This window comes from Neobacillus rhizosphaerae (assembly GCF_937468385.1).
Taxonomy (GTDB): Bacteria; Bacillota; Bacilli; order Bacillales; family Cytobacillaceae; genus Neobacillus; species Neobacillus rhizosphaerae.
Genome location: NZ_CALBWS010000014.1, coordinates 1 through 57,671 on the forward strand (window position 1 = coordinate 1; position 57,671 = coordinate 57,671).

At 38.3% G+C, this 57,671-nt stretch carries 53 protein-coding genes, 2 pseudogenes and 1 riboswitch (1 of these 56 running past the window's edge); of the genes and pseudogenes, 14 read left to right on the forward strand and 41 right to left on the reverse strand.

Annotated features, from left to right (window positions below; genetic code table 11):
• Position 1: 1 nt before the first annotated feature.
• Positions 2-85, forward strand: coding sequence for an IS3 family transposase (locus M5A78_RS24945; RefSeq protein WP_406603694.1), 84 nt, complete (start codon positions 2-4; stop codon positions 83-85).
• A gap of 114 nt (positions 86-199) precedes the next feature.
• On the opposite strand, the gene M5A78_RS11715 is transcribed toward M5A78_RS24945, so the two are convergent.
• Positions 200-520 (reverse strand): ribonuclease E inhibitor RraB, encoded by a 321-nt coding sequence (locus M5A78_RS11715; RefSeq protein ID WP_248735457.1) that lies wholly within the window; start codon positions 518-520, stop codon positions 200-202.
• A gap of 131 nt (positions 521-651) precedes the next feature.
• Between M5A78_RS11715 and M5A78_RS24725 the strand changes: the two genes are divergently transcribed.
• A complete protein-coding gene (locus tag M5A78_RS24725) occupies positions 652-780 on the forward strand; it encodes an aromatic acid exporter family protein (RefSeq protein ID WP_264760456.1) in 129 nt (42 codons plus the stop codon).
• 68 nt (positions 781-848) lie between these two features.
• Here M5A78_RS24725 and M5A78_RS11725 read toward each other — a convergent pair whose 3' ends face one another.
• From M5A78_RS11725 to M5A78_RS11785, 13 genes are all read right to left on the reverse strand, one after another.
• Entirely contained in the window at positions 849-995 is a 147-nt protein-coding gene (locus M5A78_RS11725) for a hypothetical protein (protein WP_248735458.1), read from the reverse strand.
• A 123-nt stretch (positions 996-1,118) separates the two neighbouring features.
• Complete coding sequence (locus tag M5A78_RS11730) at positions 1,119-1,754, reverse strand: FMN-dependent NADH-azoreductase (RefSeq protein WP_248735459.1); 636 nt, start codon at positions 1,752-1,754, stop codon at positions 1,119-1,121.
• A 454-nt stretch (positions 1,755-2,208) separates the two neighbouring features.
• Positions 2,209-3,357 (reverse strand): acyl-CoA dehydrogenase family protein, encoded by a 1,149-nt coding sequence (locus M5A78_RS11735; protein ID WP_248735460.1) that lies wholly within the window; start codon positions 3,355-3,357, stop codon positions 2,209-2,211.
• Between the two features lie 46 nt (positions 3,358-3,403).
• Positions 3,404-4,462: a phosphotransferase family protein gene (locus M5A78_RS11740; RefSeq protein WP_248735461.1), complete on the reverse strand. Its 1,059-nt coding sequence runs from the start codon at positions 4,460-4,462 to the stop codon at positions 3,404-3,406.
• Entirely contained in the window at positions 4,437-5,651 is a 1,215-nt protein-coding gene (locus tag M5A78_RS11745; RefSeq protein ID WP_248735462.1) for an acyl-CoA dehydrogenase family protein, read from the reverse strand. The genes M5A78_RS11740 and M5A78_RS11745 overlap by 26 nt, the downstream gene beginning before the upstream one ends.
• A 140-nt stretch (positions 5,652-5,791) precedes the next feature.
• Positions 5,792-6,031, reverse strand: a complete 240-nt coding sequence (locus M5A78_RS11750; protein ID WP_248735463.1) for a hypothetical protein — start codon at positions 6,029-6,031, stop codon at positions 5,792-5,794.
• A gap of 82 nt (positions 6,032-6,113) precedes the next feature.
• On the reverse strand, positions 6,114-7,535 hold the full coding sequence (locus M5A78_RS11755; RefSeq protein ID WP_248735464.1) for an NAD(P)/FAD-dependent oxidoreductase: 1,422 nt from the start codon (positions 7,533-7,535) through the stop codon (positions 6,114-6,116).
• Between the two features lie 96 nt (positions 7,536-7,631).
• Complete coding sequence (locus M5A78_RS11760; protein ID WP_248735465.1) at positions 7,632-9,098, reverse strand: sodium/proline symporter; 1,467 nt, start codon at positions 9,096-9,098, stop codon at positions 7,632-7,634.
• 220 nt (positions 9,099-9,318) lie between these two features.
• A complete protein-coding gene (locus tag M5A78_RS11765) occupies positions 9,319-9,666 on the reverse strand; it encodes a cupin domain-containing protein (protein WP_248735466.1) in 348 nt (115 codons plus the stop codon).
• Between the two features lie 14 nt (positions 9,667-9,680).
• Positions 9,681-10,439, reverse strand: a complete 759-nt coding sequence (locus tag M5A78_RS11770; RefSeq protein WP_248735467.1) for an SDR family NAD(P)-dependent oxidoreductase — start codon at positions 10,437-10,439, stop codon at positions 9,681-9,683.
• Positions 10,440-10,463: 24 nt separating this feature from the next.
• Positions 10,464-11,558, reverse strand: coding sequence for a Leu/Phe/Val dehydrogenase (locus M5A78_RS11775; protein ID WP_248735468.1), 1,095 nt, complete (start codon positions 11,556-11,558; stop codon positions 10,464-10,466).
• A 38-nt stretch (positions 11,559-11,596) separates the two neighbouring features.
• Positions 11,597-12,421: a thiamine pyrophosphate-dependent enzyme gene (locus M5A78_RS11780; protein ID WP_248735469.1), complete on the reverse strand. Its 825-nt coding sequence runs from the start codon at positions 12,419-12,421 to the stop codon at positions 11,597-11,599.
• 10 nt (positions 12,422-12,431) lie between these two features.
• The gene (locus M5A78_RS11785) at positions 12,432-14,108 is read right to left on the reverse strand and encodes a 2-oxoacid:acceptor oxidoreductase family protein (protein WP_248735470.1); all 1,677 of its coding nucleotides are present in this window, start codon (positions 14,106-14,108) and stop codon (positions 12,432-12,434) included.
• Between the two features lie 136 nt (positions 14,109-14,244).
• On the opposite strand from M5A78_RS11785, the gene M5A78_RS11790 reads away from it, so the two are divergent.
• On the forward strand, positions 14,245-14,898 hold the full coding sequence (locus M5A78_RS11790; protein WP_248735471.1) for a GntR family transcriptional regulator: 654 nt from the start codon (positions 14,245-14,247) through the stop codon (positions 14,896-14,898).
• 749 nt (positions 14,899-15,647) lie between these two features.
• On the opposite strand, the gene M5A78_RS24950 is transcribed toward M5A78_RS11790, so the two are convergent.
• From M5A78_RS24950 to M5A78_RS11815, 6 genes are all read right to left on the reverse strand, one after another.
• Positions 15,648-15,731, reverse strand: a complete 84-nt coding sequence (locus tag M5A78_RS24950) for a putative holin-like toxin (RefSeq protein WP_406603695.1) — start codon at positions 15,729-15,731, stop codon at positions 15,648-15,650.
• A 351-nt stretch (positions 15,732-16,082) separates the two neighbouring features.
• Positions 16,083-16,430 carry a hypothetical protein gene (locus M5A78_RS11795; RefSeq protein ID WP_248735472.1) on the reverse strand — a complete coding sequence of 116 codons (348 nt, stop codon included), beginning with the start codon at positions 16,428-16,430 and terminating at the stop codon, positions 16,083-16,085.
• Positions 16,431-16,868: 438 nt separating this feature from the next.
• Positions 16,869-18,131 (reverse strand): MFS transporter, encoded by a 1,263-nt coding sequence (locus M5A78_RS11800; protein WP_248735473.1) that lies wholly within the window; start codon positions 18,129-18,131, stop codon positions 16,869-16,871.
• Between the two features lie 123 nt (positions 18,132-18,254).
• Positions 18,255-19,958: a sigma-54 interaction domain-containing protein gene (locus M5A78_RS11805; RefSeq protein WP_248735474.1), complete on the reverse strand. Its 1,704-nt coding sequence runs from the start codon at positions 19,956-19,958 to the stop codon at positions 18,255-18,257.
• Positions 19,959-20,086: 128 nt separating this feature from the next.
• The gene (locus M5A78_RS11810) at positions 20,087-21,541 is read right to left on the reverse strand and encodes an aldehyde dehydrogenase family protein (RefSeq protein ID WP_248735475.1); all 1,455 of its coding nucleotides are present in this window, start codon (positions 21,539-21,541) and stop codon (positions 20,087-20,089) included.
• Between the two features lie 130 nt (positions 21,542-21,671).
• Positions 21,672-22,841 (reverse strand): saccharopine dehydrogenase family protein, encoded by a 1,170-nt coding sequence (locus M5A78_RS11815; RefSeq protein WP_248735476.1) that lies wholly within the window; start codon positions 22,839-22,841, stop codon positions 21,672-21,674.
• 545 nt (positions 22,842-23,386) lie between these two features.
• Between M5A78_RS11815 and bacA the strand changes: the two genes are divergently transcribed.
• Positions 23,387-24,184: an undecaprenyl-diphosphate phosphatase gene (gene bacA / locus M5A78_RS11820; protein ID WP_248735477.1), complete on the forward strand. Its 798-nt coding sequence runs from the start codon at positions 23,387-23,389 to the stop codon at positions 24,182-24,184.
• A 518-nt stretch (positions 24,185-24,702) separates the two neighbouring features.
• Here bacA and brnQ read toward each other — a convergent pair.
• From brnQ to M5A78_RS11850, 6 genes are all read right to left on the reverse strand, one after another.
• Complete coding sequence (gene brnQ, locus M5A78_RS11825; protein WP_248735478.1) at positions 24,703-26,082, reverse strand: branched-chain amino acid transport system II carrier protein; 1,380 nt, start codon at positions 26,080-26,082, stop codon at positions 24,703-24,705.
• 407 nt (positions 26,083-26,489) lie between these two features.
• Positions 26,490-27,122: a hypothetical protein gene (locus tag M5A78_RS11830; protein WP_248735479.1), complete on the reverse strand. Its 633-nt coding sequence runs from the start codon at positions 27,120-27,122 to the stop codon at positions 26,490-26,492.
• Between the two features lie 435 nt (positions 27,123-27,557).
• The gene (locus tag M5A78_RS11835) at positions 27,558-28,193 is read right to left on the reverse strand and encodes a pentapeptide repeat-containing protein (protein ID WP_248735480.1); all 636 of its coding nucleotides are present in this window, start codon (positions 28,191-28,193) and stop codon (positions 27,558-27,560) included.
• A gap of 392 nt (positions 28,194-28,585) precedes the next feature.
• Positions 28,586-28,723, reverse strand: a complete 138-nt coding sequence (locus tag M5A78_RS11840; protein ID WP_248735481.1) for a hypothetical protein — start codon at positions 28,721-28,723, stop codon at positions 28,586-28,588.
• A gap of 228 nt (positions 28,724-28,951) precedes the next feature.
• Positions 28,952-29,254: an MTH1187 family thiamine-binding protein gene (locus tag M5A78_RS11845; protein ID WP_248735482.1), complete on the reverse strand. Its 303-nt coding sequence runs from the start codon at positions 29,252-29,254 to the stop codon at positions 28,952-28,954.
• A 116-nt stretch (positions 29,255-29,370) separates the two neighbouring features.
• Positions 29,371-30,840: a protein adenylyltransferase SelO gene (locus M5A78_RS11850; protein ID WP_248735483.1), complete on the reverse strand. Its 1,470-nt coding sequence runs from the start codon at positions 30,838-30,840 to the stop codon at positions 29,371-29,373.
• Between the two features lie 453 nt (positions 30,841-31,293).
• Here M5A78_RS11850 and M5A78_RS11855 point away from each other — a divergent pair, with 453 nt between their 5' ends.
• Positions 31,294-31,512, forward strand: coding sequence for a hypothetical protein (locus tag M5A78_RS11855; RefSeq protein WP_248735484.1), 219 nt, complete (start codon positions 31,294-31,296; stop codon positions 31,510-31,512).
• Between the two features lie 348 nt (positions 31,513-31,860).
• Here the strand turns inward: M5A78_RS11855 and M5A78_RS11860 are convergent, their stop codons facing one another.
• The gene (locus M5A78_RS11860; protein WP_248735485.1) at positions 31,861-33,840 is read right to left on the reverse strand and encodes an oxidoreductase; all 1,980 of its coding nucleotides are present in this window, start codon (positions 33,838-33,840) and stop codon (positions 31,861-31,863) included.
• Positions 33,841-34,118: 278 nt separating this feature from the next.
• On the opposite strand from M5A78_RS11860, the gene M5A78_RS11865 reads away from it, so the two are divergent.
• Both M5A78_RS11865 and M5A78_RS11870 read left to right on the forward strand, forming a co-directional pair.
• Positions 34,119-34,682, forward strand: a complete 564-nt coding sequence (locus M5A78_RS11865) for a phosphatase PAP2 family protein (RefSeq protein WP_248735486.1) — start codon at positions 34,119-34,121, stop codon at positions 34,680-34,682.
• Between the two features lie 207 nt (positions 34,683-34,889).
• Positions 34,890-35,813 (forward strand): MBL fold metallo-hydrolase, encoded by a 924-nt coding sequence (locus tag M5A78_RS11870; RefSeq protein ID WP_248735552.1) that lies wholly within the window; start codon positions 34,890-34,892, stop codon positions 35,811-35,813.
• Positions 35,814-35,902: 89 nt separating this feature from the next.
• Here the strand turns inward: M5A78_RS11870 and M5A78_RS11875 are convergent, their stop codons facing one another.
• From M5A78_RS11875 to M5A78_RS11930, 12 genes are all read right to left on the reverse strand, one after another.
• Positions 35,903-36,370: a CoxG family protein gene (locus M5A78_RS11875; protein WP_248735487.1), complete on the reverse strand. Its 468-nt coding sequence runs from the start codon at positions 36,368-36,370 to the stop codon at positions 35,903-35,905.
• A 324-nt stretch (positions 36,371-36,694) separates the two neighbouring features.
• Positions 36,695-37,885 carry an MFS transporter gene (locus tag M5A78_RS11880; protein ID WP_248735488.1) on the reverse strand — a complete coding sequence of 397 codons (1,191 nt, stop codon included), beginning with the start codon at positions 37,883-37,885 and terminating at the stop codon, positions 36,695-36,697.
• A 156-nt stretch (positions 37,886-38,041) separates the two neighbouring features.
• A complete protein-coding gene (locus M5A78_RS11885) occupies positions 38,042-38,353 on the reverse strand; it encodes an ArsR/SmtB family transcription factor (protein ID WP_248735489.1) in 312 nt (103 codons plus the stop codon).
• A 286-nt stretch (positions 38,354-38,639) separates the two neighbouring features.
• The gene (gene cysI, locus M5A78_RS11890) at positions 38,640-40,358 is read right to left on the reverse strand and encodes an assimilatory sulfite reductase (NADPH) hemoprotein subunit (RefSeq protein WP_248735490.1); all 1,719 of its coding nucleotides are present in this window, start codon (positions 40,356-40,358) and stop codon (positions 38,640-38,642) included.
• Positions 40,359-40,385: 27 nt separating this feature from the next.
• Positions 40,386-42,206: an assimilatory sulfite reductase (NADPH) flavoprotein subunit gene (locus M5A78_RS11895; protein WP_248735491.1), complete on the reverse strand. Its 1,821-nt coding sequence runs from the start codon at positions 42,204-42,206 to the stop codon at positions 40,386-40,388.
• 77 nt (positions 42,207-42,283) lie between these two features.
• A complete protein-coding gene (locus tag M5A78_RS11900; protein WP_248735492.1) occupies positions 42,284-43,027 on the reverse strand; it encodes a sirohydrochlorin chelatase in 744 nt (247 codons plus the stop codon).
• 20 nt (positions 43,028-43,047) lie between these two features.
• Positions 43,048-43,824, reverse strand: coding sequence for a uroporphyrinogen-III C-methyltransferase (gene cobA / locus M5A78_RS11905; protein ID WP_248735493.1), 777 nt, complete (start codon positions 43,822-43,824; stop codon positions 43,048-43,050).
• Positions 43,825-43,844: 20 nt separating this feature from the next.
• Positions 43,845-44,444 (reverse strand): adenylyl-sulfate kinase, encoded by a 600-nt coding sequence (gene cysC / locus M5A78_RS11910; RefSeq protein ID WP_248735494.1) that lies wholly within the window; start codon positions 44,442-44,444, stop codon positions 43,845-43,847.
• 15 nt (positions 44,445-44,459) lie between these two features.
• The gene (sat, locus tag M5A78_RS11915) at positions 44,460-45,608 is read right to left on the reverse strand and encodes a sulfate adenylyltransferase (RefSeq protein ID WP_248735495.1); all 1,149 of its coding nucleotides are present in this window, start codon (positions 45,606-45,608) and stop codon (positions 44,460-44,462) included.
• 271 nt (positions 45,609-45,879) lie between these two features.
• A complete protein-coding gene (locus M5A78_RS11920; RefSeq protein ID WP_248735496.1) occupies positions 45,880-46,944 on the reverse strand; it encodes an inorganic phosphate transporter in 1,065 nt (354 codons plus the stop codon).
• Between the two features lie 166 nt (positions 46,945-47,110).
• Complete coding sequence (locus M5A78_RS11925; protein ID WP_248735497.1) at positions 47,111-47,827, reverse strand: phosphoadenylyl-sulfate reductase; 717 nt, start codon at positions 47,825-47,827, stop codon at positions 47,111-47,113.
• A gap of 81 nt (positions 47,828-47,908) precedes the next feature.
• Positions 47,909-48,064 (reverse strand): YezD family protein, encoded by a 156-nt coding sequence (locus tag M5A78_RS11930; protein WP_406603696.1) that lies wholly within the window; start codon positions 48,062-48,064, stop codon positions 47,909-47,911.
• 64 nt (positions 48,065-48,128) lie between these two features.
• Positions 48,129-48,230: riboswitch (SAM riboswitch) on the reverse strand.
• A gap of 796 nt (positions 48,231-49,026) precedes the next feature.
• On the opposite strand from M5A78_RS11930, the pseudogene M5A78_RS11935 reads away from it, so the two are divergent.
• The 3 genes and pseudogenes from M5A78_RS11935 to M5A78_RS11945 all read left to right on the forward strand — a co-directional run.
• A pseudogene (locus M5A78_RS11935) lies at positions 49,027-49,404 on the forward strand (C40 family peptidase); the annotation flags it as partial.
• 525 nt (positions 49,405-49,929) lie between these two features.
• On the forward strand, positions 49,930-51,921 hold the full coding sequence (locus tag M5A78_RS11940) for a M6 family metalloprotease domain-containing protein (RefSeq protein WP_248735498.1): 1,992 nt from the start codon (positions 49,930-49,932) through the stop codon (positions 51,919-51,921).
• Entirely contained in the window at positions 51,921-52,076 is a 156-nt protein-coding gene (locus M5A78_RS11945) for a hypothetical protein (RefSeq protein ID WP_248735499.1), read from the forward strand. Before M5A78_RS11940 ends, M5A78_RS11945 begins: the two co-directional genes overlap by 1 nt.
• A 147-nt stretch (positions 52,077-52,223) precedes the next feature.
• On the opposite strand, the gene pepF is transcribed toward M5A78_RS11945, so the two are convergent.
• The gene (gene pepF / locus M5A78_RS11950) at positions 52,224-54,014 is read right to left on the reverse strand and encodes an oligoendopeptidase F (RefSeq protein WP_406603693.1); all 1,791 of its coding nucleotides are present in this window, start codon (positions 54,012-54,014) and stop codon (positions 52,224-52,226) included.
• Between the two features lie 259 nt (positions 54,015-54,273).
• On the opposite strand from pepF, the gene M5A78_RS11955 reads away from it, so the two are divergent.
• Positions 54,274-55,380 carry an AbrB family transcriptional regulator gene (locus M5A78_RS11955; RefSeq protein ID WP_248735501.1) on the forward strand — a complete coding sequence of 369 codons (1,107 nt, stop codon included), beginning with the start codon at positions 54,274-54,276 and terminating at the stop codon, positions 55,378-55,380.
• Between the two features lie 223 nt (positions 55,381-55,603).
• Positions 55,604-56,341: a metallophosphoesterase family protein gene (locus tag M5A78_RS11960; protein ID WP_248735502.1), complete on the forward strand. Its 738-nt coding sequence runs from the start codon at positions 55,604-55,606 to the stop codon at positions 56,339-56,341.
• Positions 56,342-56,402: 61 nt separating this feature from the next.
• On the opposite strand, the gene M5A78_RS11965 is transcribed toward M5A78_RS11960, so the two are convergent.
• On the reverse strand, positions 56,403-56,966 hold the full coding sequence (locus tag M5A78_RS11965) for a DUF2062 domain-containing protein (RefSeq protein ID WP_248735503.1): 564 nt from the start codon (positions 56,964-56,966) through the stop codon (positions 56,403-56,405).
• Between the two features lie 471 nt (positions 56,967-57,437).
• On the opposite strand from M5A78_RS11965, the pseudogene M5A78_RS11970 reads away from it, so the two are divergent.
• Both M5A78_RS11970 and M5A78_RS11975 read left to right on the forward strand, forming a co-directional pair.
• Positions 57,438-57,524 (forward strand): annotated as a pseudogene (locus M5A78_RS11970) (YjcZ family sporulation protein); the annotation flags it as partial.
• 79 nt (positions 57,525-57,603) lie between these two features.
• Positions 57,604-57,671, forward strand: partial view of a hypothetical protein gene (locus M5A78_RS11975; protein WP_248735505.1) — the start only. The gene runs 109 nt beyond the window's last position; 68 of the gene's 177 nt are visible here — the first part of the coding sequence; its start codon is at positions 57,604-57,606; its stop codon lies beyond the right edge, outside the window.

Below are 57,671 nucleotides of genomic sequence, written 5' to 3' on the forward strand. Positions count from 1 at the left end.
TATTTATCACTACAATTACAAACGTATTCAAAAGAAACTAAAACAACGCGCGCCGATTGAATATCGACACGCGTTGGCAGCTTAGCTTTTTTATGTTGTCTACTTGACAGGGGTAAGACCAAATAGGTTAGTTTTTTCTTATATTATTCTCAAATGTATATCAGGATCCATCATAAACCCCTAGTTTCTCTCAAACCTTTTAGTCTACAAAAACGCCCCAACCGTCAGAATAACCACCATGTGGTTTACTTAAGTTATTTAATTTATTCTGTATGTTAATTAATTCATTATAATTTAATAGCATTCTTTTAGAGCAACTACAAGCCCACTCTTCCGTTTCATCATCTTGCTCTAAGAAACAATTAAAGCCTTCTCCTTTTAGTACTTGCGATAATTTTTCACCAGTTGCTTGATCAGGTACGGCTACAAAAAATTCGACTGATTGTTGTTTTTTAAAATCTAATCCGTCTTTATATAGACTTCGTAAAGCATCTCCATCAGCATCATTAGGGAATTTCATTTGTTTTTCCTCCATATTCTAGTACATTCAATGTTTCATTATAATTCACTTATTTCTTTTTTACTAACAATAAAATTTATATTGTTCAAAAAGATGCTGAATTTTTTTCACTTGTCTTTTATGTTCACCATATCACAAATAAAAGCTCGCGACAGCCCTTACTTTATGACTTGCTGCTTTTGGTCTTTATTCCACTTACCGTCCGTTTTAAAGTATATGAAGGGCTCGTAACCAGCTCGGTTAATTATCAATTTTATTAGCAAAAAAAAACGCTTGGTTGAAGCGCTTTTTGTCTTTCATGTATAGACAGAACAAAACATGCTAATATTTATTCTATTACAAATGGGTTTCCACTTATATTTTTTCTTATTTCATCAGAAATTTCGAATGGTTCATTAGTACTTACAACTGAGTTATTAGTATTTTCATCATTCATTTGTACACTGCCATCATAATGAATAGTTTTATTCTCCATTATGTCACCTCCACACTAATAATATTTGACTATTTATGACCACATCCTGCTAAATATTTAAAATTTTATAATATTATTCCTTTTATAATAGGGAAAGTCGGAAATGACTCTATTAGACATACTTTAAAAAGTATGAGCTAAGTCCTTGGCACGAGCAATTGCATTTTCTTTGATTTCTTGTGCTTTATCGGGCATAGCATTATGTCCTTCAACAAATAAACCTTCAAAAGAAGGGACGCCAAAGAAATGCATAATTATGTGTAAGAAGCGATGCCCCATTTCCATATTAGCAGCTGGGCCTTCAGAATAAACACCACCACGTGCTTGGATATGAAGTGCTTTTTTATTTGTCAGCAGACCTACTGGACCTTGTTCAGTATATTTAAATGTTTTACCCGCAACCGCTATAGAATCAATATACGCTTTCATTACTGGAGGGAACGAGAAATTCCATAAAGGGGTAACAAAAATATATTTATCTCCTGACATAAACTGTTCACTTAGTTCATTAAGTCGTCCCACTTTTGCTTTTTCCTCACTTGAAAGCTCTTCAAACCCTTTACCAGATTGAAGTTTTCCCCATCCACTGAAAACATCCGTATCTATATGTGGGATATTTTCTTTATACAAATCAATATGAACGATATCGTCATTTGGATTTACTTCTTTGTAAGTATCTATGAACACTTTTCCAACCGCCATACTGTAGGATTGTGTTTCATCATTTGGATGGGCTGTAATATACAATACTTTCGGCATGCCTTTTCCACCTTTTTTTATATAATTTTTCTGCTTTTTTAATATGTAGTAACTATTCAAAGTTTATTCATCAAAAAAATGAAAAGGTGCAAAAAGCAGTCCTGCTAGAACTAAATATGAGGATTATTTGTATAAAAAAAAGCCCCCAAAAACGGTAGCTGTATATTAAAACTAATGCTCTGTCAGTTTAAGAACAATACTTCACAATTTACTGACGTTAATCAATTGATTTTTATGTTCATCATTTCACAAATAAATGTTCGCGACAGCCTTTACTTTAAGAATGCCGTCACGTTATTTTTGTAGATAAGCAGAATAATTGCCAGGTTTTTTTTCCTTTTTTAAGAACTAAAATTTTTTTGTGGAGATAATTTTTTCAAAAAAAGAAAGCTATCCAGTAGTCGGAATAGCTCGCAGGCCCCGTTTTTTGGACTGGCCAAAAGTTTAAAGAATCCTATAATTTTATACTCCTAGCGATATTTTCAATAATCGTTTCCTTCTTTAGCAAATCCAACCTTGCTAGTCTAATTTCTTTATACCATCTTTCAATTGGGAGATCGCCGGCAAACCCAGCACCTCCGTGAATTTGTAAACAATCATCAATAATTTTTGCTGCAGTTTCTGTCGCGAACAACTTTGCCATTTGCGCAGCTATGATGCCATCCTTCTTTCCATTATCAATTTTATTAGCTGCATCATGAACCATTAGTCTGGCTGCATTCAGATTCACAAACCCATTCGCAATCATCGTGCGAATACTTGGAAACTCAGATAAGGTTTTTCCTCTTGTTATTCGCATCTTTGCATAAGCCTGTGCGTAATCGAGTGCTTTAATAGAAATACCTAAACATCGTGCGCTTAATAGAATTTGTGATTCTGCTAACCACTCCTTCATTAAGTTTGCTCCTTCTCCAACTTTACCAATTCTTCGGTTATCCTTGATTCTAAAATCATTAAATGTAATGTTATAGTTTTTTTGGACATCGATTAGAACCGTATCCTTCTTCTCAAATGAATCATTTAGTTCAAGAATAAATATCGTAGGTTTTTGTGTGTCGTTCTCTTTCTTACAGTTTACAAGGATAATCCCAAAACCTGATTGATCCATTTTTTGAATATAAGATTTATGACCATTAATAATCCACTCGTCCCCGTTACTTACAGCATGACAAGTAAGATTATCAATTTGGTTATCTTCGTGTTCCTCCCAAAGAGCTATAAAACAACCTTTTCCCTGGCTAACAGCGGGTATTACGTACTCCGCTATTTGCCTTGGCGAACAATTTTCCAAAAGGCTTGGCAATTCGGCACCAAAGCCATCAACAGCTGGATGATAAAAACCGAGCCGGTGTTGAGCAGCTTCCTCATAAATAATCGTTCTAGCATATAATGGTAAGCCTGCACCACCCCAATCTTTTTTTGCTCCTAATGCATTTAGTCCGGCTTCCTTTGCCTTCTGTTGTATGGATGTAACCTCTATTTCTGACATCTCTTTTACATAACCTTTTTGCGATTGTTCTGCAGGTATGACATTCTCTATAACGAATGATTTTACAGTATTTTTTAAGATAGATAATTCGCTTTCCATTAGTACCTCTTTCATGATATACCCTCCCTTTTACTTTCATCTTTAAGCACATGCATTATTTTTAAAGTAGAATTTCCTTTCTTTGTGCTCTTTGTGCTTGGTTCATCAAATTTTCAATACCCTCACCTAAGTTGCTAAATCGCTCATCCTTTGCCTCTCCAATTTTCCATCGATAATAAATTTGTTGAAGAATGACAGCGATTTTATAAAAAGCGAAGCTTAAATAAAAATTAATTTGACTAACATCTCTTCCGCTCTTTTTTGCGTATTTTTCCAACATTTCCTTTCTCGATGCAAACCCTTGTGCTGTTGTAACGGAAGTTAACCCAGTGTCAGCTTCACCCTCTTCTTTCCAGTAGGCTAACATCACTGCTAAATCTGTTAATGGATCGCCAATTGTACTTAATTCCCAGTCAAATAATCCCACTATCTCTCCAGGATTTTGCGGGGAAAACAACATGTTATTTAGCTTAAAATCATTATGGACGATTGTAGGATCAGGTGATGTAGGAATTTGATTAATTAGCCACTTCTCAAGGGTTTCAACTCCATTAATATCCTCGGTTTTACAGTTTTGGTATCTCTTAATCCAACCATGGACTTGTCGACTCAAATAGCCCTCAGGATACCCAATCGTTTCAAGACCTGCTTCTTTATAATCCACCTCATGTAACTGGTGAAGAGTATCAATTACTGCCTCCGAGATGAGTTGGCCAGTTCTTGGGTTTTCAGCAAATTCCTTAGGCAAAGAATCATCAATTACAACCCCAACTTTCTTTTCCATAACATAAAAATGTCTATCCATTATGCACGGGTCTTCACAGTAAAGATATGGCTTTGGAGCAAGCGAAAAAAAACGATTTAGTTTGTTTAGGATATCAAATTCTCTTTTCATGTCATGGGCTTTAGGCGGTATTGGACCAAACGGTGGTCTTCTTAAAACAGCCTTCCATTCTCCTATACTTATTAAGTAGGTTAAGTTAGAATATCCAGCGGAAAATTGTTCGATATTAAGTGGAGCATTACTTTCCACCAGTTTTTTACTGCGAAGGTACGTTTCAAGAACCTCCCAGTTTACCTTATCAACTTGATGTTTATTTTGAAATTGCTGCTGGCTCATGCGGAACCTCCCTTTTCTGGAATTCTCTTAAGACTTGTTTCGCCACTACCATACGATGAACCTCATCTGCTCCGTCATAAATTCGTGCAGCCCTTGCTTCACGATAGAGACCTTCAAGAGGAGTATTTTGCGTTAGACCATAGGTTCCAAGGGTCTGAATTGCCCGATCAATGACATTATTCAATACTTGTGCACCATAAAATTTGATAATGGAAATTTCTTTACGTGCTTGAAAACCTTGATCCATTTTCCATGCCGCTTGTAAGGTTAATAGCCTAGAGGCTTGAATTTCTGCTTCAGAGTCAGCAATAAAATTCTGAATTGTTTGCGAGTCGGCAAGTCTTTTTTCTCCATCTTTTTTATTTAATGAGTAGTGAAGCATTACATTTAAAGAACGTCGTGCAACTCCTAACCACCTCATAGCATGTGTGATTCTTCCAGGACCAAGTCGCAGCTGTGCTAATTTAAAACCTTCCCCTCGCTTTCCAAGCATATTTTCTTGGGAGATGCGGCATTCATTGAATCGAACCTCACAGTGACCACCTGGATAATGATCACCCAAAACCGGAACTTCACGGACTATTTCAAATCCAGGGTTATCTGTTTCAACGATGAAAAGGCTGGTTCGGCAATGTGGTTCTGCCTCTGGGTCTGTTACCACCATCGCGATACAGAAAGCCGAGCCAACTGCGCCTGTAGTAAACCACTTATGAGCATTGATTACCCATTCACTTCCATCCATAACCGCTGTCCCTTGCAGCGTTCTCGGATCTGACCCTGACACTTCCGGCTCCGTCATTCCAAAACAGGATCTAATATCTCCATTAGCTAATGGTCTTAGGTATTTTTCCTTTTGTTCCGTTGTTGCTGCGTGATATAATATTTCTCCATTTCCCGCATCAGGGGCCATAGACCCGAAAACATATGGGCCAATCGGGCTTTGTCCGATTACTTCTGAAAGTAAACCCAGAGATACAAACCCATTTCCCATTCCTCCAAATTCCTTTGGAAGATGCGCGGCCCATATACCCTTTTCTTTTACTATTTGTTGTAATGGTTTTAATATTTCTGCAGGTAAACCTCTATGTGGAATCATGTATTTCTCATTTGGGAATACATACCTTTCCATAATTTCAGTCGCTTCATCTATCATTTTTTGTTGTTCTTCGTTTTCCATAAAATTAAACACTTCTTTTTCACTCCTTCTGAAAAAATATATTTATCACATTTCATATACAAAATCGTAATAAAAGAGCCTGGCCCTATATAAAAACATTCCCGGGGTCAGGCCCTTACCAGGGTCCTACTGTTAGAGATATTCTGTTATTATCAATAAATAGGAGACTTACAAATATACTTCTCTAACAAAATGATCATATCTCTAAATTCATTGGGATTGATGAATTCTCTTTCAGTCCAATTATTCTTAATCCAATCCACTAATTCTGATGGACTATTAAAATATTCCCCGCTTGAATCTGATTTCCTTAGCATATACCTGCCATTTTCTTCATCTAAGGTCACTTCACAAGGAAATGCGTTATCATAACAACTTAAAAAGATTTCCATCCTTATCCCCCCTTCTTGCTCTTTGTCTTAACTTTATGTTCCAGGCATTTCACTGATGGCATTACTTTATTGTCCTTTATATTTAGTGCCGAATCATTCGTTCGGCCAAGGTATTTCCTTTTGGTGCTATCCCATATAAATCCGATCTTTTATCAAGCCGAACAATTTCAGATTGAACATACCTGGCCCCCACCCACCTTAACGGCTCCGGCACCCATTTTGCTGAAGAATGTTGCACCATTGGTAAATCAGTAAGTGAAGTTTTTTTCTCATAAATTAGATCAGTGAGAATTCGACCAGCCAAATTAGCGGTAGAAACACCTTGACCGAAGTATCCAAAAATTTTAGCCACTCGAGTTTGCTGATTAAATTGAAAGTTAGGAGTCCAGTCACTTGTAACCCCAATTGGTCCTCCCCAGGCATGGGTGAACTGATTGAAGGAAACCGAAGGGAACCATTTTATGACCCTTTGCTTTAACCATTCAATGACAGAATCATGAATATCAAACGAATCTTTCATTTTTGAAGCATAACGGTAGCGGCCCGCATTACCGAGTCCAAATAAAATTCGTCCATCAGCAGTTCGTTGAAGATAATCTTGAGCTAATGTGTTTGACCCAACAGCCTCCCGATTTTCCCAACCAATGGACGCCCATTGTGCCTTTGATAAAGGTTCAGTTACTACCATTGATGAATACATCGGAATAATATGGCGGCGAAATTGAGTCATTTGACTAAGATATGCCTCTCCCGCCATGACGACTGCTATATTAGCGGTAACAATACCCTCGCTAGTCACTAATTTCGGAGGGTTTGACGAGTCACCTTCTTTAAAAATTAATGCCTCTGTTTGTTCATATATTTTTACGCCTCTCTCCTCTAGTATTCTAGCCAATTGCCTTGCTAATTTTCCTGGATGAAGAACGGCTGAAACCTTGGTGAGAATACTACCTTTAAGCCCTTCTGCTCTTATTCGATCCTTTGTATCGTCTTTGTTTAGAATTTGATAGTACTTCTCTATACCAAGTTTCTGGTACGTTTTCATTTCATTTTCGAATTGATAGAGTAAATGGTTTCCTAATGACACCTTTATAAATCCAGCTTTTTTCCAGTCGACATTCATCTTTTCTTCTTTAATAACTCGTTCAATTTCATTCACAGAAGCATACATCGATAAATGTATTTCTCTTGCAGCCTCCTCTCCAAACCGTTCAATTGCTACTTCAGAAGTTAATGAAAATTTTGGTGAGCACCAGCCTGCATTTCTGCCAGAAGCACCAAAACCGGTGATATGTTTCTCAATAATCGCTATATTTAAGGATGGATCTTGAAGTAATAAATAATAAGCTGTCCATAAACCTGTGAATCCCGAGCCTAATATTGCGATATCTACAGCTAATTCCTCACTCAATTTAGGTCTTGGACATAAATTCTCACCGCAACTTTCAAGCCAGTAACTCCTTGAAGCATAATATTTTACTAAATCAGGACTTTCTTCGGCCATTTTGAACACCTCAACAAATTTTTAAAACTAATTCTAAGTATGAGTGGGGTTAGGATGGATGCCTAGAGAATGATGATCTTTTTGTTCTCTTGATGATTAAGTGACTTTTAAACCTCTGCTCTTTGTTGATGGTAGGTCTTTTTTCTCCGGTATAGCCAAACTAACAATTACTCCCACTACCAGTGCTAGAACTAATGTTGCTCCACGGGAGGTAACAATTCCCTCAAGAGGCGTATTGATCCAAATAATGGTACTGATAAAGCCAGTGAGAAGTGCAGCAATTACTCCAGCACCGGACATTCGTTTCCAAAAGAATGTTAAAAGAATAGCGGCGGCAAAACTGTTTCCAACACCTGCCCATGCCCAGCCAATAACCACGTATATTAACGATTTAGACATAAGACCGATGACTAGACCAATTAAACCTACAACCGTCACTGAAATACGTGAAATCATTAATAGTTGTTTCTCATTTAAATTTAGCCCCATAACCTTGTGTAAAATATCTTCGCTTATTGAGGTGGAGACGACTAATAATTGAGAAGAGGCTGTTGACATGATGGCAGCAAGAATACCTGCAAGTAAAATACCAACTAACCACCCTGGAAGTAATTCAGTCAGCATAAATGGTAATATCATTTCAACGTTTTCAACTCCACCTGATCCGTACAAGGTCAACCCTGTAATACCAATTAAAAATGCTCCTCCATATGCTAAAACTCCCCAAAGAATCGCAGCATTTCTACCGATTTTCGCATCCTTATCATTTCTTAACGCCATAAATCTTGCGCTAATATGTGGCTGCCCTCCCAAATACCCTAAGGCCCATGAAAAATTTGTATAGATTAGCAGTCCAATTCCTACCCCTGTTAAACCACCTGTCCAAGAGGCCGCACCATTTCCAGCGTGAACAAGTGCATCACTAATGGATAAGTCTAAAGATCCAATTTTGAACAAGGCAACAATCGGCAAAACAACGAGAGTGATAACCATTAAAATAGCTTGAATGGCATCCGTCCATACAACCGATAAGAATCCTCCCAAACATGAATATACGATGACAACAACTGCGATAATTAGAATGCCTACTAATGGTTTAATCCCCATCGTTTGTTCTAAAGTCTTACCTGTCCCACCAAATTGGGTCCCAACATAAAGAGTAAAGAAAGGAATGATGATTAATGCCCCAATCCCTCTTATTAAATTTCCGTGGTTGGGAAATCTAGCTGATAAATAATCTGGAAGAGTCAGAGCATTATACTTTATTCTCTCCTGCATAAACTTTTTAGCTAAAAATAACCATGAAATAATGATTCCAGCTAACATCCCGATAAACAGCCATATACTAGAAAGTCCAGTCGAAAAAGCAAAACCCGTAGCTCCAAGCAATAACCAGGCAGACGCTTCTGTGGATCTTTCTGAAAAAGCCAAGGCCCAACCGGGAATTTTATTTCCTCCAAGATGGTAATCCTCATATCCCAGCTCTTTGCGGCTAAAATAGATTCCTATCCCAATCATTGCTACAAAGTAAAGAATTAGTTCAATTAGAACTATCATATCCATACTATACTCGCCCCTTTTCCAATTTTTCTTCATCGTTCATAAGACTTTTGATTTAAAAGGTTGGTAATCCTATACTCCGATTATTCATAATAGTATGAATATTAATCTTAGAATTATTGGCTTTTTGTGAATTAAAATCAACAATGAGGTTTTTACCATGGGGCATTTGTATTAGATGAAACATCTATTTTATGTAAAAATAGATGTTTCATCTGATTGACTATAGTTTGTTCCAATTGGCTGGATATAAAGAAAATAGAAAGGTTCCTTGGGAAACAGCCTCATAAACGATGGATGTCCCCTTTTCTATAAAAAATGAATCTCCCTCCTTCCCTACCATGATTTCTCCATTTGATTCAATTATTATTTCACCTTCGGTTACGTACAATATTTCATCATAACGGACAGTCCAGGGAAATCTACACTTCTCCATCTTTACCATTCCGCCGCCAAGAGTGGGAGAAAGTTCATCTGTTACAAACCGAGCGATTTTCGCCACTCCAGTTCCGAATGTTCCGTTTAATGTTTCAAAAAAATAGCCCTTTTCTTCTAATAATTTGACACCCATCAAATTCCTCCTTATTACCAACCGCCATAAGCAACCCATCCACCATCGACATTGTAAATGGAACCTGTAACATAACTTGATTCTTCTGATGCTAGAAATAATACAACGTCTGCCACTTCTTTTGTCGTACCAAAGCGATTTAATGGTGTACGTCTAATTACATCTGCATCCCCATATCCACCCGCTTCCTGATCGGTTTCATCCAATGGTGTTTTAATATAAGCAGGAGCTACACCATTGACACGAATATTTTTTTCTGCCCATTCCACGGCCAAGACTTTCGTTAACCCATTCATCGCAAACTTTGTTGAACTATACGCCGCTCTCATAGGGACGCAAACTTGACCATAAACGGAAGTGATATTAATGATGGATCCCCCATTACCCTGCATATATTTAGCCGCTTCTTGGCAGCCGAAAAAGGTACCAGTCAGATTGGTATCAATAACAGTCCGCCAATCTTCTTCACTTAATTCAATGGAAGGGCCAATCCGGTTGACTCCCGCATTATTTACTAGTACATCTAACCCACCAAACTTTTCAACCGTTTTTTCCATCAGTGTAATGACCGATTGCTTATTGGACATATCTGCAGCAATAGCATATACATCGTATCCCTTTTCTTTAAGTACTTTAGCCGTCTTGTCCGCTCGTTCTTGACTTCTTGAATTAACGACAACCTTGGCGCCTTCTTGGGCAAATCGTTCTGCAATAGCTTCACCAATTCCCATACTTGACCCTGTTACAATACAAACCTTATCTTTTAACCTCAAATTGATCACACTCCCGACTTAATTTTAATTAAAGATAGAAACTTGTTTCCGCAATTGTTTCGCCTTCCCAACACTTTCAATTCTTCTTTCTGCAAATAAATCAGCAGCTTTATAGGTTGGTATATTTTCTGTTTTTGAAATATGAATTAAATCGGTCATCGTTTCATAGATTCGTTTGACAGCATTGATCCCTCTTTGTTCATTAAATCCACCCGGTTTGATCCGATCTGTATCAAAAATAGTTCCACCAGCATTGGCAATATAATCAGGAGCATAAAGGATACCTAATTCATCTAAGAAATTACCATGCTTCTCTTCCGCAAGCTGGTTATTTGCAGATCCAGCAACAATCGAACATTTTAACTCTTCTATCGAACGGTCATTGATAACTTTTCCAAGCGCACATGGGGAATAAATATCAACATCCAATGCATGTATCCTCTCTACAGACTCTATATTTGTTCCAAACTCTTCTGATACTTCTTTAACCCTTTTATCATCAATATCCGCTATAGTGATATTTGCTCGTTCTTGTGCAAGATATTTCACTAGATGGTAACCAACATTTCCAACACCTTGAACTGCAATTTGTACACCTTTAAGACTGTCGGTTCCAAGCTTTTCCTTAGCACAAGCTTTTATAGCTTGGTATACACCTAGAGCAGTATAAGGTGATATTTCCCCCGCACCGCCAAACTCTCTTGGAAGCGTAACGACATAAGGAGTTTCCGAACGGATGGTTTCCATATCTCTTAATGTAGTACCTACATCTTGCCCAGTAATATATAACCCATTTAACCGATTAATAAAGCGCCCGAATGTCCTAAATAAGGCTTCACTTTTTTGTTTCTTTGGATCACCAATAATAACTGCCTTTCCACCGCCAAGGTCTACTCCAGCAGCAGCATATTTATATGTCATCCCTCTACCAAGTCGAAGAGAATCCTCTATTGCATCCCATTCGTTTTGATAGGTCCACATTCTTAAACCGCCCGTTGCTGGCCCTAACGTTGTATCATGAATGCAAACAACACCCTTTAGGCCTGTTTCGTTATCATTAAAAAAGAATAGATTTTCATAATTGTATTTTTCTAAGTATTCGTAGATTTTGCCTTCCATGTCTTCACCCCTGAATTTAATTTATAGTTTATGAGAATTTAAACAATTCTTGTTTTTAGATATGAAAGTACATCCATATCGACAACATTTTGTTGCTGGTATCTAGTAATATCCTTTTTATTCTGCCAAAGAACACCCGCGGTAAAAGGATTTTCAGAAAGTAAGGAAATGAACTCTGGACTTGTTTCCGCAGGAAGTGCTTGATAAGTAATTTTCTCTCTGTAAAAATCGTATCCCTGTGCCTTGTTAAAAACGACACACGGGCTAAATACATTTATTAAGGAAAAACCATCATGTTGTATCCCCCTAATAATTAGATCTTCCAAATGTTTTATGTCACCAGAAAAGCCCTGGCCGATAAATGTTGCCCCAGAAGACCATGCTAAGAGTAGTGGATTAATGGGCTGGTCAAGATTCCCCTCGGGTGAAGTCGATGATTCATAACCCAATGGACTGGTTGGTGATGTTTGACCTTTTGTATTTCCGTATACCGAATTATCCATAACAATATAGGTGACAGGCAAATTTCTTCGGGCAGCATGAACCAGATGTCCTACCCCAATTCCATATCCGTCACCATCTCCACCAGCTGCGATCACGGTTAGTTCCGGCCGAGAAGATTTAATACCTAATGCAGTTGGTAAAGTTCGACCATGGGTAGTATGGATAGAGTAGCCTCCATAGTAGTGGGATATTTTCCCACTACATCCAATCCCTGAAACCAGAACTGAATTTTCTGGTCTAATATTTAAATTTGCTAAAGCACTTTGGATTCCCCTTAATACACCAAAGTCTCCACAGCCGGGACACCATGTTGGAGTATTTCCATTGGAGAAATCCTTTGCGGTTAATGTTGCTGACATTTTATCCCCCCTAATTTGTCAGATTACTTGTAACTCCGTTTAAAATTGTTAATATCTCTTCACTAAATTCTTTGTCCGTATAGTGTTCACCATCAAACCGTAAAAGAGAAAGGACCTCTTTATCCTTTAACCCAGGTTCTAAAATGGATCGTATTTGAGCTTTGGCATTATACTCCGCCACAACAATTCTTTTAGAATTTTTCAATGCTATAGTTAATTCTTCCTTTGGTAGTGGAGCAAGTTGACGTATTAGCAAACCTTGATAAACATCAGGGTTATTTTTAACAAAGTGCTCAATTAATTCCCCCATTGCCCCTGTTCCAATAATGGTAATTGGAGCTTCCTTATCACCTATTGTGGAGAAGGGCCTATTAAATCGAATGGAGTTAGCCTTATTTAACCTTCTGATATGCAAAGTACTTCGAACCTTTTTAAAATCTGGTTCCATTAGACCTCTTTCATCATGCTCATCACCACTTGCAACATAAGCTCCACCTTTTACACCAGGGACTGTTCGAAAAGGTGGCGAACTGCCTACTGCTTCAAATCTTTTATAAGTACCTTCAAATGGTGATTCTAATATAGTTGGTCCTCGGTCGATTTTAACGAAGCTGATAGCGCTTTCAATTTTTTCCCATGGAATAGATATTTTTCTAAGTGCAAGGTCTAAATCTAATGCAAGTATCACGGGGCATTGATAATATTCTGAGAGGTTGAGTGCTTCTTGTATTGTGACGATACAATCTAAAACACTTGTTGGGGTGAGTAGGATCCGGGCAAACTCCCCGTGTCCTGCATTCATAAGGTGTAATAAATCACTTTGTTCGGTTTTGGTCGGCATTCCTGTAGAAGGTCCACCGCGCTGATTATCTACTAACACAAGTGGAATTTCAGTTGCTGCTGCATAACCCAATCCTTCGGTCATTAATGCTAATCCTGGTCCACTAGTTGCCACAAAAGTACGTTTGCCGGCATAGCTGCATCCTAATGCGGCATGGATAGCTGCTATCTCATCCTCTACCTGAAAGGCTCCTCCCCCTAATGGTGGCAGCCACTTTGAGAAGTTCTCCAATATTTCGGATGCAGGAGTAATGGGGTACCCGTAATAATACCTTACATCTCCAGCAATTGCCCCAAGGCATAAAGCATCATTTCCCGAGATAGTTGCATTTTCAATTTCAAGGTCTGTCATTGGGTTTTCTGATAAAACTGTTAATCCTAATTGATAACCTGCTTCGAATAAATCGGTATTTTTCCCCTTTTTAAACTTCATTTCCACCTCTGTCAATACCAGTTGATATGGAATACCTAGATGGCCACATATAATCCCTAAAGACCAAACGTTAAATCCAAGTTTAGGAGGATTTCCTTGATGCTCGCTTGGTATACTCTTAACATTCTCAGGACCAAATATCATGGATGTATCTTTTAACCTGGATAAATAACGATCTACACCTTCATCGGTCCAAACAATGGCCAAATCGATTTCTTCTATTCTAGGTGGTGGCTCAGTTTCAAACCTATCGGCAATATAAATCTCAAAAGAAGTATTACCACCACGAATGATGGTTGAAAAATCCCGCCAATTTCTATGAGTATATCCAAGTGATTCAATAACTTTTGATAGAATTTCACCGGCAGTTTCAATCCCTTGTCCCGTTAATCCAAATAGTGCAATACTTTTCAAAAAATTCCCTCCTTTTGTAAAGATAATATCTAGCGTTGATATATAATATCTGATATATTAGATATTAATACCAATAATTTTAATTGTCAATAATTTCTGAATATAAAATATATTTTTGTTCATGGAGGGAATGAATATGATAAATGCAGCTTTCGATAACCGTAATTTAAATGAAAAAATTTATTACTTTTTAAGGAATAAAATAGTAAATAATGAATTAACGCCAGGAACAAGAATCGATTATAATGAAATCGCTAATGAGTTGGGTGTTAGTAAAACGCCTGTGAGAGATGCATTGCAACTACTCTCACAAGATGGTTTAGTAGATGTAAAAAGCAGGTCCGGCACATTTGTTAGTCAACCAAATGTAAAAGATATAGAGGAAATATATGAAGTTAGAAAAGCACTTGAAAGGCAAGCAATAAAATTATCAATGACAAAAATGCCACGCCAAATTTTAGAAAAGATTTATCAAAATGTCTTGGATGTTGATAACGATATTGATACGGGGGACTTAAACTCCTTTTTTCAGTCAGATAGAAATCTTCACAAAACCTTAATAACCTATTCAGGAAACAGCCGCTTAATAAAAATGATGGAATCACTTGAAGCTCAAATTAGCTGGATTGGTGTAATGATTGCTCACTCTCAGGAAAGACCACGCCAGGCAAATAGCGAGCACAAGGAAATTCTTAATGCACTTTTACAATCAGATGTACTATTAGCACAAAATCTTATGGAAGAACATATTGAAACCATTAAGCAAATGACATTGAAGGATTTTAGATAAAAAAAAATTTAGATCAATTACTTGTTGATTCATTATAGATTTTTTTAGTAATATAAATTGTCTAAAAAAGCGCATAACTTCTAATGAGTAAATACATTATCCCACCAGGGGTTAGGCACTAACCTTAACCCCTTGCCTTTAGTTCATCCAAAAAAAGTGTTCTTAAACTATTTTCCAGCCTATACACTTCACATACTATTCTACTAGTTTTACAAAATGTCCCAATAGGTATAGCCAGGATACTTTAAATATGGTCGTTTCTGTCACGATATTATACATTTAGGCGGACCAATGTCGAAAGGGTTCTACTACTGGGGCAGGCATTTTCCACCTTTGCTTAACTGTGCATTATTAGTAGTTTGTTCTTTACCTCAAGCCCAATGTTAGACAGTTTTAAAATATCATCTTCAACAGTTGTTAAATTTGAAAAATTGCATCCAACTCTCGTGTTCGATATTATCAAATAGGTCTTCTTAACATGAAAGTTTCTATAACAAATAATGTTTCTTAAACTCTTCAATAATGTTAGACCCGGTAATCTTCTGATTGTCATCAATAGAACCGTCCCCGTACCTCTTTATTATGGTTTTCTTTTTCACTTTCATGAGTTATAATAAAATTAAGTATTGCATAAATTAAAAAAGACCGAACATGGCTGTAAACATGTCCGGTCCAACAATAGACGATCCCTCAAAGGGGTCGGCTTTATGGGCAGAATAATCCACCTGAGCCGTAAACTCAAGGGTGGATTATTTTTTTGATTTAAATGACAGAATGGCAACGATTAAACTACCAAAGCCAATCGCAAACATTAATGATTCAAAAACTGTCACTCGACATCACCCACCTTCTGTTTGGGAGTGAGCCGACCACCCTTGAGAAATCCTATTCTATTGTATTAAAAGTATAACATACACTTACACAAAAAGGAACATACGTTTGCACAAAACAAGCAGCAGTTCTGTATAACTGGACTAAATTCCTTGCGGACATGCAAGCTCTATCACAAACTAAGATACTAGCCTACTCTGCAGGTTTAGTTACGAAACTTTCATAAATTATCATGTCCCGTATGCTTCCACTTTTTTAATAAAAAAATGCATGACCACCAGTGCGTTAATACATTAACACGTCGGGGGTCATGCACAAAAAAACTAGATAATGCATAGAAACATCCTTGTGCATCACTTTTGTAATAATTGAATGAGGTTCTTTAGGGTATATAGTCTAGCCGTAAAGAGAAATAAGTCGTTGTAGTTATTTGTTACGTATTCTTCGATAATGTTAATTCCCTTTCGAAATTGGTCAACTAGATAATAAGTGTACTTTTCATCCCAAGAAAATTGATTTATTCTAAGGATTTCATCGGCTATTATTTGAAACTTAAACTCTTCCATCCAGAGTTTAATTTGAAATAGTTTATCTTTGTTTGAATAAAGGCTATTTTCCCTTTTATAACCTCTTTGGACATATTGAATGAAACCATTTATATGTTCTGCCAGCATATTCGCTTTTTGCATCTCAAAGTTCATTACTCCCTCTCCTTAAATTGACTTCGTTACTAAGAAGAGTGTATGTTTTGGGACATTGTTATAACACCCACTTATTGAGGATAGTCCTCTTTTATCGAATAATGTGATAAAAAAACTATCATGAGCCTCAACTCCCAATCCAACCATGGAAATAAATTTAGAGAACAAGCCGTAGTCACCTAATAAAGGCGGTGAGAGCAGAGCTAGACTTCACATCTTTCGTCTAGTGAAATGGGTATTTCACTTTAACTGGTTAAAATTGATTCATTTTTGTGGCGCTCCGCCCCTTTTCCACAGAAAAGGGCCTGACCTCCGAATGTGCCCTGGACTAACCAACATTGAACTTCTGTTGTTAACAACTACATTCACCCTCTTTCAATCCAGCGGTAGAAGTGGGGTATTTTGATATACGAACAATCTTTTTGTAAATTTTTATTGTTAACTTTGGATTACTACATCATCAGTTGTTTTCAGACTTTCGCCTTTTTTCGGATCCTTACTTAAAAATGCAGCAACGAAATTTAGGACGAAGGTAGCGACGATAATACTAATAAATCCTATTGTATAAGCACCTGTTGCGTCTTTGATATAGCCCATTATATATGGATATAGAAAGCCTCCTACTAAAAATCCAATTCCTAAAATAAATCCATTTGCGGTTGCAACAAACTTAGTTCCTACAGATTCCACTGCTGAAGCTAATGCAACTGGCATTCCAGAATAAACACCAATACCGACTAGTGGCATCATAAATGCAACAAGACCATAGTTACCATTGGCTAATGCTATTGTTAGAATGATTAGAGTTAGAGTCATCCATAAGCCTGCAAGGATGATAAATGGCTTTCTTTTTCCCATCCTATCTGATACTAATCCAAGAATTATTGAAGGAACTATACCAACCAAGACATATAGAGATGTTAAAAATCCCGCAAGTCCTTCAGACCATCCAGCATCTTCGATAAGAATAGTAGGTACCCAATAGGCAATAACTGCATATAAGCCCCATTCACCAATGAAAAAGGCTGATGCCACGATGACATTTCTATCTCCAATAACTTTGAGATAGTCTTTCAAATTAAATTTTTCTCCTGATTCTTTCGCTGTATTTTGACGATCAGTGATGTGAGGAGGATTCTTTAATAAGAAGAAGGAAATAATGAATATGGCAACTAAGAATATTCCTCCGATAGCCGATCCATTTCTCCATCCAATGGCTATAAGAATATAAGAAAATAAGTAAAGAGAAAAAACGGTGCCGATCCCATCGGATGTAAACATTACCCCCATGGCAGAACCAACACCATTTGACTTTTCAAACCATTGGGCTGCCATAGTGTAAGGTCCTACAAACAATAAGCCTACTCCAAGACCAATAAGAGCCCTAGAAAAAACTAGTGTTGAATAACTAGGCATATAGGCAAAAAGAATTTGTCCTACAGCACTAATCAATAATCCCCACAAAATAATATTTCTAGCACCCCACTTATCTACCAATACTCCAACAAAAGGTAAAGTCAGACCTCCAACTAAAGCAGTAACTGAAGCCAACATCCCGGTTTGAGCGTAACTAATGGATGTGTCCTCCATTATTTGCGTTATTTTAGTCGAGTATCCAATATAAGGAAGAAAACATCCTATTAACGCTAAATAGGATAACCAAAGCATTGTCCATGGACCTTTTACTTTCATATTCTCCATAATTAAGTACCTCCTAAATTATTGAAAACGAATATCAGTAGGCTAGACAACAGAAATATAATTAGAAAATAATCAATATTCCGATAATTTAAGTTAAATAGATGAATCATTGTATCAAATAACTTATAAATTATACTTTTTTAATTTCCTAACAATAGTCGATTGATTAACACCCAAAAGATTAGCCATGTCCCGCGTATTTTTCGATTTTGTTTTTGCCTCTACTAATATTTGCTGTTCCGCTTTCTCAAGAAAATCAAATAATTGTGGAAACTTCCTATTTGCACTCATTACCACCTCATTTGCTAACAGCGACAATGGTTGATTAACAGTAAAGGAATCATCTTGACCAGTAATAGCCAATCTTTCCATTACATTTTGAAGTTCACGAACATTACCTGGCCACGAATACTTTTTTAATCTTTCTAACATTAGCTCATTAATTTCAATATTCTTATTGTATTTTTGGTTAAAAAATTCAAGATAATAAAATATCAAAGCCTCTATGTCTTCTTTTCTTTCTCTAAGCGGGGGAATATTAATGGGAACGACATTAAGTCGATAATATAGATCTTCTCGAAAGGTCTTTTCTTTTACTTTTTTTGCCAGGTCTTGGTTTGTAGCTGCTATAATACGCATATCTATAGGCTTTTCTTGTAATCCACCTATTCTTTTTACCTTTTTTTCTTGTAAAACCCTTAGAAGTTTGACTTGAAGGTGTAAGGGCATCTCACCAATTTCATCTAAAAATACCGTACCATTGTTAGCTAATTCGAAAACTCCTGTTTTTCCGCCCTTTCTAGCGCCAGAAAATGAACCTTCCTCATAACCAAATAATTCAGATTCCATCAAGTTCTCGGGTATAGCTCCACAGTTTACTGCAATAAATGGTTTGTCATATCTATTACTCAATCTATGAATTGTATGGGCAACTACTTCTTTACCAACACCAGTTTCGCCTAAAATTAGAACCGTTGTATCAAAGGATGCAACAGATTTAATTAGGTTGTTTAAATTTTCCATTTCCTTACTGGCGTAAATAAAGGGTTTTTTATTCGAATGTTCTTGTTGAATGCTTATCACTTCTTGCTGATAACTAGTTAATAGGTTTTTAACTTCATTTAGCTTTTCTGTTAACTCAGTAACCTCTGAAGAATCTTTGGTAATAGATATAACACGAACAATTCTTCCGATATTATCCTTAATCGGAACAGATTCAATTTCAAAAACTTCTCCTGATTTTGTATATTGTAATCCTTGTTCTCTTTTTCCTGTACTAAGTACCTTCGCAGTAACAGAAGGATAGAATTCTTTTTGTCTTTCTAAATCAAAAACATTTTTCCCCAAATATTGCTGGTCATCTTCAGCAGTAGCAAATGTGATATTTCCATATCCGTCAGTAATGAGTATATTGTGGAAAAAATTATAAAAGATAGTCTCTAATTCTTTAAGTATCCATTTATCTGAAGCAATATGATTACTTATTCGTTCACCAATATTCCAATCGATTACACTTTCTATTTTTTCAAATTCCCTTTTTAATATAGATGCGTTAATAGTCTTTTCTGATGAACTTATATCTCCGTCATTATTAAGTATGGGTTTCATCATAAGCTCTTCTAATGGTAATGATAAAGCCTTTTCGAAACCGATATCTTTCACTTTTTTATATAAAGTGGATCTGTTTATATATCCAATCGTCTTTTCATTTTCTTGCAAAATGAACCATTGACAATCTAATTCTAATGCCTTGAGAAGAATGGTCTCAATGGTAGTTGACCATGGAATATAAACAGCATTTCGTATATGATATTTTCCATTATCCATACATTTCACTCCCGAAAAAAACAATGTGAAATTTGTTAGGTAATTTACTCAACTTAGGAAGTGATTTACATATATGGTTGCGAAACAGATATGTTCGCAACCATATTTTCATAATCAGATGCTTAAGATTAAGAAGAGAAATCCCAAGTAACAGTGCGAAGATATGTCATATCTAACATTGTATATCTGCCACCAATACGTCCCCACCCTGTAGAAGTTCCAGCTGCGCCACCAAATGGTACATGAGGTTCCCAATAACCTCCATGTTCATTGATAATTGTATTACCAGTTTGTAAGCTATTCATGTATTTGAAAGCACGAGCAGAGCTTTTTGTATAAACAGCAGACTGTAATCCTAAATCTGAATCATTAGCAATTTCAATAGCCTCTTCATCACTCTTAACAGTTATGATTGGTACAATTGGTCCGAAAGTCTCGTGCTTATTAATTAACGTATCTAATCCGACATTATCTATAACAGTAGGTTGGAAATAAAGATTGGTTGGATAATTTGTTGCTCTCCTACCTCCTAAAAGAACGTCTGCACCTTTTGCAAGTGCATCTTGAATATGTGATTCCATTTTTGAAGCTACTGCTTCATTGTTCATTGGTCCAACTTTAGTTGAAATATCAAATGGATCTCCTAACGACCATTTTTTTGCTTCTTCAACTACACGTTCTACGAAAGCATCGTGAACATTTTCATGAACAAGAACTCGTGCTGTAGCACAACACACTTGCCCTGCATTAAAGAATCCTCCGTGAACAGATCCTTTAGCTGCAGCATCAAGATCAGCATCTTCGCAAACAATAGTTGGACCATTACCACTTGCTTCAATAATCGATGGTTTTAATCCAGCTGCACGGACTATTTTTTCAGCAGTAGTATGAGAGCCAATAAATCCTATTGCATCAACGCCTGGATGTTCAATAAGTTGTTGTCCTACCTTACCGTCGCCATAGACTAAGTTAAACACTCCTGGCGGGATGTCAGCTTCATGCATGATTTCTGTAAAGAGACTAATGATTCCTGGAGTATACTCTGAAGGTTTAAGAACGATTGTATTTCCTGCTGCAATAGCTGGAGCTACAAACTCTGCTAGCATAAGAGTTGGGAAGTTCCACGGAATAATAATTCCATAAACCCCATTTGCTTTGCGGAAGGTGAAAATTCGTTTATTTTTATCTTGAGAGGGGATAATTGCTGTTTCCATACGTTTAGCATCTTCTGCGGCAATTCTAAATAGTTCTGCTGATTCTTCAATATCTGGCAATGATTCAGCTTCATATGGCTTACCTTGTTCAAGCGAAAGTGCACGGCTTAATTTTTCTTTATTCCGATCAATTGCATCAGCGATTGCATAACAAACACGACCGCGTTCCCAAGCAGTAGCAGCATCCCAAGTGATTTGAGCCTTTCGAGCTGCTGCAACCGCAGCATCAATTTCTTCTTCAGTGGAATCTGGAGTTCGGTAAATGATTTCACCCGTAACAGGAGAAACTATCTCACGTACCTTCGTACTAGCTGACTCTGACCATTCCCCATTAATAAAATTTCTTAATACTGCCGTTTTTGTTTGCATATTAACAACTCCCTTTTAAATTTTTATTTTTATATGGAATTTAATTGATGTCTTTATCAGATTTAATATAAGCATTTTGCTGAATAAAGAGGTAATGCAGGTTCTATTACACTATGAAACTACTATTTTTTTATCTATTAGATAGTATCTTTTGTGGATTTTTTTGAATTTGTTCTGTTTCACAATAAGTGGAGAGTAACGTGATATTCTTTTGAGTTAAGTAGGAAATAAACTTGGATGGGTCAATACATTGTTCAGGCGGTTTTACACCTGTTCCTTCGATTTCTTTATTTAATAACATTTGAGCTACCACTGATGCCGGCATACTTGTAACATAAGCTAATGCATTAATATTCCACTTTTCTTGCCAGCCACATAATAATTCCAATTTAATTGAAGCTTTTTTTCCTGCCTTAATTCCTTTTACTTCAACCATTAGTTCATCTGTTCCCCACTGAGGATTTTCAGAAATCGTTTCTTTAAGCAAGGTCACTAACTTTTGTCTAGCAGAGAGAGAGTTATTACTACGATCATTATTGAGTAGCCCCAATTGTTCTAGCATTTTAATCTTTTCAATTGTTGAAGGATCCCATGTATCTTTATAGGTTATTTCTTTTACTTGTGGAAAACTTAGAGGAAAAGTAGCTAACTCAGAATGAAGAATGGAATATGTTCTTTGAACACCAAGTTTTTCATTAAATATTGTATCTTCTTCGTCACTCAAAGGAGATATTTCATATAATTGGCCATTTTTCACAACCATAGCATTTTTGGTAGCCTCGTCAATGATCGTATCAATTGCAAAGGGGAATGTAGCTCCTGTTGTTGTGGACCCATAACGAATATGGATTTCCTCCGCAGTATCTAATTGTTCTACTCCATATCGACTTAAAATGTTGGAAATACCCGGGTCAGACCCCATACCTGGAATGGAAAGAACTCCTGCCTCCTTCATTAATGCATCATACTTAAGTTGTTCTTTCGTTAAGTTATATAGTCCACCTAAATCAAGGACATCTACTTTTGTATCAGCCGCCATTTTCATTACATCAATGTTAAACATATAATTGGTGGCATTCACGCATACTTTAGCTTTTTTTAATAGATCTGTCGTTTTCTGATAATCTCTAATATCTAAAGGATAAACATCTAAATTTTTTGCATTTATCTCATTTTTTAGTTGTTGGAGTCGGTTAATATCCATATCGGCTCCAATTACTTCCACCCCACTTTCAACTAGATCTCTTACAATAACATTTCCAATCGTTCCGGCTGCACCTAATACAATAACTTCCTTCAAGGCTTAGACCTCCCTTTTTCAACCATAATTGCATGCTTTTAACACACATACTTAAATACCAAGCAAGATTCGTGCCAACTTATTAAACGCTAAAACCAAGCATTCATTAACAGGCCATTTCGAAAAAGATGGCATCTTGCATCAAATTTGATGCAGTATTGCATCAAGTTCTCATTCGTGCTTAATAATGGTGCACCATGGTTATTTTTATATGGTTCTCATTATAGAACGTTTGTCCCGCGAAATTTGTCCGATATTGAAACATAGACTTCAAACTTTAGGCCGTTCTCAAAATAAGCTAAGGCAATTTAGAAATTTTAATAAAAATCGTCGTTTTTACAGGTAAATTCTTATACTGGAGATAATAGTGGTATTGAATGGGAATGTTAATTTTGTGTAAATTGTTTTTTTGTAGCTTGAAATAAAAAAACTATTGATACTATACTTCCATATACAGAGTATCGAACTTTTTGTGTTCTCTTATGAAAAGTATTATTATCTTATTTATTGAAAATAAGAAAACAAGAATAGGAAGAAGGAAAACCATGAACGAACATATCATCGCCTTTATTTTAGGAATCGTAGAAGGATTAACAGAATTCTTGCCTGTATCATCTACAGGTCACTTGATTTTAGTGGGGAACTTGTTAGGGTTTACAGGGCAAAAGGCAAATACTTTTGAGGTCATCATACAACTTGGTTCCATGCTTGCTATTTTAGTTTTATATTGGAAAAGATACCTCTCACTTTTAAATTTCAGCACGATTGGAAAACCGGTAAAAAAGTTAGATGCCATACACATCATTTTAGGAGTCATACCTGCCGCATTAGCAGGGTTATTGTTACATGACTTCATAAAAACCCAACTTTTTTCTCCAAAGGTTGTCGTTATAAGTCTTGTTGCGGGAGCCATTTTGATGATTTTTGCAGAAAAAAATCATGGAACATTCAATTCTACCACCGTTGATGAATTGAGTTACAAACAAGCATTCATAATTGGACTCTATCAATGCTTAGCAGTAATCCCAGGTTTTTCTCGTGCAGGATCTACCATATCAGGTGGCTTACTCGTTGGAGCAAATCATAAAACTGCGGCCGAATTTTCCTTTCTAATTGCACTTCCTATTATGGTGGGTGCAACAGGCTTAGATTTAATTAAGAGTTTGGACTTTTTACATACAAGTGACATACCCATGTTCGCTATTGGGTTTATCACCGCATTTGTCGTAGCAATGTTAGTAGCAGTCGGTTTCCTAAAAATAATAGGCAAAATCGGTCTAACCGTTTTTGCCTATTACCGAGTCGTTTTGGCTTCTGTATTCTTTATCTATTTCATTCTTTAAAAAGCTTGATGGCTACAGATCCATGAAAGCCAGTCCCCTTCACGGAAAAGACACAAGCTGGCTCATATGCTTGTAGGATTGGTACAGGAATATTAGAATAGTAGACTTAATTCAACTGTTTGACAAGAAACAAACCTATCCATAAAAGAATAGGTTTGTCTCTTGCTATGTTTACAAATTTACTACCATCAGAAATCTAGATTCTTTTTTTTGAAAATTTCTTTGATCGGTTTCGCTATATCTTCAGGGACAAACGCTGAATCATCCTTGCCCCTTACTCTACCTTTCCTTTTACAGTCCTTACATATATGCTGTTTTTGCCCCTTACCACTAAACTTTTCATTCGCTCGATACCGGTCACTTTAGAGGTAGAACCGATGTTTATGCTGTACGTTCCAAATTTAAAGATGGAAAATTTGGACATCCACCAGCATGTGTAAATGAATGTTTGGTTTACATAACATTTTTATAATATACTAAAATTGTAATTAAAAAACATCCCCACCATAGTGGAGATGTTAAAGGGTCCCTTCTGTTTTGTTCTTTAGTCGAAGGGCAGTAAAATTCTGCACTCGAACGATCACTCCGGTAATCAAAATGGCAATGAATACTGGAAGCAGCCATCCAAGCCCATCATTATAAAGTGGCAATGTTTTTTCATAAAATGAAATAATCGATTTTAACCACCCAAAATATTCGATTTCAAGCAGCTGGCAGAATGTTTTTAAGCTATCGATCAAACTAATCATAAATGTAACTGTGGTAGCTGCTGCGTATACGAACCGCGAATGTTTAAATAGCTTTGATAAAAATGTCAGCAGCATTAATGCGACCGCCAATGGATATAACAACATTAACACTGGAATCGAGAAATGAATGATGTTCGATAATCCAAAGTTCGCAACAACGAAGGATACAAGTGAAAAGAAAACAACCCACATATTGTAACTTAATTTAGGAAATAGAGTATGGAAGTATTCTCCGCAGGCTGTCATCAATCCGATACTCGTCGTCAAACAGGCAAGGATGATAATAATCGATAACATAACTGTTCCTAGCGATCCAAAATAATAAGATGCTGCCTTTCCGAGGACTTGTCCTCCTGTATCAAACAGACCGAAAGCTTCTGTGCTCGTTGCCCCTAAGTAGGCAATACCTACATAGATGATTCCTAGAAAAATAATTGCGACAATTCCGGATTTAGCCGATGCCGAAAGGATTCCGCGAGTAGATGTTACACCCATCGAACGAATCACATTGATGACAATAATCCCAAATACAAGTGACGCGAGCGCGTCCATCGTATTATAGCCTTCAAGTAAGCCCTTCATGAACGCACCGTTTGCATAAGACTCTTGTGGTGCTCCAATTGAGCCGAGTGGTTTTACAATTACCATGACTAATAAAACAAGAATTAGAATGATAATTCCAGGAGAAAGTATTTTTCCTACATTGTCAACGATCTTTGCTGGATTTAAAGAAAACCACAATGTGACGATAAAGAAAACACATGTGAAAAGAATTAATCCAACTTGTCCAAAGCCATCACCAACAAACGGTGCAATCCCGATATCATAGGCAACAGCTCCCGTTCTAGGTGCAGCAAAAAATGGTCCAATCGTTAAATAAAGCAATGAGGTAAAAATCATCCCATAGAGAGGATGAATCCGGCCTGCAAGCTCTTGTAAGTTTTTACTCCCAGAAAAACCCATTGCCAAAATCCCAAGGAATGGCAGACCGATTCCAGTTATCAAGAATCCTCCAACCGCCATCCAAATGTTTGATCCTGCTTTTTGCCCAAGTCCTGCAGGAAAAATTAAGTTCCCTGCACCAAAAAATAAAGCAAACAACATAACTCCTATAATGAAATACCTTGAGAAAGGTAATTTATTTTGCATATAATCTGCCCCACCCTGATGTAAAATTTCTGATAGTAGAAATGTACCATCCTTAATTGAACTTTTCCGTGATTAATAATACTATTCTAACGAAAGAAATTCAACCTATTTTGGGGATTATTTCGACAATTTCGAAATGACAGATTTTTACTGTTATTTTAAAGAAAAACAAGGATTATCATAAATGCGCAAGAAAATGTAATTATAATCTATTTTCCCTTTAATGCTATACCAAAAATGAGTAACCTTTTCATACATAAAAAAGTGCCAGGCACCATCCCATTTTTTGAATGGTATCCTGACACTATATTAACAGCGAAACCCTCTCTTTTTTAGTCTTCAAAATCAGCCAATTCATTGACTAACAGGAGGGTATCAGGTAAATATTTTTACTGATACAATATCCATTATTCACCTCGATTTGGCGAGTTTTGTTTAAATTTAACCTCTTTCAGGTGAAGCAATCCATTAATATGTTCAAACTGTTCAACATTCTTTACAACTATGAATGGAGGATCGAAAATCGTCCTTTTCAGTCTAAATGTCAACTTAAAGGCATTGTTCACTTTTTCATCAAGACCATACAAAGCATGCCAGCGAACGATTTGTTCTGTCTCATAATGCTTAATTTGATTGTATGAAACCAATTTCCCATTAAGAATAATCCCTTTAGGTAAAATAAAGAGGTTGCCTCGATGGCGAACTGAGTTCATGATAATGAAAAACAAATAAGCCAAACTGAAATAAGACGATCCTAACCAATCAGTAGTTAAGACCATCACTAAAAGGACAGCTAGGAAACAAATGGCGGCAATAGTGCCCCATTTAACATATCGGTAGGACTTTGTTTTTTTTGTTATTGGCTCCATCTGTTTCCATTCATTTGGAATGATAATGCCATCAAACTCACTTTCAGTTATAGGATAAAGTGCAGCCTTTGAGGCATCAGCAGCCATTTTCAAATTTACTAGATTTCGAATTAAATAGTAGTTTCCAATGATAAACAGTACAGTAAAAAAGACCGTTACAAGAATCGTCAATCATTCCTTTCCTTCATTTTCAGTGGAAAAGGGGCGGAGCGCCGCAAAAATGAATCACTTTAACCAGTTAAAGTGAAATACCCATTTCACTAGACGAAAGCTGTGAAGTCTAGCTCTGCTCTCACCGCTTTTATTAGGTGACTACGGTTTGTTCTCTAAATTTATTTTCAGGGTAGGGTTGGGAGTTGAGGCTCATGATAGTTTTTTTAACATCATAGCAGCCAATTCATCTTATCCCTTTATTTTCAGCTCGCTTTAGGTTTTCAGTTATGCTGGACAAAGATCATGCAAAAACATTAAAAAATATTAGCAAATTATCATTGCGGCGGTTGTTCCCAGAATGATCTTTTTCACTTTGCGAATACTCCCTCTTTTATCGGTGCCTGACACCCGCTGAGCTAACTCTTCGTACTGGGTGTCAGGCACCAACTTTTCTTAATCTTTAATAATCAAACCCATTAGTGTAGCAAATTGAATAGCTTGATAGGATGATACTTTGCATCCTTTTAAATCATCGATCGAAACCGTTAATGTATCAAAAGTAGAAGAACTAATATCTATGCCCTTTAGTGATGTTTGATCAAAGTTTGCTCCATCGAGATTACAAACCTGAAATTCAACGCTTTTCAGTTTACAGTCATAAAAATCTGTACTTTTTAATGCAGAATCTTTAAATTTTACTTTTTCTAGCTTTGAATTTCCGAATGCCGACAAGTTTAATACAGAATCTTCAAATTGTACATTTCCAAAACGTGATTCAGTAAAATCCACACCTACTAATTTACTGTTTTTAAATACAACCCTGTGAATCGAAGACTTGCTCAAATTGGCATTAGATAGATCGCAGTTTTCAAACCAGACATCTGTTATGTCAATGCCTTTAAAATCGGTATGATTGAATCGGCAATTCTTAATTACCATATTCGATAATCGCACTCTGCCAACCTTTTCATTTTCAAAAACAGAATCAATGACCTGACACATTTCTAGTTCTGGATCTTCTTCGTAAAAAATATCCTGGAAATTCCTTGTAGGTAATTCAGCTGAAATTTTTGGTAAATCAATTTTCATACGTAAGCCTCTTTCGTCAAATAATTTAGTTGAATACCCTTATTGTACAGATATTAGTAAAATAAAACAGCAAGACATTTGTTACATCGAAAAATTGAAATTACATTCAGTTTAGAGAATGGTAGGGCATGGGATCTTTCGGAGAGGTTCTGGGTAAGTCATTTGAGGAGAATATTGAAAAACTAAAAAATCAACGTTTATTTAAAAATCCTTTACATATCGGCACTCGCTAAAGTTAAGTTATCCAAACGAAAAGGGGTAGTTCCCGCTCCAAAAAGTTGCGGAACTGCCCCTTGATTTATTGCGTTTGAAATGAAAATGATGCAACAGAACGAACCATCTTTCTATGTATGATAACAAAAAAGATAGTTTTTCAAGTTCGAGGTTTTATCTTATTGCTTTTTTATCGGGGTGACCACGGAAAATAAACTTTCGGTTGGATCAGATACATTAAATTCAATGATCTTATATCCATTTTCTCCATCTTTGAACTCGTTTTTCCTTGCTGTTATTAATTGATTGTTATTCATTATTTTTTACTTCCTCCCTAACATTTCTCACACAGAAGTTACTATATGACGGAGAATCAAATTTGTGCATGATTTTTAAAAAAATTTATCATATATTTTTATTTTTGGTTATAAAACCTAATAAAAACGGCTGTCGACTTAGTCGACAGCCTGAAAATTTCTTTCTACCGTAGCTTCATTGAACATACGTGTATGATGTTTTTTTGATATGTCAAAAAATGCTGAGCCTTATAATTTACTTTGTACTGCTCTTAGCTTTCGCTCCATTGAATGTTCCTTATCCCGCCGGTCATCAATTCGGATATTGGTGCAAACTCTTTGGACACCTTTTTGAAACGGCACCTCATGAATCTCTTGGACAATGTGTAGCAATAGCTTTAGATCGCCTTCAATTAGAGTGCTCATCGGTGTTAATTGAAACTTAATTTGCCCTTCATATTGGTGTAGGACTTTATGAATTTCGGCAACATATTCGCTAACACTGGAAGTAGCTGTTCCTACCGGAATGATTGTAATATCGATAATAGCCATATTTATTCCTCCTATTTTTCCATTCTCTTTAAATGATTACAACAGAAAATGGAACTGTCCCCTTCATTATCTCTTTGAAATGAAAATGATGCAAAAGAACCGTCCCGACGCTTCAATCATGTACCGCAAAAAGTTCGGTATGGAAGGTTTGATGGCGCAGGCAATGTGCAGTAATCCTTCTTTTCTGGGGAATCCGCATAGGGCTTCGACAGAACATCCAATAGCCGTTCCATGACACTGTAATCTTCTTGTTCCACTGCGGCTTCAAGCGACTCTTCGACCCGATGGTTCCGTGGGATCACCGCAGGATTACTGTTTTGCATCAACTGCTGCGAGGATGCCTTCGATTCCTCCTGCCTTTCAAGTCTCGCCTGCCATAGCTCATGCCACTGTGTAAATTCTGGCGTACCATAAAGAACCGTTTCCTCTAGTGTATCAAAAGTTAAGGCACGGAAGGTATTGGTATAATCGGCACGATACTTCTGCATCATATTGAGGAGACCTTCAACTAGAGATTCATCCTCTTTCTCTTCATTAAATATTCCCAGTTTTGCTCTCATTCCCTCTAGCCAATTAGATTGATATAACTCCATATAATTTGAAATCGCATCCTGAGCAAGTTTAACAGCCTGCTCTTGATAATCATGCAGCAGCGGCAGTAGGGTTTCAGCAAAGCGCGCCAGATTCCACCCGGCAATATAAGGCTGATTGCCATAGGCATAGCGGCCTTGCCTGTCAATCGAACTGAATACCGTTTCCGGGTCATAATGATCCATGAAAGCGCAAGGACCATAATCGATGGTTTCTCCGCTAATGGTCATATTATCGGTGTTCATCACTCCGTGGATAAAGCCAACCAGTTGCCATTTGGCAATCAGTGCGGCCTGACGCTTGATCACTTCCTGAAGCAGCGAAAGGTATTGATTTTCACCCGCTTCAACGTCTGGATAATGACGCTTTAGTGTATAATCAGCTAGGATCTGAAGTTCCTCCACTGTGCCCCATTTTGCAACGTATTGGAAGGTTCCGACCCGCAGATGACTAGCAGCCACTCGGGTGAGAATGGCACCAGGCAGTTCGGTTTCGCGGATGATGGACTCACCGGTGGTCACCACCGCTAGACTGCGGGTGGTAGGAATACCAAGTGCATGCATCGCTTCACTAATAATGTATTCGCGCAGCATCGGTCCAAGGGCTGCTCGACCATCGCCCCCACGAGAGTATGGCGTTCTCCCTGGTCCCTTGAGCTGAATATCAACCCGCTCACCTCGGGGAGTGGTCTGCTCCCCTAGTAGCACAGCCCGACCATCTCCTAACATTGTGAAATGTCCAAATTGATGACCCGCATATGCTTGAGCAAGCGGCATAGCCTCGTCAGGAATCCGGTTGCCAGCAAGCACCGCTATGCCAGCTTCGCTTTGCAGTGCTTCAACGTTCAACCCCAGGGATGTCGCCAACGGTACATTGAGTATGATCAGATTCGGTAAGCGAACAGGGGTTGGGTTGTGCCTGGTAAAAAATGCTTTCGGCAGACGAGCGTAACTGTTGTCAAAGTTCCATCCTGTTTCTTTTATGTCTTTTATCATCGGATCTCCTTTTCTTCTTAAGTCTTTATGTATCCTAGTTTTTTCTTATTCATAAAATAAAAATCATAAACATTTCATGATGTTTTTAGTAATTAACTTTCCAAATCAACACAAGGTATCTCCTTTTAGTGTCTTCTATTACAATTTATTATATCCTTTCCACCCATAAATGGCGTCCTTTATATATTTTTAAAATTTACTGTTCCTCCAACCTTTTATATTCCAATTTTAATCGCAAAGACTGGAGTTTGTTGAGTATAGCAAGACTTAAATCTACAAAGAAAAAAAGCACTGTCAGTAATAATAAAATAATAAAATTACACACTTTGAAGGCAGTCAAAATTTTTAATTTTAGTACTTGGTCTAAATCTAACTAGAATCATATATTTTATAGGGAGGATCCATTTTGAGCACTTTTTGTAACACATACCAATTGAAATAGGTGAGGACAAAATGTTTGCTGTTCATTTTTTCGAAAACAAAAACCTTTTATTAACTCAGCTGCTTAAACGAGTCCCTTCTGTAGGTGAAGATTTAACCATTAAAGGTCGTAAAGGAAAAGTTGCAAGTGTTATCAGTATGGATGAAAAAAATATCCATGTACAAGTTATCATAGAAAACGTTAAGAAAAATAAACTTATTGTGGATAATTCAAAAAAGAAAAAAAGGTAAATAATATTTGTCTACTCCCTCCTTAAGGGATAATAGTGCTATTCAAAAAATCAAGAAGGAAGTCAATACCAATTATGCTTTGAAAAGTCGTTTGTAATGATATTAAGGTTAGGTTGAGTAAACATATGAAAACAAAAAGAACGCACATGTTAGATATGTCTAATATGTACGTTCTTTGCTGACACTCAAAGTTCATTGAGTGCCATAATTATTACTATATGTGACAAAAACGATTTGTCCTGTTTATTGGGATGTTATTCGCAATTTTCCACTTCCAAAGTGAACAACTGTATTCTTTCTCTGCTTCCTTAACCTATCGATTAAAGAGGAATCGTCCCCTTACTTATATCAGATAGTTTCCACCAACTCTTCCACTGCATCTTTTTTTAACACAAGAGATTCAATAACAAATGCCTTTTCAAATCCATCTTTTATCGCATTCGTAATCGAACCTGGATTGTTAGCGTCGCCTATTACATAGACATTATGAAAATGTTTGCGATAGGACTCTTCTAATGGATTATAGGCCTCCGTCCCCATGGATAACACAACATGATCCACTTCCAATTCCAATTGAAGTGCTGATAATTCATCCTCGACAATGATGGAATTTGCAAGGATTTTAGCTACTTTTTGACCTTCGAAAATCTCGACATTTGCCTTTTTCAAACGATTTAGGAGCATCAATCTTGTGGGGGCTGAGACTTTTTCACCAGTGGTAGTAGGGATGTCAACCAATGTCACGTTGTTCCCCATTGCAGCAAGCTGTCTGGTTACACTATAACAAACCATCCCACTTCCGATTACTGCGATTCTTTTATTCCTAAATGCTTTTCGTTCCAAAAGAACATCTTCATAATCACACACATTTGTAAGGTCATTTCCCTCTATATCCGGAATAATGGGTTTAGCACCAGTTGCTAAGAAAACAGCATATGGCTCTAAAGATTTAATCATTTCTACTGAAGCCTCTGTATTAAGGCGTACATCAACATGTAATCGTTCCATTTCATTGCGATGATAATCAATCATCCAATTCATTTTCTCTTTTGGTATTGGTGAAGTCACTAGGTTCAATTGTCCACCAAGTTTATTGTCCTTCTCAAATATGGTGACATCATATCCCTTTAATGAAAGTACTCTTGCCGCTTCCATTCCGCCAGGTCCACCGCCAACGACAGCTACATTCCGCTTTTCCCCTATCGGTTTGATTTCATTAAACTCTAGTTCTCTTCCTGCTCTAACGTTGACTGAACACTGAACATGAGCAAGGGATCTTGTACAATGGAGACAACAAATACACTTGCGAATCTCTTTTTCGCGGCCTTCCAATGTTTTCTTTGCCCATTCAGGATCTGCGATATGCCCTCGTCCTAAAGCAATAAAGTCGGCTCTTCCCTTTGATAAAATGTTTTCGGCAAATTCTGGTTCTCGAATCACCCCAACAGTTATCACTGGGATATTCACTTCTTTTTTAATTTCCTCTGCAAGGTAAACTCTCCAGCCTTGTTCGAATAACATAGATTCTATTATTTTATCCATAGAATTATAGTTTCCTGCACTAGCATGTAGTCCATCTACTCCTATTTTTTCTAAATATCGACTAATTTCCTTGCTCAATTTTACATCCTGTCCACCTTCATCAAACTCATCCACACTTAGTCGTACCGTTACGGGGTAATCTTCACCACATTTTTCCTTAATACCAACAACAATTTCCTCTAAAAATCGCATTCTATTTTCAAAGCTGCCACCATATTCATCGGTACGGACATTGGTATTAGGGCTTAGAAACTGGTTAATTAAGTAGCCGTGCGCACCATGAAGTTCCACTCCATCAATGCCTGAGATTTTACATCTGAATGCACCCATTACAAACTTATTCACTAAATCTTTCACTTCTGCCGTCGTTAATTCCCTTGGTTCTTCTCCAACTGCAGCACAAGTTACCGGACTCGGAGCTACAATTTGTTTTCCACCGGTGAGCTGCGAATTTGATTCTCGTCCTGCATGATGAAGCTGAACAAATATTTTTGCATCATATTTATGTACAGCATTAGCTAATCGATGAATCCCTGGTATGAAACGACCTTCATCTATTCTTAGTTGATTCATCGTCCCTTTCCCTAATTCATATTCGATAGATGTAAATTCAACAATAATTAACCCAGTTCCGCCTCTAGCTCTTTCTTCATAATAAGCAATTTGATGGTCTGTGATCTCACCATTAGGACCTGCCAAGTTGGTTCCCATTGCAGGCATAACAATTCGATTCTTCAAAACCAAATTCCCAATTCTTCCGTTTTCAAATAAATGATTGTACTTCATTCAAACTCCTCCTTAAAGTTTGTTCAACACTTCACATAAGCTATTTTAAAAAAATATTCCCAACATAATTATAAACGAACGAATCAGAAATACTGTGAAATTGAAGTGACATTTATTTGCTGAAAAGGTATCAGCCATCAGAGTACCCAATAGTCGCCCATTTGCAAGAAGTGCACCTTTTGTCCATTCCTCCCTGATCGTTTATGCCATACATATTTGCTTACCAGACGGAAATAATACGATTGATATTTCAAGGCAAAAAAGAGGGAGACATTATTATGAACTATCGAATATTTAAGGTAATTAACCAGTTTGCTGGGAATTCTCGAATTTTAGATTTCATTATGATCACCATTTCCAAAAGAGCTCGGTTTGTCTTTCTTTTCGTGTTACTCTTTCTTTGGTATCGCAACGGTATTTATAAAAAAATGACATTATATGTCGGTGTAACAGCTAGCGTGACGTATCTGCTCAGCATGGTGTTTAAACTATTCTATTTTAAGCCAAGACCGTACTTGAACCATGGAGTTCATCTATTACCTCCGGTTCCATCAAAAAAAGACTCTTCGTTTCCAAGTAAACATACTGCTCTATCCTTTGCCTTTGCGGCTTCTGTGTTTGTTTATCACCGAATATTGGGCTTGAGCTTGTGGTTGATTTCCATCTTAGTCGGGTTATCACGTATTTGGATGGGACAGCATTACCCTTCAGATATCATCGGCAGCGCCATCCTTGGAAATGTTACCTCCTTCGTGGTTAAGCTAACTGAACAGCTTTGGACGCCTTTTGTGACTAGTATCTTTCGTTCGTACACTCATTTCCGTTCTTCTTTCCGGCAATAATAAAGTAAACTTGAGGGATCATCCATCTTAGCTTGGATCATCCCTTTCAGATTTTCTTCCTACCTTCACTTTTACCCCACTTTTTTGTTTGGCATTGTTATACTCCCCAATCATGACCTTCGTTTCTTATGTTCATTTTTGATGAGGGAATGGATTATTGCTATACTCAACCTATGAAGGAGTTTCAGTGAAAAATAAGGTGAGTAAATCATGAAGAGATATGCTAATTTGGATCATGTGACAAGTAACAAATCGTTTAAGGATATGAGAAAGTGGCAGAAAGAAAGAAGAACGAAAGTGAAGGATTTATCAGTTAACATCGAACAGTGTCCAAATAAAAAGGTGAGAGAAATAAACGAAAACAGCGGCCGGACCTCTTATACATGGATTGGTCATTCTACCTTTTTGATTCAGCTGAATGGTGTAAATATTTTAACGGACCCTGTGTGGGCCAAGCGGATGGGATTTCAAAAACGATTAACAGAACCGGGTATTTCATTAGCAGACCTGCCGGAGATTGATCTAGTTGTCATCTCTCATGGTCATTACGACCATTTAGACTTTCCTACTCTGAAAAAATTAAAAGGAAATCCCCACTACTTTGTCCCTGTTGGGTTAAAGTCCCTTTTTTTCAAAAAAGGCTATCAGAAAGTGACCGAGATGAGCTGGTGGGAAAGTGTCGAACACGAAGGAATAACCGTTCATTTCGTCCCAGCCCAGCATTGGACAAGAAGGTCGCTGCGAGATATGAATACTTCCCATTGGGGCGGCTGGATTTTTCAAACTCCACAAGAATCGTTTTATTTTGTTGGTGATACTGGCTATTTTAGCGGCTTTCAACAAATAGGAGAGCAATTTACAATTGATACGGTATTTATGCCGATTGGGGCATATGAACCGGAATGGTTTATGGCCGATGCCCATATTTCACCGGAGGACAGTGTCAAAGCTTTCATTGAATTAAAGGCAAAATCCTTCGTGCCAATGCATTATGGCGCCTATCGGTTAGCAGATGACACGGGATCAGAGGCATTAGACCGCTTATACCGTGAATGGGAAACCCAGCAGCTTCCTCAAGAACAATTAAAGGTGCTCTTACTTGGCGAAACCGTGATAGAATCGGGTGCCTAATTTGGCAAAAAGTGCTTATCACTGTTCGTAAAAGGAAACCAAGACGTTACCTAGAAACGTAAAAAGGCAGGTGAATTGAGGTCCTATGATCACCTGCCTCTTTTTTTCAATTTATAAAGACTCATTTTTATTTCCTTTTCCATTTTTCGAAAAAAAGCCTCTAAACCCTTGTTCGCTGCTCCTTCTAATACCCGCTGACCAGCTAAAGCAAGTGCACCGGTTAGCTGAGCATCAGTACTAATGGTTAACTTGGATTCTCCTTGGAGTTCAATAATATTTATCCCTGCTTTAGCATCTATTTCCCCGAGAGTACCTTTCCCTTGAACAACTAGCTGATAAAAAGATGGCGGCCTCTCATCAACTAGCCGAATTTCAAGAGTTAAACAATCCTGAATTGGACCAATATTAATCTCAAATTCAGCTTGGTATACTCCTCTTGAACTTTCTATAAATGACTTACAACTTGGGAGAGAGTTCCTAAGCACCTTTTCATCCTTTAAATACTTCCATACAATTTTCCTTGGCAAATCAAAGCTATAATCGTATTCGATATTCAACGTTTTCCCTCCAATTGAATACAGGATAATATAATAAAGGGTCCTTCACCAAGTCATCATTCATTCCTATTTATCATCCATTATTATTATTATTCAAAGGGGAATTGAAAAGTTCAAAAAATGACATGAAGGCGTGTAATCAACGGTTTACAATACAAAAAGGCATCGAAAAAATCGATGCCTTCTCTTGGTCATTCCTTATTAATGAGTTGATTATACTCATTTACCAATTGCTCATTATTCTCTCTTACACGCCTCGCTTATTCCCCCATAGAAGTGCATGTAATTGAGGTAATACTTTTACATTATTTAATTGATTCCCGATTAGTTTAACGAACTCAGTGTTACGTTTAATTCTTTTGATCTCGAACTGAAAATTTTTATTTTTATCATGATCAATAAGAAAGCGAGCAGAGCAAATATAATTCCACTCCAGATGAGTTGATGTATCCCCAATTGAGATATAAACCAGCCGCCGATTGAAGTTCCTAAAGTAATTCCCAGATTAGAAAATGAAACAAACAAGCTGTTACCGAACTCGGGAGCTTCCTTCGCCTCAGTGGTTAGCCATGTTTGACTGACAATAAGCCCGCCAGAATGCACTATCCCCCAAATAAATACGATAATAATCATCGGAATGAAATAAGAGCCCAAATAATAAGCGAACAAGTAAATTATCATATATAGGAGAGGGAAAAGTATAACGGTCTTTGTTATACTTTTTTGCAAAAAGCCCCCAAATAAAAAATTCCCCAAAATCATGATAAGACCGAATGCCATCAACATCATACTAATCCAGGAACCATTCATGTGTGTAAGTTGTCCAAGATATTCAGCAAAGTAGCTGTACACGGAGAACATAGATGCAAAAATAAAAATAACTGTCACGATATTTAACCACAATTGAGGTTTACCTAAAATACTAAGCTGGCTAACATAAGACAATTTTTCCTTAACAGGCATGGAAGGAAGCCAAGCTAATATTCCTACAAAGGCAATCGCACTTACTAAAGCCCCAAACAAGAAAGCAACCTCTAACGAAAACTGTTCCGCGAGATAAGAAGTCAAAGGCACACCAAAAGCAAACCCGACCGTTATTCCAGCAAAAACCTTTGTAACGGCTTTTCTGCTTTTTTCCGGAGGGACAAGTTTTGCTGCAGTTACAAGTGCTACTGAAAAAAAGACGGGATGAAAAATGGCAGGAAGAATACGGAAAGCTAACATAACTTCGAATTTTGTGGTATAAGCATAAACAAAGTTTGAAATCGTGAAAATAAGTACAGAGGTTAAGAGAATAACTTTACGATTAATACCTGAACCGAGTAATGTCAGAAATGGACCTGAAATAGCAACAACTAAAGCAAATATACTTACAAGCCCTCCTGCCTGTGATGTTGATATATTAAATTTTTGAGTGATCTGGGGTAGAACCCCTACAATTCCCATTTCAGTTGTAATAATGCTGAATACACCTAAAGCTAGCATAATAATCAGTAAAGGGTTGACCTTTTTCATAAAAAAAACTCCATTCCTTTGAGCTAAGACTGTAGAAAATATTCACTTTCTAGTCGCTGTCTCTTTATTATTGTTAAACAAGATTTTCCATTCATAAAATTACATATTCATATATATAGATATGAACATATAAAAAAAAGAATATCCTCCTTCCATTTAAAATTCCTTTTGGATGTAATCGACAAATTCCTCTATAGTCTTTTCGTTCCGTCGGTAATACGTCCACTTCCCTATTCGATTTGATTCCAACAACCCAGCTTTTTGCATTGTTAACAAATAACTAGAAATGACTGATTGGGCAAGTCCTGCTTTAGCCTGAATATCTCCTACACATATACCAATTTGAAATTTGAGACCTTGTTGTAAATAGAGCTTTTCATCAAAGAATTCCTCTGGATTCTTTAGCCATAGCATAATTTGACGCCGTGTCTCGTTTGATAAAGCTTTGTATATCAATAAAGGTTCCATAAATAACATTATATCTATTTTTATAGATTTGTAAATATAGAACTACTCAATACATGGATATAAAAACTCTATGTTAAAAGCTTAACAACTGAAAATAATGTCAAAATTAAAAACTTCGCTGTAAGTATAGAATATTTAGTGAATCCTTCCTAACGAACCATTTCATTTGTTCCCGAACCTGAATAATAAAAAGATTGAAGGAGCATCAAATTTAAGCTGCTCCCTTTTTGTCGTTGGGATAGAAAGCTGAACCCGTTAAGAAATTCCTGTCTCTTTTTGTGTGGAATCAATCATGAAAGTTCGTCCCATCTGTTGTTTCTTTGACGATGGCCTTTCGAATGACAAAATCTCCGAGGTGCTCGCCTTCCTGCCGTTCTTTCGCGTAGTGGGAAAGAATGAAACTCAGTTCTTTCAAAATTTGCTCCTCACCGATGTTCTCTCGGTACATTTTGCTTAGGCGACTGCCATCATGGGCTGCCCCGAGATACATATTGTACTTCCCTGGTGCTTTGCCGATAAAACCGATTTCACCAAGCGCATGCCTAGCACATCCGTTCGGACAGCCGGTCATCCGAATGGTAATATCCTCGTCCCGTAGGCCGTGATCATCAATAATCTCCTCGATCTTGTTTATCAAAACCGGCAAATATCGTTCTGCTTCAGCCATCGCCAGTCCGCATGTCGGCAGAGCAACACATGCCATTGAGCTACGGCGAAGAGCGGAATAATGCTTTCCATCTGTCAATCCGTATTGTTCAATAAGTTCATTAATCTTTTTCTTTTGCTGGCTAGAGACATTGGCAATGATCAGGTTTTGATTTGCCGTCAGATGGAATTCGCCAGTATGAATTTTGGCGATTTCGCGCAGGCCAGTCTTCAACTGATATTCATCAAAATCCGCGACCCGGCCGCCTTCGACAAACAGCGTAAAATGCCAGCTTCCTTGAACGCCTTTTACCCAGCCATAGCGGTCGCCGTTATGGTCAAAATGATATTGTCTAGCTTCGTCCAGGCTCCAACCGAGGCGGTTTTCTAGTTCAGATTTGACCGTTTCCGGCCCGAGTCGGTCCACAGTGTACTTAAACCGGGCATTTTTGCGTTCAGAACGGTTTCCGTAGTCGCGCTGAATCGTAATGACTTTTTCAGCCAATTCACTAATTTGGTCCGGTTTACAGAAGCCGATTATTTTGGCGAGCTGCGGATATGTCTCTTTGTCGCCGTGTGTCATGCCCATGCCGCCGCCAATCGCCACATTAAAACCGACAAGCTTTCCTTCTTCAACAATTGCAATGAATCCAAGGTCTTGTGAAAAAATGTCAATATCATTGGATGGCGGCACGGCAATCCCAATCTTAAACTTCCGCGGCAAATAAAGCGGACCATACATTGGTTCAACTTCTTCCACTTCCGGAGTTCCTGCCACTTTTTCTTCGTCCAACCAAATTTCATGATACGCTCTTGTGCGTGGCAATAAATCATTACTCAATTTTTTCGACCATTCATATACTTCGGAATGGATTTCAGACTGATATGGATTAGAGGCGCACATGACGTTACGATTCACATCGCCACATGCCGCAATCGTGTCCAAAAGGGCGGCATGGATTTCCTGGATCGTTTTTTTCATATTCCATTTTAAAATTCCATGTATTTGAAATGTCTCTCGTGTAGTTAGTTTCAAGGTGCCATTGCCATATGTTTCGGACAGTTCATCCATGACGAGCCATTGATCCGGTGCCGCTACACCACCCGGCAAACGTACCCGCAGCATGAACTGGTAGGCAGGTTCAAGTTTTTGTTTTTGCCGTTCATTGCGGAGATCACGATCATCCTGCAAATAGCTGCCATGATGCTTCATCAGACGGTTGTCATCATCAGGAATTCCAGCGCTAATAGGGTCCTGCATCACTTCCTTCAAAGTGCCGCGCAAATAGTTGCTTCTTTCTTTAATATCTTCAACATCACTTGGTTGACCGTCCGGCGCTTTTAAAATTTGCTTCACCATGTTGAAAAAACTCCTTTCCATCCAAAATCAGTATACATCCCGCTGGTAACGTTTTTGTTGTTGCAAATCGGCAAAATAGGCTTCTGCTTTTTCATGGCTCATGCCGCCTTCTTTTTCGATAATCTCAATAAGAGTTTGATGGACGTCATGTGCCATATGCTTCTCATCGCCGCATATGTAAACGGCTGCTCCTTCTTGAAGCCACTCGAACAGTTCTTTACTGTGTTCAAGCATGCGGTGCTGCACATACACTTTTTCTTCCGTATCACGCGAAAACGCAACATCCATTTTTGTTAGCACGCCGGCTTTCAGCCACTTTTGCCATTCGGTCTGGTAAAGGAAATCCGTAACGAAATGCTGGTCACCGTAGAACAGCCATGATTTCCCTTCCGCTCCCATTTCTTCACGTTCCTGCATAAATGAACGGAACGGTGCCACACCTGTTCCCGGTCCAATCATGATGATCGCTGTGTCCGGACTCTGTGGCAGCCTAAAGTTTTCGTTATGCTGAATATAAACTGGCAGTGTATCCCCTGGGTTGAGACCCTCAGCGGCAAAAATAGAGCAGACGCCCTTACGTTCGCGGCCATGTGTGGCATAACGTACCGCTCCGATGGTCAAATGCACCTCGTCAGGATTCGCGCTTAGGCTGCTCGCAATCGAATAAAGACGAGCAGGGATTTTTCGAAGAATGGAGACAAACTCTTGTGCAGTTTCGCCCCATTGACCAAAATCACGGACCAAATCAAGCAAATCGCGACCTGTAAGATATGCTTTTAATTCTTCCTCATTGCCTGGTGATAACAGCTCATGTAAATCCTCATTCGCTGAAATCTTTATCGCTTTTTCAAGAAGCGGTTTGGTTAAAACAGTAATTTCAAAATAAGAGATAAGCGCTTCTTTAAGCTGCCGAACGTCTCCCTGCTTATTAACCGTCACCATTTCTTCCGGATCCCATCTCAATTCCTCAAGAAGTATGTCAACAAGAAACGGATCGTTCTCCGGATAGATACCGAGGCTGTCACCAGGTTCAAACGTGAGTCCTGATCCTTCAAGTGCTAACTCAAGGTGGCGCGTTTCTTTATTCGAGCCACGTCCATTCAAATTGATGTTTTCAAGCACTTCTGCTTTAAACGGATTGGTTCTGGAGTATACAGATTCTACGGCTTGAGGTGCAGATTCGTGAACTTGAGGTGCACTTCCGTCTTGTGTTTCACTTAAGCTGTCAAGGACACCCTTAAGCCATTCGGCCGCTGCCTCATCATAATCAACGTCACAATCAAAGCGCGGATAAAGTCGTATGCCGCCGAGTTCTTCTAGCCGATTATCAAATTCTTTTCCCGTCTGGCAGAAAAACTCATATGAGCTGTCACCAAGTGCCAAAACAGAAAATCGGAGGTCGGTCAGCTTTGGTGCCCGTTTGCTGTGAAGAAATTCATGGAATGTGAGGGCGCTATCTGGCGGGTCGCCTTCTCCGTGTGTACTTACAATAATGAGTAGGTTTTGGACTTCCTTTAACTTTTTCGTTTTAAAATCGCTCATAGAAGAGACGGTTACTTGAAAGCCGATCCCTTCTAGTTTCCTTGCCGACTTCTTCGCCAGTCCTTGCGCATTACCTGTTTGTGATCCGAATAGGATGGTTATTTCTTTTGAAATTATTTGCTCGCTAATATGAGCAGGAAGCGTTCTCAACTGCGCACCTGGTATTCCAGGAATGGATAATGATTGGACCGCGGCAAGGTAGCCGCTCAACCAAACTTTCTGTGATTCTGTTAACGTCGGTAGAATGCGGTTAAGGAGCTCTACCTGTTCCTGATTAAACGGACTGTTCATTACTTGAAGTTGCAACAATACCCACCTCACAAAGGAATATAAGCTTAACCTCTCATAACGACCAGAGGCACTCTTTTTCAATGTTTCGATTACTAAAATTCAGCCACTACCTCCCTGCTTGTTGCCCGTTCGATTACAATATCTTCAATAATTTGTTGGCCGCTCAAAGGAGCAGTGAAGTGAATCTGCTGGCCTTGCTTTTGCCGCTTAAGCACCTCTTGGTTTACTTCAGCGATAAGGAGACCTGAAAATAATAAATAGGGAACGACAATTACCCTGCCGTCAGCTTTTTCACTAATAATCTCCAATCCCTCTCGCAGCCTTGGTTCGGCAGCAGCTAAAAAAGAAACAGAAACATGTTCAATTCCAAGTCGATCCCTGATTCCACCCGCAATCTCAGCAAAGTCAGATTGAATTCCAGAGTCACTACTTCCCCTTCCAACGATCAATAAACGATCCTGTGGGAACACGTTAACTAAAGTTTTCCTGATAAGTTCAGCCACTGCATCAAGAATTCCCCCCTGTACGCCGAAGGGCTCCATTACATTTACTTGAATAGCAGGATAACGAGCCTGCAGTGACCACAGCGTTCGAGGGATATCCTGTTTTATGTGTCCAGCTGCCAAAAGAAATAGAGGGACTACTGTGATTTCAGTCGCTCCCTTTGCTACACATCGCTTGAAACCTTCCTCAATCAGCGGCTCATTCAACTCTAGAAAACTGATTTCTTGTATTGGTACATCTATTCGCCTCTTCACCCTTTGGATAAAAACGTTTACCTCCTCTGTCCCTTTTGCTGAGCGTGTCCCATGGCTAATGTAAAGAATTGCTTTCAAACCAATGCCCCTTTCTGCCCTCATCCATGGACGACTGGTAAATTTGGCACAATTTCCTCATGAAACCAGCTTAATTTTTTGTGTAGACGGACCACCTCTCCAATAACAATCATGCTTGGATTAGATATCCTCGCTTCACTCACCAACAAATCTATCGTCTCAAGCGTTCCAACCACAGTTCTTTGGTCGCTTAATGTACCCCATTGAATGAGTGCGATTGGTGTTTGCGGTGATTTTCCATGCTCGATTAATTGTTTTACTATGCTCGAAAGATGTGAAACCCCCATATAGACACAAATGGTGTCAACTCCATTTGCTAGATGGAACCACTGGTGCTCCGCTTCGACATCTCCTGCCTGATGCCCGGTTATAAAAGCAAAGCTTTTACTCAAGCTTCGATGGGTGACAGGAATCCCTGCATAAGTTGGCGCTGCAATCCCAGCTGTGATTCCTGGAATAATTTCAAATGGAATGTCATGCCTTGCACATTCCTCAGCTTCTTCACCACCGCGCCCGAAAACAAAAGGATCTCCTCCTTTTAAACGGACGACCTGATAGCCATTTTTAGCGTATTTCACAAGAAAGTGGTTAATCGTTTCCTGCTTCATTGTATGGTAATGTGGAAGCTTGCCGCAGTACACCAGTTGTGCCCCTTCTTTCGCATGCTGCAAAAGTTCAGGATTTACTAGCCGATCATATAGGATGACATCAGCTTTTTGCAGGCATCGCAATCCTTTTACCGTAATCAGATCTGGATCACCTGGACCCGCACCTATTAAATAGACCTTGCCACCCATACCCAAACATCCTTTCTCAATTAGATCATGTTCTTTTCTTGAAGGTATTTCAAAATTTGTTCCACAGCATCTTTCACTGTCAAGAGATCAGAATGAATTGTGATTTCCGGTCGTTCCGGTGTCTCGTACGGGGAATTGATGCCTGTAAATTCCTTTATTTCGCCGCGGCGCGCCTTAGCATATAACTGTTTGGGATCACGGCGTTCACATTCTTCCAACGGGCAATCGACGAAGACTTCAATAAACTCCCCTCCCTCAAAAAGGTCTCGAACCTGGTCTCGATCGGAGCGGAACGGGGAAATGAATGCGGTTGTCACGACTGTGCCACTATCAACAAACAGTTTGGCAACTTCGCCAATCCTTCTGATATTTTCAGTCCGATCCTGGTCCGAAAAGCCAAGATCACGGTTTAAACCATGGCGTATATTATCGCCATCAAGGACATATTCATTGATTCCCTGACGGTGCAGTTCATTTGATACAGCATTGGCAATTGTGGATTTACCAGATCCTGAGAGTCCAGTAAACCATAGTACGCTACTTCCGTGCCCATTTTTAATACGGCGGTTTGACTTTGTGACAGTTGCCGTGTGCCATGTGATATTCGATGTATTCGTCATTGTTCAATCTCCTCTCTAAACCGTCTGCTGTTGTTTCAATCCCTCAATCAACACTTCTACGACTTCTTTCCTGCTAAAGGTCGACGGTGGAAGAGTCCCAGAGCGCAGCATCTCTCTTACCTTAGTTCCTGATAGAATGACTCGATCCTCGTTGCTGTGCGGACAGGTTTTATTTGACGCCATTCCCTCACATTTATTGCAATAAAAGCTATGTTCAAAGAACAATGGTTTGATGCCTAGTTCCTCTCCAGTAAATTCACTAAATATGAGCTGTGCATCATAGGTTCCGTAATAATTGCCCACCCCAGCATGGTCACGGCCGACAATGAAATGTGTGCAGCCAATGTTTTTCCGTGCGATTGCATGGAAGATAGCTTCTCTCGGGCCTGCATAACGCATGGCTGCAGGATACACACCAAGCTGAACACGATCTGCCGGATAGTAATTTTCAAGCAGGACACGATAGCTTTTCAAACGGACATCGGCGGGTATGTCATCAGACTTTGTTTCTCCAACAAGTGGGTTGACGAATAGACCATCAACCGTTTCCAAAGCGGCTTTTTGGATATACTCATGGGCCCTGTGAATCGGATTCCTCGTTTGGAAGCCAACAACTGTCTTCCAACCCTTTTCTTCAAATAATGCCCTTGTTTCTCGAGGTTCGAACCACACGTCGCTAAATACCCCTTTTTCTTGCTTTTTCACAAGGGTCACTTCGCCAGCCACGTAAATCGATCCTCTTTCATATAGTCGTTTAACCCCTGGATGGGCAAGTTCTTGAGTTTTATATACCTCAAGTGCTTCTTTGTCTAAATCCGGTTCATACCATTCAGAAACTTTAATCACTCCATAAACTTGGTTTTCAAAGACTAGCTTGATTTCTTCTCCTTCTACAAGTGTTCCGGCCGTTTCATAAGAAACAGGAAGCGTCACAGGAATGGACCAAATCGTTTGGTCCTGAAGGCGCATGTTCGCTACAACAGATTCATAATCGGCTTTTCCCATAAACCCGGTCAGCGGACTGAACAGCCCAACACCGATCAATTCCAGGTCGCTCTTAGCGATTGCGTCAATTTCAAGCTCTTTTTCGACATGGGTAAAATCAAAGTATGGGTCAAATGCATCAATAAGTTTTCCTCCATGAGGTCTTGGTAAAAATGACAACAGAATCAAACCCTTTCTCTTTTTTAAATGGTTACTCGCGAAAAATTTGCGATTTTTAAGAGTTTTTTGAGAAAACACCTCTTTCATTGATGTGCTTTAGGCATCTATTTGCGAATACCGACGTTTTATTTTTGATAATAAGACCTTTATTTGGGAATACATTTAGGTTATTTGCGCTAACAAGACGTTTATTTGTGAATACATCTAGGTTATTTGCGAATATCAGTCTTTTATTTACGAAGCAAACCTTTGATTCAACAATCTAACAATATTATTCTTTTACAGTCTTGGGCGCTACCGTTATCGAAGTCCTTCTTTTCATTAATGACAGCACACCGAACACGGAAATCAAGACTCCTCCCATTGCGATGATTGGATAGAAATTATGTTCAATGATCAAATTTATGAGCGTGTATGACAGTACCATTGATAGAACGGGTGAAACAATCCAAACAGTAAGCATTTGTACAACGATGTCTTTTTTCAATACCGCCCTGCCATGCTTGGCAAAGCCAATTCCGATAATCGAAGATGTCGTAATTTGTGTCAGCGGAACTGGAATCCCGAACAAGGATGCAACCGTAACAATGCTCGCGCCTGTTCCTGAGATCACACAACCCTCTTCAAGTCTGAGGGCCGTTATTTTTTTACCGTTTGTTTCGAGAACACGTTGTCCTAGCAGAAGTGCCCCTGTAGCCACGAATAATCCACCCCAGAAAATTCCGTTTCCCGTGCTGAGGATTTTGGCACCGACAAGCGGTCCAACCGCATTGGCTACATTATTCATCCCAGCTGAAAAACCTTCAAACAACCCCATGAATACCACAAGAGCGGCAAGGAAAGGAACAGATTTTCGCGCTTCCATCCATCTTTTGAGCCTCTTGTTTTTTAACAGGTAGGAAGCAAGGATGGCAATGACAAAAGCAGCTATAGGTGTAAGGAGCCAAAAAAACATAATCCAGACGAGATTGCTCAGAAATATGGATTGATAGACGATCCCTGCCCCGACCACAGATCCAACCGCAACCTCACTAGTAGAAAGCGGAATTCCAAAGATATTTGCCAAAAATAAAGACAAGGCAGCGGAAGCTAAAACGATCAAGGCAATGGGTACGGTAAAGGTGTTGCTAGGGACAATCCCATTGCCGATTGTTTTAACCACTTCACCACCGCCAAAATAGGCCCCTAGAAATACAGCGATACCGCAGAGCAATAAGGCCAGCCGTTTGTTAACCACACCTGATCCGTAGGAAATACCCATTGAAGCCGCTGCACCACTCGCTCCAATATTCAATGAAAAAAATAATCCTATCGTAATAGCCAATATTGTAAGCAAAAGAAAATTCCTCCTTTATACCGCATGAACGAGCAGTAATCCCCTTACTTAAAAACTTGATAAAACCTAGAGGGGAATGTGAAGGATTAACGATCTGTAAATACCGATTGGTCTAACCAGCAATTAGTAAAAGGGTGTGGGACCCCTCCACTATTTGAAGTTTCCATTAGCGATCGTGCAAACCACACTCCGTCTTGTTGCTTCCCGCCCAGCGTCCTGCACGTGAATCACCACTAGCTTCTTTTGGTTGGGTACAAGGAAAACAACCAATGCTCGGGTAGTGATGGTCATGCAATATGTTGTACGGGAGGTCTTTTTTCTTGATGTATGACCAAACATCATTCCAAGTCCAGTGAATCAATGGACAGATTTTAATATTCTGAAATTTTTCATCTTTATTAATGAATTCTGTGTTTGCCCTTAATAGTGACTGTTCTCTGCGAAGCCCCGAGATCCAGGCATGCTTTCCTGCCAACGTCTCTCTTAATGGAATGACTTTTCGGATATTACAGCACTGATTTGGTTCCCTTTTCCATAAAGCCGAACCATATCGTTCCGCTTGTTCGTCGAGACTAAGGTTTGGTTGTTTCCGCTCAATTCTTAATGTCGGGAAACGCTCCTCTATTCTGTCAATGACCTCATAGGTTTCCGGAAAGTGTAATCCTGTATCTAAAAAGACAATATCGGCATCTGGTTTAATCTGCTGAATCAGGTCAATCAACACAATCGCTTCTGCACCGAAACTTGAGGCATAAACAATCTTATCCTCAGGATAAGACCGGTAAGCCCACTCTAGTACAGAACGTGCTCCTATTGTTTCATCACCATAATAAAAACTGTCAGATATTTGGTTCCAATTCTTATAAGTTATAGTTACAGTCATTGCTTCAAACCTCCTATTTACCCACTAAAAAAAGGCAGCCTCCCACGCAGATAAGGTGGAGACCGCCTCTAGTTTTTCTAGTCAGCGATTTTTATTCGAATGAAGACGAACCTTTTCATTTTTCTCAAGTTGCACAATTTTTCCATCTTGGACAATTAGTGTAATTGAGCCAAATTTTAATGTTACCAGCATTTTCTCAAGATATGCAAAGATTTCTTCCCTCTCATCTGATTTCAGCTTGAATCGCCCTCCTTTTAATAATACATGAACATTAAGACAGGCGTTATGACTGCTGGTTAACACCTTATCATCCAAAATGAAAATCATTTTGCTGGAATTAGCACCTTGCTTTGCAGGTTGCCGGGCTTCATTGGGCCATTCCCTCAGCCACTCTTGATAAGCGTTTTAATAATTGATGAAATTAATCCTATCATACCAATAGGTTTTGTGTAAATAAAAATTTTTTAATTTTTCAAATTTTGGATTTCCATCAACTTCTTTACCTTTACTGTAATAAGGTGGAGGGCGATGTCCATGTTAGAAAGCATTTTCATCAAATTGCCAATAAGTTTGTTAGGAAGGAATTAGCGATTAATACAATTCAGCATTAAATTGAAATCACTTTGTGAATTGGATTGTAAAAAAACGAGCAGTTCCATATGGAAACTGCTCGCCTTCATGAAATTGTAATACTCTTGTAACGTAACTGTCAGAATGATTTGTTAAATATTTGGTATAGTAAATAGTATGAACATTTTGAAAATTAAGGTAAAGTTATTAGAATTAAATTAAATTATTTTAAAAAGAAAGTAGTGGTGTAAATGATCAAAAAAATGTTAGCACTTTTGAGCTTAATCATCATGCTTGCTGGAGTTGGGAACGATTTTTTCATCCAAAAGGTTAATGCGAAATCGTTAGGTGTGTTACAAAATGAAAAGGATTTGAATCCTATAAAGCTACCTACCACTCAAACGATTCAAATATCAGCTGAACCAAAATTTCCTAATCATCAAGGAAACATTGTTAGCTTAAATCCCAGTATGAAGCGACTTTCTACGAAAACTCAAGAGGATAATCAGGAAAAATTAAAGATAAATATGTCAGAAGTCGATAAACTTGAAGAAGATATTACTGTTTTAAATGGAAAGTTAGCCGCACAGTCAAACATAGAAGCTACTACCTCTATTGAAAGTGAATACATAAGTACGGTCATCAATGCAGGAAATAAGTATATTGGAAACTCTGTATATGTGTTTGGTGGCGGTAGAAATGCCAAAGATATTGCCAAAGGAAGATTTGATTGCTCCGCCTTTGTTCATTGGGCGTTTGCACAAGCGGGTCTAGAAATCGGCTCTAATACAGATGCCATTAAAAAGGAAGGGCGTCAGATTTCTCCCGAAGAAATGCAGCCTGGAGATTTAGTGTTTTTTGATACGTATAAAAAAGACGGACATGTAGGTATCTATATTGGAAATGGAAAATTCATTGGCTCACAAAGCTCTACCGGTGTCGCTATAGTAGAAATGACAAATAGTTATTGGAAAAACGCCTTTAAGGGGCATGTAATTCGAATTTAAGAAAAAAGGCTTACCTTTTACATCAGCACTGTCTTTTTATCTGTGGATTCGCTGGCCATGGATCACAGTCACTAGACATCCAGATTGCTAAAAAATGGAATTTTTACGTGAAAGTACAACTTTTACAAACTAGGTTTGTCAATTTAAGGCTATAGAGGAACCAGAAATAGTTTTTTTATCTAGGACCTTAATGTTAGGCCTATTTGGACTTGTTTAAAGCCCTAATCTCTCCTATTACTATTAAAAAATGGATAAAACCATCTCTTATTAAAGCATGATTTCTATCTAGGAAACTGCTATCTTTTTAAAGAAACTTCCCGAATGCCGCACCATTAATAGATGTATAACTTGAAAAGTGAATACTTTTCTTCCCTAGCTTTCATTATTTGGAAGGTAACAAAACTGAGTTTTCCAGTGATTTAGGACTAAACGACTATTAAAAATTCAGACTTTTGTATATATTTCGATTATTGAAATAATGATATCATTTACATGTACATATTACTATTTTAGGAGGTTGATGGATTGAAGCAATTGAAGAGGACTCTCATTTTTTTGGTTAGTTTTTTGACTGTGGCTGTATCTTCGACAGTCTACGCTGCACAACCGGGATTATCAGATTTCCCCCAACCGGTTGACTCCCAGTCTTGGACTCTTCCAAGGGATATGACGTGGAATGATTACCGTCCCGTTCCTGGGGTTGACTGGAACACTGCAAACATTGAAGCAGAAAGGGTCATCAAGGGTACACTAATCATTGTAGATTTCCAAGATCGAGAATTTATCTTAAGCCAACCTGTAGGCTCGGAGATAGCCGGTAACCCAATTGGTACTGGAAAAATACCTCGCAATCAACTCGGTAAGTTTTGGGAGGATTTTCTCAATAAGCCTTCTGCATTTAATAACTACCGAACAGTAAATGAATACTGGAGAGAGAATTCATTCGGTAAGTGGAAGATCGAACTTAAAGCTTTCGGTCCCTATAAAATGGATGGTAATGAATTCGAGTATGGTCTTAACGAGTTCGGGCAAACAGTAAACATGCCTGCTGGTTTCAAAGGAAGAAATCTAAGGACTGAGGCAGTTGCAAAAGCTCAAGCTGATATTGCTGCTTCAGGAGAAAAGTTTGATTTTAATTTTATTGTCCATGCTGGCTACGACGAATCGGGAGTTTGGCAAGAGTTTGGCGAAATGATGTTTCAAAATGCGAATGCGGTAACAAATCCATTCGGACCAATTGTTGCCGGTACGAATGTCCCTGGGATGCCTAACTCTGCTGTTACCCGTTATGTCCCATGGACCTCCTGGTATGCTGCTAAAAGTATTTGGTCAAGTGCAGGTGGAGGTACATCTATTCAAGGGGAAAATGATGGTATGGGTACCTTCGCCCACGAATTCGGTCATATTATGACCCTGCTTGATAATTACAACAATCCTTATGCAATTCCTGTATCCAGAACCTACTCCGGTCCATGGGAATTAATGAGTCGCGGTAGTTTCAATGGCCCAGGGGGTCCACACACACGCTGGATGGTCCCATCAACTTTAGGGGCATCTGCTCCATCACACCATATGCTTCGCAATAAAATTAAACAAGGCTTCCTATCACCTGATCAATATCTTAACCTTGACCGTGACAAGCTAGCTGAAACCGGGCCAGTCTTCGCTGATATCCTTGCACGCGAGGTACCGATTGGCAGCGAATTTGGGCGTACCGGATTACAAGGTATCAATATTACCATGGTCGATAACACTCCAGCTAACTCTCTAAAAGACGATTGGCGTGCTGACATGCAACGAGGCGCGAAATGGTACAATAACTATACACTGGAAGTAGTCGATCGTGTTGGCTTTGACTCCTTTACCCCAGACTCCGGTGTATTGTTGGCGAAAACAAAGAATAGTGAATCAGCACCTAACATCTGGGTAGTTGACTCTCATAAGGAAGATATTAATCAAATAGACTTCAAAAGGCCTGATGGTTCAACTGCGATGTTTTCCAAGGGGGATTACCAACAGTTGGCAGATGCCCTCTTCAAGGCAGGGACCGCTGATGGCGTTGTCAGTGAGTATACAGATGAGTATAATCGTCTCCACTTCTACATTTTAGATAAGAAATATGACGCTAAAGGGGCTCTTTCTTATCGTGTGGCAGTACGACATATGGATGGTGCGGGTTCATTTGCTCGTGGCGTAGCAGTTACCAACGGTAGTTCAGAATTTGCTACACCAGGGAAGGTAGCAACCTATTACTTCAATGTAACGAATACTGGAAAAGCAACGGACCTTATCCGACTTAATGCCCAAACCGATGCTGGCTGGGAAATCCAGTTACAACATAATGTAATTGAAGTAGAAGCAGGTAAAACAGTAGCTGTACCGGTTTATGTGAAGATTCCTAAAGGTGGTAAAGTTCAACCGGTTCCTACCAACCTTACCTTTACAAGTACATCAGAGACTGATCCAGGAAAGACGGCCACTGCAACAAACCGAGTTGGCCCTGGTAATGGAGAATAATGAAAGGTAGTTTAGGAGGAAGTGCCGTAATGGTACCTCCTCCTTTTTCAATTTTATCGCGCTTCAAGGGACTCTTTACATTAGGCTTTGTTCTCTTTGATGTTGATGGTTTATTAAACGAAACGAACGGTGACCCAGATAATTTAACAAGCTAAGAATTAGAACAATTATTCAGTTAACATAATAATATTCCAATAAACTTTATTTCATACACCGAATTGGTAATGTGGTGTTAGGTACTAAATAAAACAGGCAGCCTCAACGGGAGTGCCCGTTATAAATTTCATATTTAACAATGCTATTTATATCTGTGCGAATTCACTAACTAAGGCATCGAATCGTTTAAGGGCCTGATTAATGGGTTCAGGTGTGGTTAAATCGACTCCTGTTTTCTTTAATAATTCTAGTGGATAATCGGAACTTCCACTCTTTAAAAAGTCTAAATAAGCGGTTAAGGTTGTTTCATCCCCAGCTAAAAGCTTCTCGGCAATATGAATAGCGGAGGCAAAGCCGGTTGCGTATTTGTACACATAAAATGGTCGATAAAAATGAGGGATTCTCGACCAGCCATATTTGACTTCCTCATCGAATACCACTTCATCTCCATTGTATTGTCTAAACAAGGATTCGTATAATTGATTAAATACTTCTACGTTTAAAGGTTTACCTGATTCGGCCATTTCATGGGTAATCTTCTCAAATTCAGCAAACATAACCTGCGTATAAAAAGTTCCTCTAAATTGGTCAATAAAATGATTGAGTAAATGCTTTCGGATCTCATCTGAAGTTTCTTTGTTAAGTAGATAGTTTATCAGTAATACTTCATTCACTGTTGAGGCCACTTCTGCTACAAAAATACTGTAACCTGCTGAAATTCTCGGCTGGTGTGAACTGGAATACCAGGAATGCATCGCATGCCCAAATTCATGGATCATGGTAAACATACTGTCTAAATCATCATGCTGATTTAATAGGACAAACGGATGTACACCATACACCCCTAAATTGTAAGCACCGGAACGCTTACCCGGTGTTTCCCGCACATCAATCATTCTGCCATCTTTAAATATTTTCAGTGTACCTAGGTAGTCCTCCCCCAGCGGGGCTAATGCATTCAAAATCGTTTCATAAGCCTCATCATATGAAATTTCCATTTTTATACCATTTACAAGCGGAACATTTAGATCATATTGACGCAGTTCCTCCATTGCTAGCTTTTCTTTTCGAATCGCGGTATAACGGTGAAGTGGGGCAAGATTTCCTTTCGTTGCCGCAATCAGGTTTTCATATACTTCTTTTGGGACCATGTCTCCGAACAGGCCCTTCTCTAATGCTGACGGATAGTTCCTTAGGCGTGCAAGGGTTACGTTGGTTTTGACATTGGCAGCCAGGGTGGAAGCAATCGAATTTTTAAGCTGAAGATATGGTTTGTAATAGGCTTTATATGCCTCTTTGCGCTTATTCCTGTCGTCATCTTCAATCAGCTTGGAGTACATGCCACGCGTTAATTCCACTTTCACTCCTTCATTGTTCGTTACATCGCCGAACTTAATATCGGCATTATTGAGCATATTGTAGGTATTACTTGGTGCACTGAGTGCTTCACCTAGATGGGATAAGATTTCTTCATTTTCCTTAGTTAACACATGTGCCTTATACCGGTATGCTTCGAATAGATCCTTTTCAAAGTATTGCAGTCGCGGTTCGTTTTGAATATACTCCTTCAAGGTGCTTTCTTCCAAGCTTAGTAAATATGGCATAAAGAAGGATGTTGCCGCACTAAGTTTGACCGCGAGCTGTTTTGCCCGATCTACCAGCGACTGTGCCAATGTATCCCTCGTGTCCACATCTGATTGCAGCATTCCATACACATAAACTAGATTGAATTTGCTTGATACCTCTTCTTTTTCCGATAGATAAAGATAAAGGGAAATTCCATCGTGGATCGCACCATCATATTGTTTTAATTTTGCTGTCATCTGTTCGATGAAGTGATAATCCGCTTCCCAGGATTCTATGGATGGATAAATATCCTCGATATTCCATTTTTCTTTGTCTGGTACATCTGCCCTGGATTTATATGTGTTCGTCACATGCATCCCCCCAATTCTTTTTTTAAAAGTTTCTATATTTTTTATTATAATGTATATTCGACTGAAAATAGTGTAGGACTGGATTGTTTTCCTTTAAAATTAGCATAACTCCTGGCCCCTTCTTTCAAGAATATTTCATTATTTCCTGGTATGTGAGGAAAAGCTTCCTTTTTCACATGTCACCCATTAAAGTGGTAAAATAGTAAAGTAGCGAAACGAAGAATTTTGCACACTAATTTTACAGACTGAAGGGTTTCCATTGATAAATCTTACAATAAACCATAACGATAAAAGGATTTCGTTCTTCATTACCTTATTTATAGCCTCTATTGGCGGCTTTGTATTTTCTGTGCTTCATACCCCGATTCCATGGCTGCTTGGGTCGATGATTGCCGTATTCATCGGTTCTAGATTTAGTCCAGTTTTGCTTTACTGGCCAAGCTGGATTCGAAATATTGGGTTAATGATCGTTGGCTATTCCATCGGATTATCCTTCACGAAAACAGCTCTTTTTGAAATTGGTGGGAAATTGCCTTCTATGCTTCTGATGACAGTTTCACTTGTCGCCTTTTGTTCCGGAATTGCTTTTGTTGTCTCCAAACTTACTGGTGTAGACTATCCAACCGTTCTGACGGGAAGCATTCCCGGCGGCCTGTCACAAATGATTATTTTTGCCGAAGAAATGAAAGGAATCGACATCACGACCGTAACGTTTCTGCAGGTAGCAAGATTGATGATGATTATTTTCTTTGTTCCTTTTCTCATTTTCGGACCGTTTTTTAAAAATGCACCCACACATTCAGTCTCGGATTTGGTCTCTAAAGGTGTACAAGCTCCGGAACATCTTGTTCCAATGATTCTTTTATTTGCTGTCATTTGTTGCCTATTTGCTTATCTTGCAATGAAATTGAAGTTTCCTACTCCTTTTTTGCTTGGCCCGATATTAGGAACTGCTGCCTTTACAATATCTGGTCTGCATGGACCACAACTGTCACCTGCGATTTTAGACATTTCGCAATTGATGCTTGGCGGCTATATTGGACTGTTATTAAAGCCAGAAAAACTAGAACATAAAGCGAGAATCATTACACTTGCCATCATAAGTGGTCTGGTAATGATTTTAGGCTCATTAGGCTTAAGCCTTCTGCTTGTCTATCACAGCCATATCACCCCATCAACTAGTTTTTTAAGTGTCGCTCCAGGTGGAATGGATCAAATGGGAATCCTTGCCCACGAAGTACATGCTGATTTATCCATGGTTACAGGATACCAATTATTTCGACTCTTTTTTATCTATTTTGCTGTACCGCCAATACTACGATTGCTATTTAAAATTGGAAGGAGAAAAAGAGTAGGGACAACTTAAAACTCTCAGCTTCCGCTTATCAACACACAATTAATTAAGCGGTTTCCATTTAGGAAACCGCTCACCCTCATTCATTCTTCATTTTATTAATCCTACCTTAAACACTTTCGGTCATTCACTCATTTTTTAAATAGGTATTTCAGATTGGTGTCAGGCACCAATAAAAGGTTGAATTTTTTTTACACAAAGTTGTTAAACTAGTTAAAAAATGGAGCGAAAAAAGATGAAGAATAAATTAGCCATTCTAACTGATATTCATGGGAATCGTTCTGCGTTAACAGCCGTTTTAGATGAAATTGATAAAGATAAGGAAATCGAACATATCTATTGTTTAGGAGATTTAGTAGGGATCGGATATGAAACGAATGAGGTTCTCCAACTGCTATTCTCACGTAATGATATTTCTTTTGTCCTGGGGAACCATGATGAAGCAATCCTCGATATTATTTCGGGCAGAGAACCATACAGCAAGGGAAAGGAAAGAGACCATCATAAATGGATTGCTTCCCATCTAGATCGAAAATTTATTCAGTACTTAACAGCAATCCCTACCACTATTACTAAGAGTTACAACGGAAAAATATTCCTTTTTCTTCACTACCATTTGAATGAACATAATCAGTTTTTATCTGTGGATAAAGAACCCGCATCAGAGAAACTTGACGAACTATACCGAACATCCAATGCGGATATTGTTTGTTTTGGGCATCATCATGTCGTCCACCACTTTAAATCAAAAGAAAGATTATATCTTAATCCAAGTTCCTTGGGCTGCTATCACAAGCCCCTAGCCCCCTTTGCAATCATGACAATTGGTGAAAAAGGAGAATTAAACGTCACCTTGAGAGAAGTCCCGTATGACAATAAAGAGTTTTTATTGGGTTATAACAGACTAAATGTACCTGATGCTGATTATATTTTAAAAATCTTTCATGGTAATCAACATTTGAATTATTTGTAAGCATCATGATAGTAGCTTAGCACCAGCTAATTAAGCCCTTTCATTTAGCGAAAGAAAAAACTTAGATTAAATTCTCATGGATTTTATTAATCCTAATCTCATGTTTATGGCGTCTTCTTATCAGTCTTTTCGTTTTTTCTTTTTCGTACAAATAATAAACAATAAAGTAAGAAATAAAGCTAAGGACGATACCAAAAAGGGTCATTCCGATTAAAGCATGAACTCCTCCATGAAGGAGACCTACCAAACAATGGAAATCACCGTGCAGTAATTTTTGAAAAGAAAAAGAGTTATTGTGACCTATTCTGACTTTCATTGGAAAAATAATTTTCCCAATTTTTCTGGCAAAAGGTAAAAGAATAACCGGGAGAAGGGATAGTTTTCCAATAACATTACCAATAATTGATGCAGGGATAGAACCTTTCGCCAAACGGACAATAGGAACAAACAAGATATATATAAGTGAAGCCGTTGAAATCACTAACATTTCCAAGCCAAAGCCAAGGGCAAATCCCAATGATACCTTTTTCGCTCCACCAGGAGAACGAAGAAGTTTGGTGAAATTTAACTTAAAAGCACGTCCAAGTCGTTGAAAAAAATGATACTTTTTTTGTTTTATGCTCATAAGGTAATCTCCCTTTTGAAAATAGTTAAGTTTATTATATTCTAAATAGGCCATTACTTCTAACCTTTTTAAAAATGTTTTTCATTACGGGATAGAAGCAAGCTAACAATTTACTCCCGTAACGTTTGTTCGACTATACAACTTATTTTACACATTAATTATTAAAAATTCATAAATTAAATATTAGATTATCGTTAAATAATATTTTGAAAAAAACTATTCATAAAGCCCACTTTCAAAATAGATAAATAACGGAAGAATTGCACCAGGTAGGTTAGGATGTGAGTGTTTTTGAATTTGTAAAGAACTCGATCGATAAATTTGGCATATAAAAATTGGATGTTTGTCCAATCAATCTTAGTTCTAAGAAATATAAATAAAGTGTGAAGTGTTTTTCCTTCCAAAAATGCTAAAAGGTGGTGAAAGGTTATGTGTTATGGATCATATGGTTATGGTGGTGGCTATGGCGGTGGCTATGGCGGCGGCAGTACCTTTGTTTTAATCGTTGTATTGTTCATTCTGCTTATCATTGTTGGAACTTCTTTCATGAGCTACTAAATGGTACGGAACTCCGTTCAAATTTGGTGGTAAAGTGTCCAATTGAATTTAATCTTCTAATGAAAGGAGGATGAATTTAATGACATTTGGATTTAGGGGATTTGATCGAAGAGATAGGTTTTTTCGAGATGGCTTTAGAAGAAGACG

Coding starts and splice junctions, on each gene's coding strand:
- M5A78_RS11715 (WP_248735457.1), bottom strand. CDS start 520: ATGAAATTCCCTAATGATGCTGATGGAGATGCTTTACGAAGTCTATAT.
- M5A78_RS11725 (WP_248735458.1), bottom strand. CDS start 995: ATGGAGAATAAAACTATTCATTATGATGGCAGTGTACAAATGAATGAT.
- M5A78_RS11730 (WP_248735459.1), bottom strand. CDS start 1,754: ATGCCGAAAGTATTGTATATTACAGCCCATCCAAATGATGAAACACAA.
- M5A78_RS11735 (WP_248735460.1), bottom strand. CDS start 3,357: ATGAAAGAGGTACTAATGGAAAGCGAATTATCTATCTTAAAAAATACT.
- M5A78_RS11740 (WP_248735461.1), bottom strand. CDS start 4,462: ATGAGCCAGCAGCAATTTCAAAATAAACATCAAGTTGATAAGGTAAAC.
- M5A78_RS11750 (WP_248735463.1), bottom strand. CDS start 6,031: ATGGAAATCTTTTTAAGTTGTTATGATAACGCATTTCCTTGTGAAGTG.
- M5A78_RS11755 (WP_248735464.1), bottom strand. CDS start 7,535: ATGGCCGAAGAAAGTCCTGATTTAGTAAAATATTATGCTTCAAGGAGT.
- M5A78_RS11760 (WP_248735465.1), bottom strand. CDS start 9,098: ATGGATATGATAGTTCTAATTGAACTAATTCTTTACTTTGTAGCAATG.
- M5A78_RS11765 (WP_248735466.1), bottom strand. CDS start 9,666: ATGGGTGTCAAATTATTAGAAGAAAAGGGCTATTTTTTTGAAACATTA.
- M5A78_RS11775 (WP_248735468.1), bottom strand. CDS start 11,558: ATGGAAGGCAAAATCTACGAATACTTAGAAAAATACAATTATGAAAAT.
- M5A78_RS11780 (WP_248735469.1), bottom strand. CDS start 12,421: ATGTCAGCAACATTAACCGCAAAGGATTTCTCCAATGGAAATACTCCA.
- M5A78_RS11790 (WP_248735471.1), top strand. CDS start 14,245: ATGATAAATGCAGCTTTCGATAACCGTAATTTAAATGAAAAAATTTAT.
- M5A78_RS11795 (WP_248735472.1), bottom strand. CDS start 16,430: ATGAACTTTGAGATGCAAAAAGCGAATATGCTGGCAGAACATATAAAT.
- M5A78_RS11800 (WP_248735473.1), bottom strand. CDS start 18,131: ATGGAGAATATGAAAGTAAAAGGTCCATGGACAATGCTTTGGTTATCC.
- M5A78_RS11805 (WP_248735474.1), bottom strand. CDS start 19,958: ATGGATAATGGAAAATATCATATACGAAATGCTGTTTATATTCCATGG.
- M5A78_RS11810 (WP_248735475.1), bottom strand. CDS start 21,541: ATGCAAACAAAAACGGCAGTATTAAGAAATTTTATTAATGGGGAATGG.
- bacA (WP_248735477.1), top strand. CDS start 23,387: ATGAACGAACATATCATCGCCTTTATTTTAGGAATCGTAGAAGGATTA.
- brnQ (WP_248735478.1), bottom strand. CDS start 26,082: ATGCAAAATAAATTACCTTTCTCAAGGTATTTCATTATAGGAGTTATG.
- M5A78_RS11835 (WP_248735480.1), bottom strand. CDS start 28,193: ATGAAAATTGATTTACCAAAAATTTCAGCTGAATTACCTACAAGGAAT.
- M5A78_RS11840 (WP_248735481.1), bottom strand. CDS start 28,723: ATGAATAACAATCAATTAATAACAGCAAGGAAAAACGAGTTCAAAGAT.
- M5A78_RS11845 (WP_248735482.1), bottom strand. CDS start 29,254: ATGGCTATTATCGATATTACAATCATTCCGGTAGGAACAGCTACTTCC.
- M5A78_RS11850 (WP_248735483.1), bottom strand. CDS start 30,840: ATGATAAAAGACATAAAAGAAACAGGATGGAACTTTGACAACAGTTAC.
- M5A78_RS11855 (WP_248735484.1), top strand. CDS start 31,294: ATGTTTGCTGTTCATTTTTTCGAAAACAAAAACCTTTTATTAACTCAG.
- M5A78_RS11860 (WP_248735485.1), bottom strand. CDS start 33,840: ATGAAGTACAATCATTTATTTGAAAACGGAAGAATTGGGAATTTGGTT.
- M5A78_RS11865 (WP_248735486.1), top strand. CDS start 34,119: ATGAACTATCGAATATTTAAGGTAATTAACCAGTTTGCTGGGAATTCT.
- M5A78_RS11880 (WP_248735488.1), bottom strand. CDS start 37,885: ATGAAAAAGGTCAACCCTTTACTGATTATTATGCTAGCTTTAGGTGTA.
- M5A78_RS11885 (WP_248735489.1), bottom strand. CDS start 38,353: ATGGAACCTTTATTGATATACAAAGCTTTATCAAACGAGACACGGCGT.
- cysI (WP_248735490.1), bottom strand. CDS start 40,358: ATGGTGAAGCAAATTTTAAAAGCGCCGGACGGTCAACCAAGTGATGTT.
- cobA (WP_248735493.1), bottom strand. CDS start 43,824: ATGGGTGGCAAGGTCTATTTAATAGGTGCGGGTCCAGGTGATCCAGAT.
- cysC (WP_248735494.1), bottom strand. CDS start 44,444: ATGACGAATACATCGAATATCACATGGCACACGGCAACTGTCACAAAG.
- M5A78_RS11925 (WP_248735497.1), bottom strand. CDS start 47,827: ATGACTGTAACTATAACTTATAAGAATTGGAACCAAATATCTGACAGT.
- M5A78_RS11945 (WP_248735499.1), top strand. CDS start 51,921: ATGAAAGGTAGTTTAGGAGGAAGTGCCGTAATGGTACCTCCTCCTTTT.
- M5A78_RS11960 (WP_248735502.1), top strand. CDS start 55,604: ATGAAGAATAAATTAGCCATTCTAACTGATATTCATGGGAATCGTTCT.
- M5A78_RS11965 (WP_248735503.1), bottom strand. CDS start 56,966: ATGAGCATAAAACAAAAAAAGTATCATTTTTTTCAACGACTTGGACGT.